Below are 56,179 nucleotides of genomic sequence, written 5' to 3'. Positions count from 1 at the left end.
GCCGCAGCCGGCAACGCCCATGACGATAAGGGATTCGGGCGCATGGAGGGTCATGGACGGGGAATGGACTCGGGCAGGAAGCAGTTCCAAGCAAGGGTTGGCCAGATGATCGCCAGCTGCTCGGACTCGATTGGATAGCGCTATCCTAATCGACCGATCTGCACCTCGTGCTCCGTAGTTCCCCGCAATGCGCCCAACTTCCCTCCCGTCTGCAGGGACTCTGACGCCTTGCTGGGTCGCCGTTCACCGGCTCGTGAAGACCGTGGCTCCGACGACTGCCGCCCAGCCCGACGAGCGGCCTCAGTAGAATCCCGGGCGCCCGCACGCCGTCCCTCGCCCCGGGACGGTGCCTCCAGAGAAACGCGTGCCCCGCGCCGCGCCCAGCTTCCCCGGATCCCCATGGCCCTGACCCCGCATCTGACCCATTTCGAGGGCGGCAACGCCCTTTCCGATTTCCGCGCCCAGGCCCTGCTGGCCCGGCTGCAAGAGGTCAGTGCCCGTGTCACCGGCATCAGCGCGCGCGCCGTGCACTGGGTGTGGACGGATGCGCCGCTGGACAGCGAAACCCGTGAGCGCTTTGCCGCGCTGCTGACCTATGGCGAGCCGGCCGCTGCTGGCGCCGAAGGTGATCTCGTCGTCGTCACGCCGCGCTTCGGCACGGTCAGCCCGTGGGCGTCCAAGGCCACCGACATCGCGCGCAACTGCGGCCTGGCGCTCAAGCGTGTCGAGCGCGTTGTCGAGTACCGCATCGCGACCAAGAGCGGTTTGCTCGGTGGCGCCAAGCCGCTGAACGCCGACGAGCTGAACGCCTGCGCCGCGCTGCTGCACGACCGCATGACCGAGTCGGTCTGCTTCAAGCGCGAGGCCACGACTCATCTCTTCGACGAGCGCACGGCTGAGCCGCTCGCGCATGTCGACGTGCTCGGCCAGGGCCGCGCGGCGCTGGAGAAGGCGAACGTCGAGTTCGGCCTGGCGCTGTCGGCCGACGAGATCCACTACCTCGACACCAACTTCAGGAAGCTCGGCCGCAACCCCAGCGACGTCGAGCTGATGATGTTCGCCCAAGCCAACAGCGAGCACTGTCGCCACAAGATCTTCAACGCGAGTTTCATCGTCGACGGCGAGGCGCAGCCGCTGAGCCTCTTCGGCATGATCCGCAACACCGAGAAGTTGAACCCGCAGCACACGGTCATCGCCTATTCGGACAACGCTGCGGTGATGGAAGGCCACGCCATCCAGCGCTGGATGGCCGCCGATGCGCCGGGCTCCGCCTACACGGCGCGCGCCGAGCAGGCCGAGGTGCTGATGAAGGTGGAAACGCACAACCACCCGACGGCCATCTCGCCCTTCCCAGGTGCGTCCACAGGCGCGGGCGGCGAGATCCGCGATGAAGGCGCAACCGGCCGCGGCTCCAAGCCCAAGGCGGGCCTGACCGGCTTCTCGGTCTCCAACCTGCACCTGCCGGGCCTGGCCGAGAGCTGGGAGCACAACCCGGTGGGCAAGCCGGCGCACATCGCGTCGGCGCTGCAGATCATGATCGAAGGCCCGCTCGGTGGTGCGGCCTTCAACAACGAGTTCGGCCGGCCGAACCTGGCGGGCTATTTCCGCGTCTTCGAGCAGACGGTGGACGGCATCCGCCGCGGCTATCACAAGCCCATCATGATTGCCGGCGGCCTGGGCCAGATCCGCGCCGACCTGACCAAGAAGATCGAATTCCCGGCCGGCAGTCTGCTGATCCAGCTGGGCGGCCCCGGCATGCGCATCGGCATGGGCGGCAGCGCGGCCAGTTCGATGGCGGCGGGCACGAACACGGCCGACCTGGACTTCGATTCCGTGCAGCGCGGTAACCCCGAGATCGAGCGGCGTGCGCAGGAGGTCATCAACCACTGCTGGGGCCTTGGGCAAGAGAACCCCGTGCTGGCCATCCACGACGTGGGCGCCGGCGGCATCTCGAATGCCTTCCCCGAGCTGGTGAACGACGCCGGCCGCGGCGCGCGCTTCGACCTGCGCAAGGTGCCGCTGGAGGAGTCCGGCCTGGCGCCCAAGGAAATCTGGTGCAACGAGAGCCAGGAGCGCTACGTGCTGGCCATCGCGCCCGGCAGCCTGGACCGCTTCGCGGCCATGTGCGCGCGCGAGCGCTGCCCGTTCGCGGTCGTCGGCGTCGTCACGGAAGAGCGTGACTTGAAGCTGGTGGATGGCAACACGGAAGTAACGGACCACCCCATCGACATGCCGATGGACGTGCTGCTGGGCAAACCGCCCAAGATGCAGCGCGATGTCAAGCGCGTGGCTCGCAGCGGCGGTGCGCTGGACCTGTCGGGCGTCAAGCTAGAGCAGGCGGCGTTGGACGTGCTGCGCCACCCGACTGTCGCCAGCAAGCGCTTCCTCGTCACCATCGGCGACCGCACCGTGGGTGGCCTGAATCACCGCGACCAGATGGTCGGCCCCTGGCAAGTGCCGGTGGCGGATTGCGCCGTCACGCTGGCCGACTTCAACGGCTTTGCCGGCGAGGCGATGAGCATGGGCGAGCGCACGCCGCTGGCGTCCGTCAACGCGCCGGCCTCGGGCCGCATGGCCGTGGCCGAGGCCATCACAAACCTGCTCGCGGCACCTATCGAGCTGCCGCGCGTGAAGCTCAGCGCCAACTGGATGGCGGCCTGCGGTGAAGCGGGCGAGGACGCGGCGCTGTTCGACACCGTCAAGGCCGTCGGCATGGAACTGTGCCCGGCGCTGGGCATTTCGATCCCGGTCGGCAAGGATTCCTTGTCGATGCGCACCAAGTGGGATGGCCAGCAGGTGACCGCGCCGGTGTCGCTGATCGTCACGGCGTTCGCCAGCGTGGGCGATGTGCGCGGCACCTTGACGCCCGAGCTGCAGCGCGAGGATTCGGCGCTCATCCTGATCGACCTGGGCCAAGGCAAGCACCGCATGGCGGGCTCCATCCTGGCGCAGACGCTGAACCAGTTCGGCAGCGATGTGCCCGACCTGGACGAGCCGCAACAACTGGTCGCGCTGGTCAACGCGATCAACGAGCTGCGTGCCGACGGCAAGCTGCTGGCCTATCACGACCGCAGCGACGGCGGCCTGTGGGCGGCGGCCTGCGAGATGGCCTTTGCCGGCCAGACTGGCCTGAGCCTGAACGTGGACATGCTGGTCACCGAAGGCGACGGCATCAGCGACAGCCGCGCCGACATGGGCGACTCCAAGAACTGGGCCGCCCAGGTCAGCGCCCGCCGCGAGGAGCTGACGCTGCGTGCCTTGTTCAGCGAGGAACTCGGCGCGCTGATCCAGGTGCGTGCGGCCGACCGAGACGCGGTCATGCAGGTGCTGCGTGCCCATGGCCTTTCCCGGCATTCCCATGTGGTCGCCAAGCCGAACACGCGGCGCCAGGTGGAAGTCTGGCGCGATGCCAAGAAGGTTTTCGGCGCGGAGCTGACCGCGCTTCAACAGACCTGGGACGAAGTGAGCTGGCGCATCGCGCAATTGCGCGACAACCCGGCCGGCGCAGATGCAGAACACGCCGCCGCCGGCAAGGCTGACGACCCGGGCCTGCATGTGCAGCTGACGTTCACACCAGAGGCACCGTTCGTCTCCACGGGCGCGAGACCGAAGGTCGCGATCCTGCGGGAGCAGGGCGTCAATTCACACATCGAGATGGCCTATGCGATGTCGCTCGGCGGCTTCGACAGCTTTGACGTGCACATGAGTGACCTGCAGTCGGGCGCGGTCAAGCTGGATGGCTTTGCGGCCTTCGTGGCTTGCGGCGGCTTCAGCTATGGCGACACCCTGGGCGCGGGCGAAGGCTGGGCGCGCAGCATCATGTTCAACCCGGTGCTGGCCGAGCAGTTCCGCGCTTTCTTTGCGCGGCAAGACACGCTGGCGCTGGGCGTCTGCAACGGCTGCCAGATGCTGGCCGCGCTGGCGCCCATCATCCCGGGCGCCGACGCCTGGCCGCGCTTCACGCGCAACCAGAGCGAGCAGTTCGAGGCGCGGCTGTCTTTGGTCGAGGTGCTGGCGTCCCCCAGCGTCTTTTTCCAGGGCATGGCGGGCAGCCGGCTGCCCATCGCAGTTGCCCATGGCGAGGGCTTCGCCAACTTCGCTCGCCAGGGCGATGCGGCCAAGGTCATCCCCGCGATGCGCTTTGTCGACAACCACGGCCAGGCCACCGAGGCCTACCCGTTCAACCCGAACGGCAGCCCGGGCGGCCTGACTTCGGTGACCACGCCGGACGGCCGCTTCACGGCGCTGATGCCGCATCCGGAGCGCGTCTTCCGCAACGTGCAGATGAGTTGGACTTCCGGCGACCGCGCGCAGCACAGCCCGTGGTTGCGGATGTTCCAGAACGCCCGTAAGGCGCTGGGCTAAGCCACCAGGAAGCGCGCCGGCAGTGCCTGCCGGTGCGGGTAGTACTGGAACCAGGGCTGCGCCTGCACGATGGCCTGCCAGACGGAGCCGCGCGCCAGCAGGCGCTCGAAGTAGGCGCTCAGCCGCGCCTGCCCCGCTGAAAACGGCCGGACGGTGCTCGCGTAGAACAGGGCCGGCGCTGCCGCGCAATCGGCCATGCTGAAGTCCCTGCCTGCCGCCCAGGCATGGTCGCCCATCCGGCTTTCGATCATGTCGTAGGCCATGCCGAGAGCGTCGACCGCAGCCGTCATCGTCTTGGCGTCCCGCTCTGCCTCCGGGCGCAGCAACTGGGCGATGTAGCGCTGCATCGGGTCCATGACATAGCAGTCGAACAGACGGTCCCACAGCCGCACCTGCAATTGGGCGTCAAAGTCCTCCGGCAACATGCGCAAGCGGCCGGGGTGGCGTCGGTCGAGATACTCGATCTGAACAGACGTCTCGGGCACGACCCGATCACCGTCCACCAGCAGCGGGATCTTGGCCGTGGGCCAAAGCGCCGCGTAGGCCGCGCGTTCTGCCGGGTCACCCAGGTTGACTTGCCTTGCCTCGTAAGGTGTGCCGTTCTCGGCCAGCGCGATCAGCAGCTTCCAGCAATGGGAAGACAGCGGGTGATAGTGCAGGGTCAGCGTCATGGTGGTTTCTCTGTCCAGCAAAGCAAAAGCGGGCCGAAGCCCGCTTTGCATCAAGGCAATCTTCAGTCCTGAACGACCGGCGCCGCCCGCAGCCGTTTGTTCACCCGCAGCGCCACCAGCGTGCAGACGACGCCCGACAGCAGGTAGACGCTGAGCGACACCAGGCCGAAACGCGACGACAGGTACAACGCCACGACCGGTGCAAAGGCCGCGCCCAGCAGCCAGGCCATGTCGGCGGTCAGCGCTGCGCCGGTGTAGCGGAAGTGGGGCAGGAAGTTGGAAGTGACCGAGCCCGCCGACTGGCCATAGGACAGGCCCAGCAGCACGAAGCCGATCAGGATGAAAGCCGCCTGGCCAGGCTTGCCGCCGCCCAGCATGAAGGGTGCGAACAGCGCGAAGACGCCGATGGCCATCGCCATCGCGCCGAGATAGCTGCGCCGGCCGATCTTGTCGGCGATCAGGCCCGACATCGGCATGGCGGCCGCCGCAAAGGCGGCGCCCAGCAGCTCCATCTTCATGAAATCGTCGATGCCCTGCGGGTCGGACAGCGCCACCCACGACAGCGGGAACACCGTCACCAGGTGGAAGAGGGCGTAGCTGGCCAGCGCCGCGAAGGCGCCGATGACGATGTGATGGCCCTGGGCCGGCAGCAGCGCGTGCAGGTGAGCCGGGTCCAGCTCGTGTTCCTCCATGCGCTTCTCGTACTCGTGCGTGACGACCAGGCGCAGCCGGGCGAACAGCGCGACGACGTTGATCGCGAAGGCCGTGAAGAAGGGGAAGCGCCAGCCCCAGGACAGGAAGTCCTTGCTGTCGAGGCTGCTGTAGACGTACAGGAACACGCCCGACGCGACGAAGAAGCCCAGCGGCGCGCCCAACTGGCCCAGCATGGCGTACCAGCCGCGGCGGTGCGGCGGCGCGTTCAGCGCCAGCAGCGACGGCAGGCCGTCCCAGGAGCCGCCCAGCGCCAGGCCCTGGCCGACGCGGCACAGCGCCAGCAGCACGATGGCCGTGCTGCCCGCTGCGGCGAAGCTGGGCAGCAGGCCCATGGCGACCGTGGAGCAGCCGAGCAGGAAGAGGGCGGCCGTCAGCTTCGCGGAGCGGCCGAAGCGGCGCTGGATTTCCATGCCGATCAGCGTGCCGACCGGGCGGACGAGGAATGCCAGCGCAAAGACCAGGAACGCGTAGAGCGTGCCGGTCAGCGGGTCGACGAAGGGAAAGAAGACCTGCGGGAAGACCAGCACCGAGGCGATGCCGAAGACGAAGAAGTCGAAGTATTCGGAAGCGCGGCCGATGATGACGCCGACGGCAATGTCGCCGGGTGCAAGATCCTCGTCGGTGCGCGTCGTCAGCGGGCCGGATTGGGGGGTCTGGAACGTACTGCTCATTGCCATTTCGGGCTTGTCTCCGTCTATGCCTTGGACAAAATGTCCAATCGTTGATTTACCTCAATCAACTTACATTCCATCGCTGTGGGCAAGATCGTTAACCCTTGCGCGCACCTCAGGATGTACCCCAACAAGTCTCTCCTCAACAGCGCCCTGGTCTTGTCAGCCAGCTTCGCTTTGTCCGGTTGCGATTGGATCGTGATGAAGCCGCATGGCGACATCGCGCAGCAGCAGGCCCAGCTGATTGTCACGTCGACGTTGCTGATGCTGCTCATCATCGTCCCGGTGATTGCCCTGACGCTGTTCTTCGCGTTCCGCTACCGCCAGTCCAACCCGGAGGCGACGTACGCGCCGGACTGGGACCATTCCACGCGCCTGGAACTCGTCATCTGGGGCGCGCCGCTGCTGATCATCATCGCGCTGGGCGCCATCACCTGGATCAGCACCCACAAGCTCGACCCCTTCCGCCCGCTGGATCGCATCGCCGAAGACAAGCCGCTGGTGCCGGGCGTCAAGCCGCTGGAGGTCTACGCCGTCTCCATGGACTGGAAGTGGCTGTTCATCTACCCCGAGCAGGGCATCGCCACCGTCAACGAGATGGCCGCGCCGGTGGACCGCCCCATCCACTTCCGCCTCACGTCGACCAACGTGATGAACACCTTCTACGTGCCCGCTCTGGCGGGAATGATTTACACGATGCCCGGCATGGAGACGCAGCTGCACGCCGTCATCAACAAGGCCGGCGTCTATGACGGCCTGTCCGCGCACTACAGCGGCGAGGGCTTCTCGGACATGCGCTTCAAGTTCCATGGCCTGTCGAATGAAGACTTCGCGCGCTGGGTCGAGTCCAGCAAGGCCGGCGGCGCCTCGCTGACGCGGGCCGACTACCTCAAGCTGGAACAGCCCAGCGCCAAGGAGCCGGTGCGCCGTTTCGCCAGTGTGGAGCCGGGCCTGTGGGGCGCCATCGTCGACCGCTGCGTCGACGGCAAGAAGATGTGCGTCAGCCAGATGATGGCCATCGACGCGGCCGGCGGCGCCGGCAAGGGCGGCCTGGCCAGCACGATGAAGAGCCCGTGGCGGGATGCCGATGGCGGCAAGCGCGATCGCATCGTCGTCGCGGCGCTGTGCACGCCCACCAACCCGCAGGGCCTGCCCATTGAGATCGCCGCCGTCAACGGCGTTGCGCTGAAGAACTGAGAGAAGCCGGATGACCGTCTACCCTGAAGAGCTCCACCCGGTCTTTGGCCGGCTTGGCCTGCATGCCCTGCCGATCCACGAGCCCATCCTCGTCGCGACCTTCATCACGGTCGTGCTAGGCGGCCTGTTCGTGTTTGCGCTGATCACCAAGTTCCGCCTCTGGGGCCATCTGTGGAACGACTGGATCACCAGCATCGACCACAAGAAGATCGGCATCATGTACATGCTGCTGGGCATCGTCATGCTGCTGCGCGGCTTTGCCGATGCGCTGATGATGCGCGCCCACCAGGCCATGGCCTTTGGCGAGAACGCCGGCTTCCTGCCGCCGCACCACTACGACCAGATCTTCACAGCGCACGGCGTCATCATGATCTTCTTCGTCGCGATGCCCTTCGTGACGGGCCTGATGAACTACGTCGTGCCGCTGCAGATCGGCGCACGCGACGTGGCCTTCCCCTTCCTGAACAACTTCAGTTTCTGGATGACGGCCGGCGGCGCCATCCTGGTCATGATCTCGCTATTCGTCGGCGAGTTCGCCAAGACCGGCTGGCTGGCCTTCCCGCCGCTGTCGGGCATTCTGGCCAGCCCCGACCCCGGGGTGGATTACTACCTGTGGTCACTGCAGATCGCGGGGGTGGGCACGACGCTGTCGGGCATCAACCTGATCGCCACCATCATCAAGATGCGCGCGCCCGGCATGACCATGATGAAGATGCCCGTCTTCACGTGGACGTCGCTGTGCACCAACGTGCTGATCGTTGCCAGCTTCCCGGTGCTGGCCGCCACGCTGACGCTGCTGACCGCCGACCGCTACCTCGGCACCAACTTCTTCACGAACGACCTCGGCGGCAACGCCATGCTCTACGTGAACCTGATCTGGATCTGGGGCCACCCGGAGGTCTACATCCTGATCCTGCCGATCTTCGGCATCTTCTCGGAGGTGGTGTCCACGTTCAGCCGCAAGAAGCTGTTCGGCTATGCATCCATGGTTTACGCCACGGTCGTCATCACCATCCTGTCCTACCTCGTCTGGCTGCACCACTTCTTCACGATGGGCTCGGGCGCCAGCGTGAACAGCTTCTTCGGCATCACGACGATGATCATCTCGATCCCGACGGGCGCCAAGATCTTCAACTGGCTGTTCACGATGTACCGCGGCCGCATCCAGTTCGAGGTGCCGATGCTGTGGACGGTGGGCTTCATGGTCACCTTCACCGTCGGCGGCATGACCGGCGTGCTGCTGGCCGTGCCGGCGGCCGACTTCGTGCTGCACAACAGCCTGTTCCTGATCGCCCACTTCCACAACGTCATCATCGGCGGCGTGGTGTTCGGCGTGTTCGCCGGCATCAACTACTGGTTCCCCAAGGCCTTCGGCTTCCGCCTGGACGCCTTCTGGGGCAAGGTCTCGTTCTGGTGCTGGTTCATCGGCTTCTGGGTCGCGTTCACGCCGCTGTACGTGCTGGGCCTGATGGGCGTCACGCGCCGTGTCAGCCACTTCGACGACCCGTCGCTGCAGATCTGGTTCGTCATCGCCGCCGTCGGCGCGGGCATCATCGCCGTCGGCATCGCCGCCTTCCTGGTGCAGATCGGCGTCAGCATCCTGCGCCGCAACCAGCTGCGCGACACCACGGGCGACATCTGGGGCGGCCGCACGCTGGAGTGGTCCACCTCGTCGCCGCCGCCTGACTACAACTTCGCCTTCACGCCCATCGCGCACGAGATGGACGCCTGGTACGACATGAAGCAGCGCGGCGCCGAGCGCCCGGTCAAGGGCTTCGTCGATATCCACATGCCGAGGAACACCGGCGCCGGCTTCATCATCTCCATGCTCGCCACGGCCATGGCCTTCGCGCTGATCTGGCACATGTACTGGATCGCCGCCGCGACTTTCGCCGCCACCGTCATCGCCGCCATCGTGCACACCTTCAACTACGACCGCGATTACCACATCAAGGCCGACGCAGTGGCCCTCGCCGAGGACGCACGCACCCGCGCCCTGGCCGCAGCTGCGCGTTCAGCCGCCTGATCGGAAGACGACAAGATGTCCACAACCGTTGCCACCCATCTGAACGGCGCACCGGTCTACTACGACCAGGCCGGCGCCCACCATCCGCCCAACAGCACCATGCTGGGCTTCTGGCTCTATCTGATGAGCGACTGCCTCATCTTCGCGGTGCTGTTCGCCGTCTACGCCGTGCTCGGCCGCAGCTATGCGGCGGGGCCCTCGGGCGCCGACCTGTTCGACCTGCAACTGGTGGCCATCAACACAGCCCTGCTGCTGTTCTCGTCCATCACCTATGGCTTCGCGATGATCGCGATGCAGGCGCGCCGCAAGTCGCATGTGCTGGCTTGGCTGGCCGTCACCGGCGTGCTCGGCCTGGGCTTCCTGGCCATCGAGATCTACGAGTTCCACCACCTCATCGCCCAGGGCGCCGGCCCACAGCGCAGCGCCTTCCTGTCCAGCTTCTTCACGCTGGTGGGCACGCACGGCCTGCACGTCACCTTCGGCTGCATCTGGCTGGTCACGCTGATGGTGCAGGTGCAAAAGCTCGGCCTCACGCCCGCCAATCGCCGGCGCCTGATGTGCCTGTCAATGTTCTGGCACTTTCTGGACGTCGTCTGGATCGGCGTCTTCACCTTCGTCTACCTGATGGGAGTGCTGTGATGGCGGCCAACCACGCGCATGATCACGACGACCACCTCGACGGTGAGGCTGACTTCCACGTCAGCTACAAGGGCTACGCCACCGGCTTCATCCTGTCGGTCATCCTGACCGCCATCCCGTTCTGGCTCGTCATGGCCAAGGTGCTGCCCAGCCCGCAGATGACCGGTTTCGTCATCCTCGGCTTCGCGGCCGTGCAGATGGTCGTGCACATGATCTATTTCCTGCACATGAACGCCAAGGTCGAGCAGGGCTGGTCCATGCTTGCGCTGCTGTTCACGGCGGCGCTGGTCGTCATCATGCTGGCCGGCTCGGTCTGGGTCATGTATCACATGAACACCAACATGATGCCGACGCCTGATCCCGCCGCGATGCGGAACATGTAGCCGTTGACTGAAAGGTATTCGGAAGATGGATTGGATCCCGGTCGTCCTCGTGACCTTCAAGGCTGTCGTGTTCTGCACTGGCATGTTTCTGGCCATCAAGTGGCATTACGACCAAGGGAAGAAAAAGAAGAACAACACCACCCGCGAGCCGTAGGCCGTTGACATGGCCCGAGCCGCGCGCATTGCGCTGATCGCCGCCTCCGTCCTCGCCAGCATCGGCTTCCTGGCGCTGGCGGCCTGGCAGTGGCAACGCCTGGGCTGGAAGCAGGATCTCATCGCCCGCGTCGAGCAGCGGCTGAAGGCTGAACCGCTGGAGCCGCCGCGGGTGGCGTCCAAGGACGACGAATACCGCCGCATCCGCTTGCGCGGCCAGTTCGAACGCAGCGAGGCCCTTGTACAGGCCAACACGGAACTCGGTGGCGGCTATTGGGTGTTCGCGCCGCTGCGGCTGAACGACGGCCGCGCCATCCTCATCAACCGTGGCTTCGTGCCGCCCGACCGCCGTGCGCCAGAGCAGCACGCCGCGCCTGACGGCCCCCTCGAGCTGACCGGCCTGCTGCGACTGACCGAGACCGGTGGCGGCCCCCTGCGCAAGAACGTGCCGGCGGAAGGACGCTGGTACTCGCGTGACGTGGCCGGCATCGCGGCCCAGCTCGGCGTGGCCGAGCGCGCCGCGCCCTTCTTCATCGACGAGGCCGCCGACCCCGCCCAGCCGCAGCGGTATCCGCGCCCAGGGCTGACGGTCGTCCGTTTCGCCAACAATCACGCCGTCTACGCCGCCACCTGGCTGGCGCTCGCGGTCATGGCGGCCGCTGCGTCCGGCTACCTCATCCGCGAGCAGCGTCGGCGATCCGAGCCTTGAGCACCCAACCGCTGACCACCGCAGAACCCGTCGCCATCGCGCCCGAGCGCCGTGCCGGCCGTGCCAACCTGCGCCAGCTCATCGAGCTGCGCTGGCTGGCCGTCGGCGGCCAGCTCGCCACGGTGCTGGTCGTGCATGTTGGTCTGGGCATCCTGCTGCCGTGGGCTGAGATGCTCACGCTGCTCGGCGTGCTCGTCGTCTTCAACCTGTTCAGCCAGTGGCGCAACCGGCTCGCCCAGCCGGTGTCGCAGATCGAGCTGTGCATCGCCCTGCTGGTCGACGTCGGCGTGCTGACCGGCCAACTCTATTTGGCCGGAGGCAGCGACAACCCTTTCATCTACCTCTATTTGCTGCAGGTCGCGGTCGCCTCGGTGCTGCTGCGGCCGAGCTATCTGCTGGTCATCGTGCTGAGCACGCTGAGCGGCTTCGTGCTGCTGACGCAGTGGCATCGCCCGCTGCTGCTCGACCCGTCCTCGCCGACGACGTTGTCGCCCAATTACCTCGGCGGCCTGCTGCTGTGCTTCCTGCTCAATGTCGGCCTGCTCAGCGTCTTCATCGTGCGCATCAACCGCAACTTGCGCCAGCGCGACGCCGAGCTGGCCGCCTTGCGCCAACGCGCCGCCGAGCAGGTGCACATCGTGCGCATGGGCCTGCTGGCCAGCGGCGCAGCGCACGAACTCGGCACGCCGCTGGCCACGCTCAGCGTCATCCTGGGAGACTGGGCCCACATGGCGCCCTTTGCCGGCGAGCCCGAGTTGCGCGAGGAGATCGAGGAGATGCAGCGCCAGATCCAGCGCTGCAAAGCCATCGTGACCGGCATCCTGATGTCGGCCGGCGAAATGCGTGGCGAGGCGCCGAGGGTCACCAACCTGCAGGCCTTTATCGACCGCCTGGCCGCCGACTGGCGCGCCTCACACCCGCAGGCCGAGCTGGCTTTGCAACGCGACGGCCTGCCCGCCTTCGAGATCATTTCGGACACCGCCTTGCAGCAGGTCATTGCCAACCTGCTCGACAACGCCGCCGAGGCCGCCCCGAGCGCAGGGCTGACGCTCGTCGCCACCTGTCCCGATGCCGACACCTTGTCCCTGAGCGTGCTCGACGGCGGCCCCGGCTTCAGCGCCGAGATGCTGGAGCGCTTCGGCAACCCCTACGAGAGCAGCAAGGGCCAGCCCGGTCGTGGCATGGGGCTGTTCCTGTCGGTCAACGTGGCGCGCACGCTGGGAGGCCGCCTGGAGGCCCGCAACCGGGCCGAGGGCGGCGCAGCCGTCACCCTGACGCTGCCGCTGGCTTCGCTGCTGCCACGACAATCCCCGCCCGATGCCGCCCGCCGCTGAAGAAGACCGATTCCTGCTGATCGTCGAGGACGACGACAGCTTTGCCCGCACGCTGACTCGCTCCTTCGAGCGCCGTGGCTGGCGGGTGGTGCGCGCCACCGGCCTGGACGACATGAAGGCCCTGCTCGATGCGCTGCCCGAGGATGAGGAAGTCGGCCATGCCGTCGTCGACCTCAAGCTCGCCGGCGGGGCTTCGGGCCTGAGCTGCGTGCAGTACCTGCACGGCTGGGACCCGGAGGTGCTCATCGTCGTGCTGACCGGCTATGCCAGCATCGCCACCGCCGTGGAAGCCATCAAGCTCGGCGCCTGCCACTACCTGGCCAAACCGGCCAACACCGATGACATCGAGGCCGCCTTCGCGCGCCGGCAGGGCGACGCCGAGGTCGAGGTGACCGAACGCCACACCGCGTCCATCAAGACGCTGGAATGGGAGCGCATCCACGAGGTGCTGGCCGAGACCGACTTCAACATCAGCGAGACCGCGCGCCGCCTCGGCATGCACCGGCGCACGCTGGCGCGCAAGCTTGAAAAGCAGCGCATCAAGTGATCAGCCGGGCAGCCTCTCCCTGAGCGCATCGCGCAGTTCGGCCCAGCTGTAGCTGGCCTGCGCCGCCAGCAGCCCCGCCTGGCCGAACACGGGCGTCAGCCCATAACGCTGCAATGCAGCGGGCAGGTCAATCCGGCCAGCAATGGCCTCGGCCAACCACTCGCCGGCCACCGTCGTCGGTGCCACGCCATGGCCGCCGAAGGCCTGTGCGAACCACAAACCCGGCGCCAGGCGGCCGACTTGCGGCATCTTGTGGCGGGCATAGCTCATCAGCCCGCCCCAGGCATGCTCGATGCGGACCGCAGCCAGCTGCGGAAAAACCTTGAGCATGTCTGCCTTCAACAGCTCGGCAATGCGGGCGGGCTCGCGCTGCTGGATGGAGATGCGGCCGCCCCACAGCAGCCGGTGGTCGGTCAACGCCCGGTAGTAGTCGAAGGCAAAACGGTTGTCGTACAGGGCGGCCGGTGTCTGGATGGGCCGCAGGCGCTCCGGCAGCGGCTCGGTCGCAATGACATAGGTCGCGATCGGCAGGCGGGCGCCGGTCAGGGCCGGCAGCAGCGCATCAAGATAGCCACCGCCCGCCACGACCACCTGCGCCGCGCGGATCGAGGCGCCTTGTGCCGTGCGCAACACGAAGCCGCCGGCATCACGCGAGTCGATGGCCGTCACCGGGCTGTGCTCGTGCACGCGGCCGCCGGCCTGCTCGATGACACCCGCCAGCCCTAGCGCGTACTTGAGCGGGTGGAAGTGAAAGGCGTCGCGCTCCAGCAGCGCACCGCCGTAGCGGTCTGTGTCCAGCCATCGGCGCACCTGCGCCGCTGAGATCTCGTCCCATGCCACGCCGAAGTGCTCGGCCAGCCAGCGCGCCTGTTCGCGCAGCCGGCGCTCGGCGCGGGTGCTGTGCTTGAACCAGTTGAGCAGCAGCGCGCCGCCTTCCACCTTGTCGCAGTCGATCACATGCGCGGCGACGCGCGAGCGGATCAGCGCGACGGCGTCGCGGCTGCGGGCGTAGAACTCGCGCGCCGGTTGCAGCCCCAGGTCGCTCACCAGGTCCGCCGCGTCGCGGCTGTAGCCACCGAAGACGAAACCGCCGTTGCGACCCGAGGCGCCATGGCCGATGGACTGCGCCTCCAGCACGGCGACGCTGGTGATGCCGCGTTCCTGCAGGCCCCGCGCCGTCGCCAGCCCGGCAAAGCCCCCACCCAGCACGGCGACTTCCACGTTGCCGCCGGTGCCGGCAAGCGGCGCAAAGCTCAGGCAGGGTGCCGTGGCGGCGTAATAGGTTTGCGGGTGCATGCGCTGGCGTGGGACACGGGTCGGCTGCGCGCAATGTAGCCCTCGGATGGCTTGCGCACGTTGCCTGCTTTGATACGCTGCCGCGCATGCAAAAAAGTCGCATGCCAATCGCCCGGATCTCCGCCGCCGCGCTGCTGTGTTGCAGCATGGCGATCTCGTCGTCCCAGGCGGCCGAAACTGCCGTCCGCGCGCTGCGCGGCGTGAAGGCCTATCCCGCGCCCGATGCGCCAGCCATTGACGACGCAGAGGTGCTGGTGCGGGACGGCCGCATTGTCAACATCGGCCCACGGGACCCCGCGCTGGCGGGCGTGCCGCCGCTGGCCCCGGGCTGCGACGGCGGGGTGCTGATGGCCGGTTTTCAGAACAGCCATGTGCACCTCAACGGTCCCGCCTTTGCCAACGCGAAGGCGGCCAAGGCCACGACGCTGGAGGGCGGCCTGACCGCGCTGTTGACGCGTTATGGCTTCACGACGGCCTTCGACATCGCGTCCGACCGCGACAACACCCTGGCCCTGCGGGCGCGCGTCAACCGCGGCGAGTTGAAGGGGCCGCGCCTGCTGACGGCGGGGCTGCCGCTATTTCCGCCGCAGGGGCTGCCGGTCTATCTGGACCACTTCGATCCCGCTTTCCTCGCCAAGCTGCCGCAGCCCGATTCGGTGTCCGCTGCGCTGGCGACGGTGAGGCAGAACCTGGATGCCGGCGCTGAAGCGACCAAGCTCTTCCTGGTGACGCCGCAGCGCAACGGCCCGCCCAAGCGCATGGCTGCAGACATCGCCCAGGCGGCCGTTGCCGAGACGCACCGCCGCGGCCACCTGGTGTTCGCTCACCCGACCGACCTCGACGGCGTGCGCGCGGCGCTGCGCGCGGGCGTGGACATCCTGGCGCACCCGCCGCTGGGCGTGCCGGGCCCGTGGCCCGCAGAGCTGATGGATGCGCTGCGCGCCGCCAACGTCCACATGGTGCCTACCTTGAAGCTGCTCAGGTACGAGCTGACCAAGGAAAAGGTGCCGGCGCCGCAGGCCGAGCCGGTGCTGCAGGACAGCGTGCGCGAGACGGGCCGCTTTGCCGCCGCGGGCGGCAAGCTGCTGTTCGGCACCGACGTCGACTACATGACCGACAGCGACCCGAGCGAGGAGTACGAGCTGCTGGCTCAGGCCGGCTTGGGCCCGATGCAGATCCTTGCGTCGCTGACGACGACGCCGGCCGAGCGCTGGAACGAGGCCGCGCGGCGCGGGCAGCTCAAGCCCGGCATGGAGGCGGACATCGTGGTGCTGGGCGGCGACCCGGCCCAGTTGGTCAGACAGTTCTCCAACGTGCAATGCACGCTGCGTGGCGGCCGGGTGATCTTCAGCCGCTGACCGTCAAAGCAGCCAGCAGCTCGTACGAGCGTCGCCGCAGCGCATGGTCATGCACCGCGCAGGCGACGATGAACTCATCCGCCTGGGTACGCTCCCGCGTCGCAGCCAGGCCGGCGCGCACGGTCTCGGGTGAGCCGACGATGGATTCGCTCTGCATGCGCTCCACCTGCAGGCGCTCGGCGGGCGACCACAGCGCGTCCATGCTCGGCACCGGCTCGGGCAGCTTGCCGCGCCGGCCGCGCACCATGCCGAGGAATCGCTGCTGCGCCGATGTGAACAGGAGCCGCGCCTCCTCATCGGTCGGCGCGACGATGACGTTGAGACCGACCATCGCATGCGGCTTGGCGTGGCGCTTGCTGGGCTTGTAGGTCGAGCGGTAGATCTGCAAGGCCTGCATCAGCATCTCTGGCGCGAAGTGCGAGGCGAAGGCGAAAGGCAGGCCAAGATAGGCGGCGAGCTGGGCGCTGTAGAGGCTGGAGCCCAGTAGCCAGATTGGCACTTCGGTGCCCTGGCCCGGCACCGCACGCACCACCGCGCTGTCTGCCTCCGGCGCGAGAAAGCTTTGCAGCTCAAGCACGTCGTTAGGAAAGCTGTCCTCGCCGCTGGTCTCCAGGCTGCGGCGCAGCGCGCGCATCGTCGGGCGGTCGGTGCCGGGCGCGCGGCCTAACCCCAAGTCGATGCGGCCCGGGAACAGTTCGGCCAGCGTGCCGAACTGCTCCGCAATCGTCAGCGGCGCATGGTTGGGCAGCATGATGCCGCCCGCGCCGACGCGGATGCGCTGGCTCACCGCGGCCAACTGGCCGATCAGCACGGCGGTGGCCGAGCTGGCCACGCCTTCCATGTTGTGGTGCTCGGCGACCCAGTAGCGCGTGTAGCCCAACCCATCGGCGAGCTTGACGAGGTCCAGGCTGTTCAGCAGCGCTTCACGGGTGGTGGCGCCTTCGACGACGGGCGCCAGGTCGAGGATGGAAAGCGGGGGCAGGGCAGACATGCCGGCATCTTGCCGGTGGCGACTTGGCCCTGTCAGGGTGGGGACTTGCGCAGATGTGATTGCAGCCAGGGCAGCAGGCGCGCCTCGTAGGCGGCGGGGTCAAAGCCGTGCAGATCCACATGGGCGGCACCTTGCACCGGCCACAGCGCCTTGGGTTCAACGGCCGCGGCGAACAGGCGCTCGGTCTCGGGCCAGCGCGTGTGCAGGTCAAGCGTGCCGGACGCGATCAGCAGCGGCGCACGAACGCCGGCCACGGCGTCGATGGGCCGCAGTTGTTCAGCGTCGATGCCCAGCCGCAATGGCAGTTGGACCAGCAGCAGCGGCGCGACCCAGGCGCCGGCCGTACCGAGGCGCATTGCCAGGCGATCCTGCACGGCGTCGACGATGGTGGGGTAGACCGATTCGAGCACCAGCGCGTCCAGTTCGGGCTGGCGCTGGGCAAACAGCAGCGACGCGCCGCCCAGCGACACGCCGATGGCGCCGACCTTCTCGCCCGGCAGACGCGTTCGCAGCCAGGCCATCGCGGCCTCGGTACCGCGCGCTTCGTGGCGGCCGAAGGTGATGCGCTCGCCACTGCTCTCGCCATGGGCCGGCAGGTCGACGGTCAGGCTGGCGATGCCCTCGCGCTGCAACCAGCGGGCGCGCGCCAGCATCTGCAGGCGGTTGCCGCGCACGCCGTGCTGCAGCAGTACCGCGCCCTGGCCGCTGCGGCCGGGCAGGAACCAGCCGGCCAGGTGTTGCCCGTCGCCGTAGGGGATGCGCAGCGATTCGGCCTGCAAGCCGGGCGGCGGCGGGCCGACATGAGCGCGCGCTGGGCGCGTCAGCATTTCGCCAGCGGCCAGGCTCAGGGCCAGCCCGGCTACCAGCAAGCCCAGGCCGGCGATGAGAAACCGTCGTCGTCGCATGCCGGCATGATCGCCGCCGGCTAGCGCGCCGGCGTCGTCACATCCGGGCCGCGGCTGCAGCGGGCCGCAGGTCCAGCACGGCCGGGCCGCTCAGCGCGCTGACGGTCACGGCCTCGTCGGTCTGCACGACGAAGCATTGCCCGGGTTCCAGCACGATGTCGCGCGCGTCGTGGTCGATGGTGATCCACAACGTGCCGCTGGCGCTGCACAGGTGGGTGGCGCGCGCCTCGGGCAGGCGTGAGATCTGGCCGCGTTGCAGCAGCAGCCGGGTGCGAGGGACGTCGATCAGCATGATGTGCTCCTTGAGCAGGCCCTCTCGCATGCCGGGTTGGCATGCGGGAATCAACGCTCGGGGCGAATGGTGATTGCCAACGCCCTGGCCGACAAACGATGATTCGGAAGGCTTCGCATTCCTTCAGATCATGTCAACCAAGCCCGCCGACCGTCTTCCGCCGCTGCAGTTGCTGGCCGCCTTCGAGGCCGCTGCGCGGCATTTGAGTTTCACGCAGGCCGCTGCCGAGCGCTTCATCACACAGTCCGCCATGAGCCGGCAGATGCGCGCACTGGAGGACGAACTGGGCGTGCCGCTGTTCGAGCGCCGCCACCGCGCGCTGGCGCTGACCGATGACGGGCAGCGCTTGTACTCGGCCTGCGCGACGGCGCTGAACGGCTTGCGCGTGGCGGTGCGCACGCTGCGCGAGCCGCACCAGCGCCAGGTGCTGGCCCTGACGACGACGCCGGGCTTCGCATCGCTGTGGCTGATCCCGCGACTGACGGCCTTCACGCGGGCCCACCCGGGCATCGACGTGCGGCTGGACGCGGGCCTCTCCAACCGCAACCTGGCCAGCGAGGGGTTCGACCTGGCCATCCGCTACAGCCCGGTCGGCGCCGCCCAGGGCCGGCAGCTGTTTGCCGAAGCCATGGTGCCCGTCTGCAGCCCGCGGCTGGTGGGTGAACTGGGCCTGCCGCTGCGCGAGCCGCCCGACCTGGCCCGGCACACGCTGCTGCATCTGGCCATGGACAGCGACAGCGCGGGCATGCCGGCCGAATGGGAGCCGTGGCTCGGCGCCTGGGGCCTGGCCGACCTGCGGCCGGCGGCGCGGCTGAGTTTTTCAAGCTACTCCGAGGCCATTGCCGCCGCGGTGGCGGGGCAGGGCGTCGCGCTGGGGCGTCGGCCGCTGGTGGACGCGCTGCTGGCCGGTGGCCAGCTCGTCACGCCGTTCGACGCCGGCATCGCGTCGGCGCGCGCCTATCGTCTCATCGTCGACCCGGCGGCCAAGTCGCGGCCGGCGGTGAAGTCCTTCGTGCACTGGCTGCTGCAGGAGGCCACGGGTCTGGCGACCTAAGGTTTGGTGAAGGCCTCCGCGAGGATGGCCTTGATGGCTGCGGCGCGCTCCGGCGATGCCGGGCCCATCTGCCCGCGATGCTCGCGCGCCAGGTGGCCCAGCGCCTCGCCGCTGGTTTCAAACACGAAGTACTCGAACATGCCCTGCCAGAACCTTCTTTGATCGGCGGGCAGGTCGCGGAACGCCAGCACCGCATGCAGCAGCGAGTCGTAGAGCGGCGTTGCCGGCTGGACGTCGTTCCACCAGTAGTTGACCAGCACGTTGAACCCGGCCATTGACTGCACGTGGTGCCACCAAGCGTACGGGAGGTAGAGCGCGTCGCCCGCTTCCAGCTCGGCCACCTCCGCCACCGCCATGGCGTGCCGAAACTTGGGGAAGCGGTCGAAATCAGGGTTGTCCAGCGGCACCATGCTCACCGGCGTGCCACCCGGGGCGAAGTCGATCGGGCCCGGGTAAAGGTTGGGCAATTGATCGGGCGGGAACAGCGTGAAGCGCCGGCTGCCAGCAACGATGCAGGCGATGTTGCTTTTCAGGTCGAAATGGGTCTGCACCTTGACCGCATTGCCGATCCAGATGTTGGGCACTACGTTCGCATCCAGCATCGGGATGGTGTGCGCGTCCGTGAAGCCGGGCAGGCAATCGGGCAGCGGCTGGGCGTCGATATAGATCGCGGGCGCTTGCGCGTTGTCCACTTGGCTGAGCAGCAGGCGCAGGCAGTCCAGCAGCGATTCGGGACGGCGTACGAAGTTGAGCCGCGCCATGTCGGGTCGGTAGAACAGATGACGCTGGCTCGCCGGGTCGCCCAGCACCAGCGGCATGGTCTTGCCGCGGTAAAACTGCAACAGGTACTCGCAAGCCGCCTGTTGGGAAGCCTGGCCCTGCCGCACGACGGGCCAGTCCTCGATCAGCCCGCGCAGGATGACGGGCCGGTTGGCGGGGACGATCTCGTTCTTGAACACCGCCGCTGTCACGCCGCGCCGCTCGATGGTCCTGGCGAATGAATGCTCGGGCAAGGTCATGGCATCGGGTGGTCGCTGCCCAGCTTGGCGCCTGCGGCTTTCAGCCTGCCAGCCCGGCGTACACGTGCTGCACGTCGTCGTTGGCGTCGAGCGCGGCGAGAAAGCTTTCCACCTCTTCGAGCTGCTCGGCGTTGAGGCTCGCCGGGTCGACCGGGTTCTTGGGCCTGTAGCCCAGCTTGGCGCTCAGCACCTTGAAGCCGTGGTCGGGCAGGGCTCGGCTGACCAGGTCGAGGTCGGCCGGGTCGGTCAGGAAGACGGTGACGCCGTCCTCGTCAGCGGGCAGCAGGTCCTGGGCGCCGGCCTCGATGGCGGCGGTGTCTGCATCGGCGCCCGGCGCGGCGGGCTCGGCCTCGATCATGCCGAGGTGGTCATAGTCCCAGCTCACCGAGCCCGGCGTGCCTTGCTGCCCCTTGCGGAACAGCACTCGCATATCCGACGCGGCGCGGTTCACGTTGTCGGTCAGCACCTCCACCATCACCGGCACGCGGTGCGGCGCAAAGCCTTCGTAGATGACCTGCTCGAAGTGGACGACTTCGCCGGTCAGCCCGGCGCCCTTCTTGATGGCGCGGTCCAGCGTCTCCTTGGGCATGGACACCTTGCGGGCCTGCTCCACCACCAGCCGCAGCCGCGCGTTGTCCTTGGGGTCAGCGCCGTGGCGCGCCGCAATCATGATGTCCTTGGACAGCTTCCCGAAGAGGCGCCCCTTGGCATTGGCGGCGATGTCTTTGTGTTTGGCTTTCCATTGCGCGCCCATGGGTGTTCCTGTATTGGTGAGCCCCGCGCTGACGGCGCCTGGGCGGGGCGCTACTTTACGGGCTGGCGTTGCCGTCTGCTGGAGCAGTGACTGCGTCAAGCAGCTTGCCGATCGCGACGTCGCGGTCCGGGCAATGAGTTGGCTCTCGCGCTTGATTGGGATTGGGACCGAGGTCGGTGAACCAAGCTTTTCTATATATGAATGTTTCTGCGAGCACGGTCGGTGAGGTGGGCTCTTTGACCGTAATCCGAAATCGATCAATTAATGGTGAGATGCGCTCCGATCTCGACGCATCCAATTCAAGTGTTGCCGTAAAACTATTGATTTCTGAAATGCTTTGTTTTCTCGTCGCGTAACGCAATATGCGGTGGCAGGGCCTTGAATGTTCGGCCTCGGTGCACCACGAAGCATATTGGCTGGGATTCCATTCGACCCATTCAATATTCTCTATTTCCAAAGTCGTGCATGAGTGATCTCCACGCGTTGTCCAGCAAATGCCGTCTTTAGTTTGCACGGGTTTCATAATGTCAAGCGGCTGCATATGTGCGCTCGACGCTTCGTGAATACGGATGGTTAGCCCTTTGGCGCTTGGAACGGTCTTAGAAACGCTGAGCTGCTGCTCGTTCGAGCAAAGCTTTTGGTACCGAACGGATTCATCCTCTGCAAGTGCTCTTTTCGCATCTGTACTGGATTTGTCTCGGTAATTTCCATGCCAGATGGAAACCGCGAAGTAGACAGGAAGACTTGCTATGGATGCCATAAGCACAATAGCGCTAGTGACGCCATGGCGCCGCCGCAGTAGCGCTGTGAACGATATGGTTATGGCGATTAGCCAGGCAATGCATAGCCAGATGAGTTTTATTACGTCCGACGCAAACGCTTCACCCATTAGGCTTCCAGTTCATTTCCTGCGCTATCAATCCGAACTCCCCAACGTCGCCACCACCTTCCTCGTCTGCCCCGCCCGCCACACGGTGAGCGTCACCTTCTCCCCGATCTGCCTTGTCTCCAGCAGCGACAGCATGTCGTCCAGGTCGGCCACGGGCTGGCCGTCCAGGCCCGTGATGACGTCGCCCTGCACGATGCGCCCGCTGCGGTCGCGGGCGAAAGGCTTCAAACCGGCCGCCGCCGCCGGGCTGCCGTCTGCCACGTTGACGAGCAGCACGCCCTTCGGCACGCCCAGCGCCTGCGCCAGGTTGAGCGGCCCGGCCGTGACGCCCAGGGCCGGGCGGATGAAGCGGCCGTCGCGGATCAGGCGCGGCACGATGCGGTTCACCTCGTCCACCGGAATGGCGAAGCCGATGCCGGCGCTCCCCCCGCTCGGGCTGTAAATCGCCGTGTTGACGCCGATCAGTCGCCCCGCCGAATCCAGCAGCGGGCCGCCCGAATTGCCCGGGTTGATGGCCGCGTCGGTCTGGATGGCGCCGCGGATGGTGCGGCGCGTGACGGACTCGATCTCGCGGTTCAGGGCCGAGACGATGCCGGTGGTCAGCGTCTGGTCAAGGCCAAAGGGGTTGCCGATGGCGTAGACCTTCTGGCCGACTTGCAGGTCGCGGCTGGCGCCGACGGCAATCGCCGGCAGCTTGTCGCGCGGCGCTTCGATGCGCAGCACGGCAAGGTCGCGGTCGGGGAAGGCGCCGACGAGCTTGGCGGGGTAGCTGCTCTGGTCGTTGAGCGTGACCGTGGCGCGGTCGCCGCCCTGGATGACGTGGAAGTTGGTGACGATGTGGCCGGCGTCGTCCCAGACAAAGCCGGTGCCGGTGCCGCTGGGCTGCTCGCTGGTGCGCAACGAGAAGAAATCTCTTTGCACGGCCAGGGTCGTGATGTGCACCACCGACGGGCTGACGCGTTTGAAGACGCCGATGTTGTTCAACTCCTCGGCGTCCAGCGCGCCGCGGGCGCTGACGGCGCGCGGTTGGGCCTTGGTTTGGGCATGGGCCCAGCCGGTGCTGAACAATGCGGCGAGAGTCAGGATGAGCAGGCGCTGGAACATGGCGTGGGCGGCGCGGCGGTTGTCGACGGCCGCATTTTGGTTGCAGTTCGGGAGACGGGGATGAAGCAGACGGGACTGGGGCTGGTGTTGGCGATGCTGCTGTCAAGCGCAGCGGCGCAGCAGGTGTGGAAATGCGAGGTCAACGGCCAGGTGCGCTTCAGCGACAAGCCTTGCCCGGGCAGCGGCCAGCCGGTGGCCGAACGCAGCCTGCAGCCCAATATGGCCGAGGGCCTGAAGCCGGAGGTGGCGCGCGCTGCCATTGCGCCGCCTGCCGCGGTGGCAGCATCTGCGCCGGCAGGGCCGCCTGGCAATGTCTGCCCCGGGGACAGCGAGATCCGCGGCATGGAGACGCGGGCCAACTCGACGACGCTGGGCGACCGCGAGCGCCAGTTCCTGCAGGACGAAGTGCGGCGCGCCTGGCAGTGCCGCAAGGGCCAGGGCCGCTACACCGACGCTGACTGGGCCATCAGCCGCGACGCCCAGGCCCGGCAGACCCACACCGGCGACCGCGACCGCCGTGACGCGCGGCTGCGCGCCGAGGCCATGCACAGCGCGGCCGACCCCGACGAGGGCGACCGCATCGCGCGCCGCCGCATCGCGGAGGACAGGCTGCGCGAGCGTCAAGCCGGGCGGAGCCTGCTCCGTGGTCAGAATCCGGCTTCCACGCCGACGCCCTGACCGCTTGCCGCCCATGCTCCTGCCACCCTCCCGCTCGGACCGCCTCGACGCACTGCGCGGCGCGGCCATCGTCTGGATGGCGGTCTTCCATTTCTGCTTCGACCTCAACCACTTCGGCTGGATACGCGAGGACTTCTACCGCGACCCGGTCTGGACCTGGCAGCGCACGGCCATCGTCAGCCTGTTCCTGTTCTGCGCCGGCGCGGGCCAGGCCTATGCGATGTTGAACGGCCAGAGCGCGGGGCGGTTCTGGCGGCGCTGGCTGCAGGTGGCGGGCTGCGCGCTGCTGGTGTCGCTGGGTTCGTGGTTCATGTTCCCCAACAGCTGGATCAGCTTTGGCGTGCTGCACGGCATCGCGGTGATGTTGCTGCTGTTGCGCCTGGGGCTGGCGCGGCTGCCGAATGCCGTGCTGCTGGCGCTGGCTGTGCTGGCCATCGCGGCGCCGCATTTCATCCAGCACCCGCTGTTCGACGGCCGTTGGGCGAACTGGACCGGCCTGGTCACGCGCAAGCCCGTCACCGAAGACTATGTGCCGGTGCTGCCCTGGCTGGGCGTCATGCTGCTGGGCTTTGTCGCCACGCGCCAGTGGCCGCAGCTCTGGGCGGGCGGCGCGCCGCGGCCGCTGGTGCTGCTGGGGCGCTGGTCGCTGAGTTTCTACATGGTCCACCAGCCCGTGCTGATCGGCGTGCTGATGGCGGTTCAAACCTTGTTCTGAGGGAATGGTCGATGCGAAAGATGCTTGTGGCCGCGCTGTGCCTGTTTGTCGCCACCACGGCCGCGGCCGCGCCGTTTGCCTGGCCCGGCGGGGCGCAGGCGGCGGTCAGCCTGGGCTATGACGACGGGCTGGCCAGCCAGCTCGACCATGTGGTGCCGGCGTTGAACAAGCGCGGCCTGCGGGCGAGCTTCTATCTGCCCATCAACAGCCCGACGCTGCCCGCCCGCCAGGACGAATGGAAGGCCGCCGCCGCAGCGGGCCATGAGCTGGGCAACCACAGCCTGTTCCACGGCTGCTCGGCCAAGGGGGCAGGCCGCGAGTGGGTGTTGCCGCACCGCGATCTGGAGAAGCAGACGCCCGTTCAGGTCCAGGAGCACATCCTGGCAGCCAACACCTGGCTGCAGTCGCTGGACGGCAAGACCAAGCGCACGTTCACGCCCCCCTGCCTGGACATGAAGGCCGGCAGCCAGGATTTCGTCGCGGCGCTCAAGCCCCATTTCGTCGCCTACCGGGCGGCCGGCCCGGGCATGGTCACCGACGCGGCACAAATGGACCCGTATGCGATGCCGGTCTATTTCGTCGAGGGCTGGAGCGGCGAGCAGCTGATCGCCCTCGTCGAGAAGGCCGCGTCCCAGCGGGCGCTGGTGTCGCTGCTGTTTCACGGCGTCGGCGCCGAGCACCTGAGCGTCACGCGCGAGGCGCACGATCAGTTGCTCGATCACCTGGCGAAGAACAAGGCGCGCCTGTGGACCGACACCATGGTCAACGTGATGGAGAACGCGCGCAAGCAGGCGGGGCGCTGACAATGCAGTCATGAGCTCTGCCAAGTCTGTCCTGTTCGGCTTCCACGCCGTCACCGTCCGTCTCAAGACCCACCCGGCCTCGGTCGCCGAGGTCCATTTCGATCCCTCCCGACGCGACCAGCGCATGCGCGCCTTCGTCGAGCGCGCCAAGGAGGCCGGCGCCAAGCTGGTGGAGAGCAACGACGAGCGCCTGAGCCAGATCGCCGGCAGCCCGCGCCACCAGGGTGTGGTCGCCCGCGTGCAGGCGCTGGCCCAGCTCCATTCGCTGGACGACGTGCTCGATGCGGTGGAAGGCCCGCCGCTGGTGCTGGTGCTGGACGGCGTGACCGACCCGCACAACCTCGGTGCCTGCCTTCGCGTGGCCGATGGGGCGGGCGCGCATGCCGTCGTCGCGCCCAAGGACCGCGCCGTGGGCCTGAACGCGACGGTGGCCAAGGTGGCCAGCGGCGCGGCCGAGACGGTGCCCTATCTGATGGTCACCAACCTGGCACGGACCTTGAATGAGCTGAAGGAGCGCGACATCTGGGTGGTCGGCACCTCCGATCAGGCGGAGCGTTCGATCTATGACCTGGACTTGAAGCGCCCCATCGCCTTCGTGCTGGGCGCCGAGGGCGAAGGCATGCGTCAGTTGACGGCCAAGACCTGCGACGAGCTGGTGCACATCCCGATGGCCGGCGCGGTCGAGAGCCTGAACGTGTCGGTGGCCTCGGGCATCTGCTTGTATGAGGTGCTGCGCCAGCGTCGATAATTCTGACTACTCAGAAAAACTAGGAAGCCCGCCATGGCCGTCATCGAAGTCACGCACCCCCTCGTCAAGCACAAGATCGGGCTGATGCGCGAGGCCGACATCTCGACCAAGAAGTTCCGCGAGCTGACCGGCGAGGTGGCGCGGCTGCTCTGCTACGAGGCGACGGCCGACTTCCCGCTGGAGAAGACGACCATCAACTGCTGGAGCGGCCCCGCTGAGATCGACCAGATCGCGGGCCGCAAGGTCACCGTCGTGCCCATCCTGCGTGCAGGCCTGGGCATGCTGGACGGCGTGCTGGACATCCTGCCCAACGCCAAGGTGTCGGTCGTCGGCCTGGCCCGCGACCACGAGACGCTCAAGCCGGTGAACTACTTCGACAAGTTCGTCGGCAACCTCGACGCCCGGACGGCGCTCATCATCGACCCGATGCTGGCCACGGCCGGCAGCATGATCGCGACGGTCGACCTGCTGAAGGCGCGGGGCTGCAAGGACGTGCGCGCGCTGGTGCTGGTGGCGGCGCCGGAGGGCGTGAAGGCGCTGGAGAGCGCCCACCCTGACGTGCGCTGCTGGACGGCCGCCATCGACAGCCACCTGAACGAGGTCGGCTACATCATTCCGGGCCTGGGCGACGCGGGCGACAAGATCTTCGGAACCACGCAAGGCTAGTCCTTCAGCCCAGCACCTCGCGCAGCGCCCGGCGCAGCAGTGCCAGCCCCTCGTCCATCTCCGTCGCGCTGATGTTCAGCGCCGGCATCAGGCGGATCAGGTGAGGGCGCGGCGCATTGAGCAGCAGGCCCACCGGCGCCAGCGCCTGGGCGGCGGCCACCACCTCGCCCGCGCTGTCTGACGGCAGCACCAGGGCGCGCAGCAGGCCCAGGCCCCGCTCGCCCACCAGGCCGTGGTCGCGCGCAATCGCCTGCAGCCCGGCGGACAGTTGCGCGGCACGCTCGCGCACGCCGGCCAGGAAGTCCTCGCGGCAGACCTCGTTCACCACGGCCAGCCCCACCGCCGCCATCAGCGGGTTGCCGCAGAAGGTGCCGCCCTGGTCGCCGGGCAGGAAGCAGTTGAAGGCCTCCTTGCACAGCAGCGCCGCCAGCGGCACACCGCCGCCCAGGCCCTTGGCCAGCGTCATCACATCCGGCTCGATGCCGAAGTGCTCGTGGGCGAAGGCATGGCCGCAGCGGCCGATGCCCGTCTGCACCTCGTCGGCGATCAGCAGCACGCCGCGTTCGGCCGTCAGCGCGCGCAGCTCGCGCACGAAGCCCGGGTCGGCCAGGACGACGCCCGCCTCGCCCTGCACGAACTCGATCATCACGGCCGCCGTGCGCGGCGAGATCGCGCGCTCCACCGAGGCGATGTCGTTGAGCCGCGCCTTCACGAAGCCGCCGGGCATGGGCGGGTAAAGGTCGCCCCAGCCCGGCTTGCCCGACGCGCTCATCATCGCCAGCGTGCGGCCATGGAAAGCCTGCTCGAAGCCGATGACCTCGTGCGCGCCGCCGCGCATGCGGCTGCCCCAGCGCCGCGCGAGCTTCACCGCGCCTTCGTTGGCCTCGGCGCCGGAGCTGGCGAGGAAGACCCGGTCGAAGCAGCTCAATTCGACGAGCCGCGCGGCCAGGTCCAGCAGCGGCCGGTTGTAGTAGGCGGGGCTGGCGTTCAACAGCCGCTGCGACTGCGCCAGCAGCGCCTGCGTGATGAGAGCCGGGCTGTGGCCCAGGCTGTTCACGGCCCAGCCCTGCACGAGGTCCAGATGGCGCTTGCCGCCCTCGTCGACCAGCCACGCGCCCTGGCCCGAGACGAAGACCGTGTCGGGGCGGTGCGTGATGGTGATGAGGTCGTGGCCGATGTCGTGGTCCGTGGCGCTCATGGCATCTCGCTCCACGCGTAGTCCATCTGCCGTGCAGTGGCCAGGGCCAGCTCGCGGCTGTGCAGGCGCTGCACGAGGTGCAGGCACATGTCGATGCCGGCCGAGATGCCGGCGGACGTGACCACCGCGCCCTCGTCCACCCAGCGCAGGCCTTCGCGCACATGCACCGCTGGCCGCAACTCGCGCAGCGCATCGAGGTCTTCCCAGTGCGTGGTGGCGGCCAGGCCGTCCAGCACGCCGGCTTCGGCCAGCAGCAGGGCACCCGTGCAGACGGACGCGAGCACCTGCGCCGTGTGCCGCTGGGCGGCGATCCACGCCAGCGTCTCGGGCTGCCGCAGTTCGGCATCCACGACGCCACCCGGCACGATGGCGCACGCGAGTGGCGGGTGGTTGGCCAGCGTCGCGTCTGGCTGCACCTGCAGGCCAGCGCGAGCGCGCACAGGGGCCGCGCTGCGCGCCAGCGTGGTCACCGTGAACAGCGGTGCAGCGGCCGTCGGCTGCGTTCGTGCATGCACTCGGGCCGCCGTGGTGAACACCTCGTAGGGGCCGGCCATGTCCAGCAGCTCCATCTCGTCGAAAACCAGGATGCCAACGTTCATGGTGATGCGGCCTCCTGCCGCCTGCGCTTGTTGATGACGGTCAGTTTGCGGCGAGCCGACCTTGGCCGCCATGACGCAGTTCCCACCTTTTCTGCCAAGATGCGGTCATGACCTGCCGCATCGCCTTCGTGCTCTTCCCGGGCTTTCAGCAGCTGGACCTGGCCGGGCCCATGGCCGTGTTCGAGGTGGCCCGGCTGGCGCGGCCGGGCAGCTACGACTGGCGCTTGGTGGCCAGCGCCGGGCCCGCCGTGCGGAGCTCTGCCGGCGTGGCCTGGCCTGTGCAAGGGCTGCCGCGCCGGCTGGGCGATCTCGACCTGGTGATGGTGATCGGCGGCGACGGCGTGGACGCCGCCTGCAGCGACACACGGCTGGTGGCCTGGCTGCAGCGGGCCAGCCGCTCGGGCGCGCGCGTGGCCAGCATTTGCAGCGGCAGCCTGCTGCTGGCGGCAGCCGGCCTGCTGGATGAGCGCACGGCGACGACGCATTGGTCGCGCAGCCGGCAGTTCGCCACGGACTTCCCTGCGGTGCGCCTGCAGCCCGACCGCATCTACGTGCGCGAGCCCGCCGTCCGCCGGCAAGGCCTGCCGGAACTCTGGACGAGTGCCGGCATGACGGCCGGCATCGACCTGTGCCTCGCGCTGCTGGCCCACGACCATGGCGAAGACATCGCCCGCGAGGCCGCGCGGCAGCTCGTCGTGGAGCGGCGGCGGCCCGGCGGGCAGTCGCAGTTCTCGCCGTTGCTGGATCTGCAGCGGCCCGACGGCCGCTTCGGCGCGCTGCTGGACGAGGTGCGGCGGGACCTGGCGCGCGACCACCGCGTGGAGGACCTGGCCGCGCAGGCCTGCATGAGCCCGCGCCACTTCGCGCGCTGCTTTCATGCCGAGACCGGCGCCACGCCCGCGCAGGCCGTCGAGCGGCTGCGCGTGGAAGCGGCACGCGCGGCGCTGGAGAGCGGGTCGGCGGCGGTGCTCCGGGTGGCGCTGGACTGCGGTTTCGGCAGCACCGAGCGCATGCGGCGCGCCTTCCTGCGGCTGCTGGGCCGCCCGCCTGCGGCGTTTCGACCGGGTGGCGCCGTCGCAGGGTGAACTTTCACCATCGATGCGTTGATCCCTGGGGGCGCGCCCTTGCGTCAGTACAGGCAGGCAAGCCGAACCCTGGCAAGCCACCACCTGACTCACCCATCAAGGAGCCCGTCATGGCCACACTTTCCACCCCCACCGTCACCCTCGGCAGCACCAGCGGCGACAAGCGCGACGTGACCGTCGCCGGCACGATGAACTTCGACGCCAGCGACGTCGACCGCACCTATCGCCTGGAGATCAAGCTCTACGGCGAGGACCTGTCCGGCGACAACCTGCCCTCAGGCGACAGCACGGCGGACGATCTCATCAGCACCTTCATGTGGGTCAGCGGCGGAATCCTGCTGCGCTCCTACAAGGCCGTGACCGTGCTGGCGGCCGGCGCCGTCAACTATTCCGAGAAGCGCGCCATCGACACCGCCAAGCTCGATGAAGATGCCGGCAAGGAGATCGTCGGCTGGGCGGACATCAACACGCCCATCTACATGCCGCGTTCCGACGAGGTCTATGCCCAGGTGACATTGGGCACGGCGCCGGTCACCAAGCGCTCGGCCACGGTGCAGGCCGGCATCGGCGTTTAAACGAAACCCAAGGCGCCGACCACGCCACCACCGAGCACCATCCAGACGAGGCCCAGCCTCGTCTTCAGCGTCAGCACGACGGTCGCGGCGATCAGCGCCACAGCGCCCCAGCGGTGCGCCTCGGCGCGCAGGAAGGGCAGGGCGAGCAGCCAGCCGGTGGCGATGATCAGCCCGAGGGTCAGCGGCATCATGCCGGCCGAGAAGGCGCGCAGGCCGAGGTGGCCGCGGTGGTCGCGCATCCAGCGCGTGGCCGTGAGCGTCAGCACGCTCGACGGCAGCATGATGCCGGCCATCGCCGCTGCGGCACCCGACACGCCCGCCACGTTGAAGCCCAGCACCGCGACGAACAGGATGTTGGGCCCCGGCGCGGCCTGGGCCAGGGCAATCGACGAGGTGAAGCTGGTGTCCGTCAACCAGCCGGTCTTGTCGACGAGAAAGCGGTGCATCTCCGGCACCGTCGAGATGGCGCCACCGATGGACAGCAGCGACAACGTCAGGAAGTGCAGGAAGAGGCTGGAGAGATCGACCGGCGTCGTCACTTGAGTTTCCACCAAGCGATGGCCATGCCGCCGCCGCCCAGCAGTGCCAGCACGGCGATCAGCGGCCAGCGCAAAAGCCCGATCAGCACGAAGGCCAGCACAGCCAGGCCGAAGGCGAACGGCCGGCCCAGCGGGCTGGTCACCAACGCCGGCAGGAGCTTGATGCCCGTGGCCAGGATCAACCCGGCCGACACCGCGCCCATGCCGCGCAACGCGTTCACGGCCATCGGATGCTGGGCCAGCTCGCCATAGGCGATGGCCAGGCCCAGCACGATGACGGCCGGCGCGACCAGCATGCCGGCCAGTGCCGCCAACGCACCACGCAGCCCGAAGAAGCGGTCGCCGATCATCATCGACAGGTTGACGACATTGGGGCCGGGCAGCACCTGGGCGATGGCCAGGGTCTCGACGAACTCTTCCTTGCTCAGCCAGCCCAGGCGCTCGACCAGCTCACGCTGCGCCACCGCCAGCACGCCGCCGAAGCCTTGCAGCGCGAGCCGCGTGAATGCGAGGAAGAGCGCGGTGAGGGACGCCGGACGGTTCAGCACGATGGCTTCAGCGATGAACCTTCAGCGCTTCGGGGTTGACGATGTTCGTCGGCTGGGCATTGATGAAGTTCAGCACGTTGTCGAAGGCGGCGTCGAAGTAGATCTCGTAGCTGTCCTGCTCGACATAGCCGATGTGCGGCGTGCAGACCGCGTTCTCCAGCCGCAGCAGCGGGTGGCCCTGCAGGATGGGCTCGCTCTCGAACACGTCGATGGCGGCCATGCCCGGGCGGCCGCGGTTCAGGGCCGACACCAGCGCGCTTTCGACCACCAGCTCGGCACGCGAGGTGTTCACGAACAAGGCCGTCGGCTTCATCTGCGCCAGGTCCTCGGCTGTGACGATGGCGCGCGTGGCGTCGCACAGGCGCAGGTGCACGGACAGCACGTCGGCCTCCGCGAAGAAGGCCTGGCGGCTGGCGGCCGACTGGTAGCCGTCGGCTTCAGCTTTCAGGCGCGAGGCCTCGCTGCCCCAGACGATGACCGTCATGCCGAAGGCGCGGCCGTAGCCGGCCACGAGCTGGCCGATCTTGCCGTAGCCCCAGATGCCCAGCGTCTTCCCGCGCAAGACCATGCCGACACCGAAGTTGGCCGGCATGGAGGCCGCCTTCAGCCCGGCCTGCTGCCAGGCGCCGTGCTTGAGGTTGCCGATGTACTGAGGCAGCCGACGCATCGACGCCATGATCAGCGCCCAGGTCAACTCGGCCGGTGCGACCGGGCTGCCCACGCCCTCGGCCACGGCGATGCCCAGCCGCGTGCAGGCGTCCACGTCGATGTGGCTGCCGATGCGGCCGGTCTGGGCAATCAGCTTGAGCTTGGGGAGTTTTTCGAGCAGCTGGCGCGGGAAGGCGGTGCGCTCGCGGATCAGCACCAGCACCTCGGCATCGCGCAGCCGCACCGACAGCTGGCCGATGCCCTTGACCGTGTTGGTGAACACCTTGGCGTTCAGCGGCTCCAGCTTGGCCGCGCAGCGCAGCTTGCGCACGGCGTCTTGGTAGTCGTCGAGGATGATGACGTTCATGGGCGGGGCACGCGCGGCCTGGCGGGCTGGGGCAGCGAACGGCGCGGGGCGCGGGGATTGGGCTTCAAGTTGCGGGGCATTGTGCCCCGGGGCGATGCAGGCCATCGGCCTGCTGGCTACCATCGGTTTCCCTCAATGGAGACCACCCGATGACCCCGATTTCCATGCACGCCGCCAGCGCCCCTGCCTTTGCCAAGATGTTGGGCAACATGCTCAACTGGCTGGAGGCTGCCAAGGCCCACGCCGAGGCCAAGAAGTTCTCGACCGACGTGTATTTGACGCTGCGCCTGGCGCCCGACATGCTGCCCTTGCCGCGGCAGATCCAGATCGCCAGCGACGCTGCCAAGGGCTGCGTCGCCAGGCTGGCCGGCCAGGAGATTCCGGCCTACGAGGACAACGAGGCGACGCTGGACGAACTGGCCGAGCGCATCAAGAAGACGCGCGACTTCGTGCTGTCGGTACCGGCCGAGGCCTTCGAGGGCAGCGAGGGCCGCGAGGTCAGCATCCCGCGCCGCAGCGGCGATCCGTTCAAGTTCGACGGCAGCACCTATTTGCGTCATTTCGCGCTGCCCAACTTCTATTTCCATGCCACGACAACTTACGCCCTGTTGCGCCAAGCCGGCGTGCCGCTGGGCAAGCTGGACTACCTTGGAGGCTGACCGCCCCCCAGTTTGAGGCGCGCCAGCCGGGAAATGCTGCGCAATCCGCAGCCTTATCCCCGCTCCCGCCGGGGTGCTGCGGCTTGAGAATCAGGAGAACATCCGCTCAAGCCGCCCGCCCCGCATGGACATGTCGACGCCAACTGCCGCCCAGCCTGAAGGCCACCAGGGTATTGCTCTCGTGGAGCAATGGCTCGGGCTGGCCCGCAGCGGCCAATGGCCGCTGCCGCAGGTGATGGACGCGGCCTCGCGGCTGCAGGCCGCCGGCGCCGCCGACGCCGCTGTGCTGCTCTACCAGAACTGGGTTGACGCCACGGCCTCGCCGTTGCGCCACGTGGCCTGCTTCAACTGGGGTGCCATCCTGGGCGAGCAGCGCCGCCACGCCGAGGCCGAGGCCGTCTACCGCATGGCGCTGAGCCAGGCGCCCACCTTCGCGCAAGCACGCCTGAACCTGGGCCACCAGTTGGAGCACCAGGGCCGTGAGGACGAGGCGCTGGCCGAGTGGCGCGCCGTCTACGAGCAAGACAATCCCGAGGGCCTGGGCACCGACCCGCTGAGCCTGCGCCTGCACGCCTTCAACAACGCCGCGCGCCTGCTGGAGCAGCAGAAGCGCTACGACGAGTCCGAGGCGCTGATGCGCCGCTCGCTGATGCTGGACCCGCACCAGAGCGATGTCGCCCAGCACTACGTGCACATCCGCCAGAAGCAATGCGCCTGGCCGGTCTACCAGACCGTCGGCGAGGTCACGCACAACCACTTGCTGATGAGCACCTCGCTGCTCGGCATGCTCGACGAAAGCGACGACCCGGCGTTGCAGTTGCTGACGGCGCAGCGCTTCGTGCACGAGAAGGTCGCCAAGGTCAGCGCCGCGCCGCTGCACAAGGGCCGCCAGCGCGAGGGCAAGATCAAGATCGCCTACCTGTCCGGCGACTTGCACATGCATGCCGTCGGTCTGCTGACGGCCGAGCTTTACGAGCTCCACGACAAGAGCAAGTTCGAGGTCCACGCCTTCAGCTGGAGCCGTGAAGACGGCACGCCGCTGCGCGCGCGCATCAAGGGGGCGATGGACAGCTACACGCCGCTGCACGGCGTGCCTGACCGCCGCGCTGCCGAGCTGATCGCCGAAGCCGGCATTGATGTGCTCGTCGACCTGCAAGGCCTGACCAGCGGCGCGCGGCCTGGCATCCTGGCCCACCGCGGTGCGCCCATCCAGGTCAGCTATCTGGGCCTGCCGGCCACGTCGGCCCTGCCGGGCGTGGACTGGATCCTGGCCGACCGCTTCGTGATGCCGCCGGAATCGCTGCCGTATCACACCGAGAAGCCCATCTACCTGCCCAACAGCTACCAGGTCAGCGACCGCAAGCGCGTGGCCAACACGCCGCCGACGCGCACGCAGGCCGGGCTGCCGGAGGACGGCTTCGTCTTCTGCGCCTTCAACAACAACCACAAGATGAGCGAGCAGGTCTGGCGCTGCTGGATGCGGGTGCTGCGCCAGGTGCCGGGCAGCGTGCTGTGGCTGCTGGCGGACAACCCGTTCGCGCAGGCCAACCTGACCCGCGTCGCCGTGGAGGAGGGCATCGCCCCCGAGCGCCTCGTCTTCGCTGGCCGAGCCCAGCCGGCCGACTACCTGGCCCGCTTCACGCTGGCCGACCTGTTCCTGGACACCTTCCCCTACAACGCCGGCACGACGGCCAGCGACTGCCTGTGGATGGGCACGCCCATCCTGACGCGATCGGGCAAGACCTATATCTCGCGCATGGCCGGCAGCCTGCTGACCGCCGTGGGCCTGCCCGACCTGATCACGACGACGCTGGATGAGTACGAGCAGCGCGCCGTGCAGATCGGCCGCCAGCCGGCACGCGCGGCGTCCTACAAGCGCTACCTCGCCGAACACGGCCGCGGCTCGCCGCTGTTTGACATACCGGCCATCGTGCGCGATATAGAGCGCGAGTTCGAGCGCCTGGCTCTTCAGGCCCGGACGAGGGAGGCGTGATGCGCAGGTTGACGGAGATGCAACCACAGAGGCACGGAGCCACAGAGGCAATGCGTTCTCTGTGCCTCAGTGCCTCTGTGGTTGCATTTGCATGGGCGGGGTGCTGACCAATGCCACGCCCCCACGACCCCTTCTTTGACGGCCAGCCCCAGGCGCCGGGCCTGCGCCTGGCCGCCAATGGCGAGCCGCCGGCGCCTGCTGACCCGTTGGCCGACCTGGCCAGCCAGCCAGCCGGCGACCCGCTGCTGCAGGCGCTGGCCTGGCTGACCCGCCACCACGGCAAGCCGCGCTCGGCCGAGTCGCTGCGCGCCGGCGCGCCGGTCGAGGGCGCACTCACCCCTGACGGCGCCATCCGCGTCATGCGTGAGGCGGGCTACAACGCCGGCCTGCTGCGCAAGACCATCGACGACATCCACGGCCTGCTGCTGCCGGCCGTGCTGCTGCTCAACGGTGGCGACGCCTGTGTGCTGGTCAAGCGCCTGGACGACCCGGCCGCGGTCGGCGCCGGTGCCTGCCGTTACGAGGTGGTCTTCCCCGGCCCCGAGGCCGCGGCCGTGCCGGCCACGACGGCCGAGCTGGAGCCCGAGTACAGCGGCTTCATGCTGGCCGTGTCGCCGCTGGAGACCGCGCAGGGCGCGCGCGCCGAGGCGCCGCTGCTCAAGATGGGCGACAAGGGCCTGGAGGCGCACTGGTTGTGGGGCACGCTCAAGCGCTTCACGCCCTACTACCGCGCGTCCATGATCGCGGCGCTGTTGTCCAACGTGCTGATGCTGGTGTCCGGCCTGGTCACGGCGGTCATCTACGACAAGGTCATCCCGCACCAGGCCATGGTCACGCTGTGGACACTGGCCATCGGCGCCGGCGTGGCGCTGCTGTTCGACCTGTTCGCCCGGCAGCTGCGCGCCCACCTCATCGACCTGGCCGGCCGCAAGGCCGACCTCGTCATCGGCGCCAAGCTCTATCGCCAGACGCTGGGCGTGCGCATGGAGCACAAGCCCGCGTCGGCCGGCTCCTATGCGCACTACCTGGCGCAGGTCGAGATGGTGCGCGAGTTCTTCGCGTCGGCCACGCTGTCGGCGCTGTCGGACCTGCCTTTCCTGTTCATCTTCATCGCGATGACCTTCGTCATCGGCGGGCCGCTGGGCTGGGTGCTGGTGCTGGCGGTGCCGGTCATCATGGGCCTGAGCTGGGCGATCCAGAGTTCGCTGCGCCGTGCGATGCGCACCAACATGCAGGAGACGGCCGACCTGCACGGCACGCTGGTCGAGTCCCTCGAAGGGCTGGAAGACTTGAAGACCTCGGGCGCCGAAGGTCGCTTCCTGCGCCGCTATGAGCGCACGACGGCCATCGTGGCGGACTCGGCGATGACCGCGCGGACGCTGTCGAGCTGGAGCATGAACCTGTCCAGCACGCTGCAGCAGTCGGTCAACCTGATCCTGCTGGTCTGGGGCGTCTACCTGATCCGTGACGGCCAGATCTCGTCGGGCGCGCTGATCGGCTCGGTCATGTTCGCCAGCCGCGCCATCGCGCCGCTGGGCAGTCTCGTCAGCCTGGCAACGCGCTACCAGGGCGCGCGCGCCGCGATGCTGTCGCTCAACCAGATGATGAACGCGCCGGTGGAGCGCGACAGCAGCCGCAACTACGTGCCGCTGTCCCAGGTCAGTGGCAAGGTCGGCCTGCACGACGTCGGCTTTGCCTACCCCGCGCAGCCGACGCTGGGCGCCCAGCCGGCGGCGGAGTCGGCCGCGCCCAAGGTGCTGCGCAATGTCACGATGCGCCTGGAGGCCGGCGAGCGCGTGGCCATCCTCGGCCGCATCGGCAGCGGCAAGTCCACCATCCTGCGCCTGCTCGGCGGCCTGTACCAGCCCACCGAGGGCATGGTCGAGGTCGACGGCATCGACCTGCGGCAGATCGACCCGGCCGAGTACCGCGCCCGGGTCGGCTTCGTCAGCCAGGAGCCGCGCCTGTTCGTCGGCACGCTGCGCGACAACGTGCTGATGGGCCGTGCCCACCTGGATGCCGGCCGCCTCGTCGAGGTGGCCAAGCTGACCGGCCTGGACCGTGTCGTCGCCGGCCACCCGATGGGCTGGGACCTGCCGGTGGGCGAGATGGGCCAGCTGCTGTCCGGCGGCCAGCGCCAGCTCGTCGCCCTGGCCCGCGCCCTCGTCACCAAGCCGCAGGTGCTGCTGATGGACGAGCCGACCAGCTCGATGGACGCGCAGAGCGAAATGGCCTTCCTGCGCCAGCTGCGTGACGCGGCCGGCACGGCCACCCTTGTCGTCGTGACCCACCGCCCGGCCGTGCTGGAGCTGGTGCAGCGCATCGCCGTCGTCGACGGCGGCCGCATCGTCATGGACGGCCCGCGCGACCAGGTGCTGGCGGCCCTGTCCGGCGTGCGCCCAGCCGCGCCCGGCGGCGGCACTGCCGAAGGCGTTCACCTCCATCCATCCGCCCAGCCCGTGCAGCGCAGCGCTTCCGTATGACGTCGGCGTTGACCAAGGAAGAGGGCGTGTTCGTCAGCGCCATCCATGCCGCGCAGATCGACGAACCCCTCCCACGTGCCACCTGGGCGCTGTACCTGCTGTGCGCCGTCATCACGGTGGCCATCACCTGGTCGGCCCTGGCCAAGGTGGACGAGATCACGCGCAGCGACGGCCGCATCGTGCCCGACGGCCGCGAGCAGGTCATTGCCAGCCTTGACGCCGGCATCCTGCGCGAGCTGAAGGTGCGCGAAGGCCAGGAAGTGACGGTCGGCCAGGAGCTGGCCACCCTCGACCCGACCCGTGTCGAGGCCCAGCAGGCCGAAGGCCAGGTCAAGCGGCTGGCCTTGATGGCCGCCGCCGCGCGGCTGACCGCCGAGGCCAATGGCCGGGCCAGCGTGCAATGGCCGGCCGAGGTCGACCCCCGCGCGCGCTACGCCCAGGGCGAGGCCGAGTCCTTCGAGGCCCGCAAGCGGCTGCTGGACGAAGCGGTCAGCGCCATCAACCGCAGCCTGGGGCTGATCTCGCGGGAGCTCAAGCTCGCCCAGGACATGTCCAAGAGCGGTCTGATGAGCGACGTGGAAGTGATGCGCCTGAACCGCCAGGTCAACGAGATCCAGCAGCAGCGCACCGAGCGCCTGTCGCGTTACCGCCAGGAAGCCAGCCAGGAGCTGGTGCGGGTGCAGAACGAGCTGGCCCAGCTGGACGAGCAGATGGTCGTGCGGCAGGACGCGCTGACGCGCACGGTGCTGAAGTCGCCCGTGCACGGCGTCGTCAAGACGGTCAAGGCGGGCACCATCGGTGGCGTCATCGCCAGCGGCGCGCCCATTCTCGAGATCTCGCCCATTGGTCCGCAGGTCCTGGTGCAGGCCAAGATCAAGCCGCGCGACATCGGCTTCGTGCGCCTGGGCCAGACAGCCGAGGTCAAGCTGGCCGGCTACGACTTCAACACCTATGGCGGCCTGCAAGGCAAGGTCACCTACATCAGCCCCGATGCCGTCTCAGAGGGCGACAAGGCGGGCGACAGCCATTACCGCGTCACCATCACCGCCGAGCGCAACAACCTCAAGTACAAGGGCGAGACCCTGCCCGTGATCCCCGGCATGACCTCGGTGGTCGAGATCAAGACCGGCGAGCGCTCGGTGCTGAGCTACCTGCTGCGGCCGATGATGAAGTCGCAGGAAGCGCTGCGGGAGCGGTGACTTCCGGCCCGCAGCGTTGGGCCGTCAAGGGCAGGCCGGGTAGTTGGCCTGCAACGCCGCACGGGCTGCCGGGGCGGTGTAGTCCTCTGCGCTCGGTGTATTGATCGTGTGCGTGCAGCCATAACCGGGCTGGGCCACGGTCGCCGCCGTGCTCACGTCGTCACCCGCCGGCTTAAGCCCGCCAGCCTCCCACTTCGCCATGTCGTCGAAGGCCTTGGCGGCCTCGGCCGCGGTGAAGGCGCAGTGACCCACATCACGGATGGCGCGCTGCACCAGCCATTTGTCGTTGCCCTTGGCCTTGGCGCGCGCTGCGTACACCTGCTCCATCTTGAACGGCACGAACAGGTCGCCCAGCGTATGGATGGTCACGACCGGCACGCTGAAGTCGCCCGCCACCTGCGGAATCCAGCGCAGGCCGTCGCGGCGCAGGCGGTTGGCGTCGGCCGCAGGCTTGATTTTGTAGATGCTGTTGTTGAAGGCCGTGTCCAGCGCAGTGGTGCTGGCGCTGGACGCATCGACCTTGTAGGTCAGTGCGGTGGTGTCGAGCACGTTGGCGGTCAGGATGCCGTTGATCGTGCCGTCGCCGCCAATGGACGCCCAGATGTTGCCCTGGTTGCTGGCGTTGGCCCAGCCTTCGGCATAGAACGGGCGCGGCCCGCCGCTGAGGTAGGCGACGATGTTCTTGAGCTTGTCGCCGATGGCGTTGGTCTGGGTCGGGAACGTCGTCCAGAGCGTGGCCTGGATCGCGGGCGCTATTGCCGAGAAGTCGGCCTGTGGAAAGCTGCTCATGGGCAGGCCTGCCAGCTGCTGCGCGGCCAGCTGGTAGCCGGCGAAGTAGTTGAACAGCTCGCTGTCGCCCACCACGCCGCACATTGGCACTGCGCCGTTGTACTTGACCTTGTTTACCGCGTTGGCCTGCGCCTCGGCCTCGATGGCCGCTGCCGTGATGTGTCCGCCCATCGAGACGCCGGTGATGAAGATCTTGCTCGGCGCGGCCAGTGTGCGGCCATTGGCAGCCGCCAGGGCGACGAATTTGTTGGCCAGGGCGTTGGTGTCCTCCACGCCCGCCCTTACGTCGTAGTAGTTCTTGGAATAGCTCGACGCTGCCCAGGCGTAGCCGTTGGCGAGCAGGTAGCGCCGCATGATGGGGTTGCCCACCGTGAGGTTGGCGCCAGTGCCGGCATAGCCGTGCGCCCACATGACGAGCTGCCCGTTCCAGCCGGTCTTGGGCACCTCGATGCGGTAGGCGGAGCCGTTGAGAACGCCGACCCAGCGGTCGGTGTCGGCGGCACCCGCGAGCGCCGCGAAGCCAGTCTCCATCACCGGCGTGAAGGTGCGCGCGTCCTGCGGGCGAGTGTCCTCGGGGACCGGCGCGGGCGCTGGCGCGGGGGGCGGTGGCGGAGGTGCGTCGCTGCCACCGCCGCCGCAGGCGCTCAAGGCCAGGGTTGCGGCTAAACAGACGCCCAGTACGCGCGGTGTTGGGCAGTTTTGGATCGGGTTCATCGGATGTCTCCAGTTGGGTGCCGGCGCTCGATCGATTGGCGCCGTCGGGCGACGGTAGGCAAAGCAAGCTGGCCGCGCAGTCTGGTTGGCGACTCGGCGTAGCCCCTAACTCGCGGCCGTCCGGCCGGACCAGCGTTGTTGCCAACCTGGCCTCACCACCGAAAACCACGCCCGCGCCGGCCCTTTTCCGGGCTTTGGAGAAGGGGTCCGGATGGTCTAGTGACGGGGCCATGCTGTACCCAATCCGCCATCTCCTCGCCGTCGCTGTTGCCACCATTGCAGCGTCGACCGCACTCAGTCCCCAAGCGCTGGCGCAGACGCGCCCAGCCAAGAAGGCCGCCCCGCCGCCCGCGCCGGTCGCTGCTGAGGCGCCGGCTTCCCAAGGGCGCTGCAACGAGGAAGACGCCGGGCTGTCGCGCCTGGGCCGCGACATGACGGCGCTGGAAACCACCAACGGTGATCCGCGCGCATCGCTGCAGGTGCTGATCGACCGCACGCTGTCGCGCAGCAAGGCCCTGGGCGCCGTGCGGCTGCTGGCCGAAGCGGCCCGCTTCGACCTCGACGAGACGCGCGCGCTGGCCATGCCGACGGCGACGCTGAGCCTCAGCGCCAACGGCGTGCACGCAACGACCGGTGGCGTGAACGTCGGGCGCGGCGCGCAGCTCGGCGCCACGTTGAGCGCCGGCATGCCGCTTTGGGATTTCGGCCGCATCGCCAAGCTGACCGAATGGCGCAAGGAGCTGGCCGAGGTGGCTTCTCAAGGCCAGCGCAGTGCCGAGGAGCAGCTGTCGCTGAACGCCGTCGCCATGGCGCTGGACCGCAGCCGCTATGTGCTGCAGGGCCAGGTCTATGCGCAGTACGTGCGCAAGATGTCCTGTCTGGTCGACGCGCTGGAAATCATCACCAAGGCCGACCGCGGCCGCGCCAGCGAGCTGGTGCAGGCGCAGAAAAGCCTGCAGCAGGCCGACCTGTCGCTGGAGCAGACCATGTCGGCGTTGCGCCAGACGGAGGTGCGCATGAAGCGTTTGGTCGGCGAGCCTTTGCCGCCCAGCATCGGCATGACGGCGGCGCTGTCGCTGCTGCCCGACCTGGAGCAGATGCAGAGCGACATCCTGCTCGGCGCCGACGTCGCCCAGGCCGAGGCCCAGGCACGTTCGCAGCGCAGCTTTGCCGAGTCGGTCATCGCCGGCCAGAAGCCATCGGTCAACCTGACGGGCAGCGCCAGCGCGCTGTTCCGCTCCGGTGGCGGCCCGAACGAGTCCCGCTCGACCGACATCGGTGCGGGCGTGTCGGTCACCATCCCCATCCTGCAGCCGGGCGCCCAGGCCCAGGCCAGCGCCGCCGTGCATCGCTATCGCGCGACCGTCCTGCAGCGCGACGAAGCCATCGAGGCCAAGCGCTACCGCCTGCTGGAAATGCACGAGGTCGGCACCTCCACGCTGGACCGCGCACGCCGCATCGTCGAGATCCTGCGCAACAGCGACCGAGTGCGGGCCTCAACGCTGCAGCAGTGGCAGCAGCTCGGCCGCCGCTCGCTCTTCGACGTGATGGCGGCCGAGGGCGACTACTACTCGATGCGCGTGGCCCACGTGAACGCGATGTTCGACGCTCAGCAGATCGTCGCCTTGATCTGGAGCATGGGGCGGGGTGTGTCGACGCCGCTGCGTTGACGCCAAAACGTGCGGGGTTCGCTGGGCCGCAGGAGAACGGGTAGGCCTGATGCTCCCTTGCTCGGGCCAGAGGCCCGATCCTTCGCCAGGCACAAACAGTCCTCAGGACTGTTTGAGTCCGGGCTCAGTCCCCCGCCCGCTGCGCGGCCTCCTCCTTTACTTACGCATCAGGCCTACCCGTCCTCCTGCTTTCGTTGCACTCGTTTGACCGCCACAAACAGCTGCGGGAAGAGCCGGGATGCGCCGGCGCATCGCGGCGCAGTCGAGAGCAGCCTTCGCTTCGGAAACAAAAAAGAGCCGGTCGACAGACCGGCTCTTTTGCTTGAGGCCTGCAGGCGCTCAATAGCGGCCGAGCAGGTTCTTGTCGTGGTAATACTGGTCCAGCGAGCGCCGCAGCGTGGCCGCGCGGGCCTGCTGCTCGGGCGTGGCCTGGGCGCCGACGCCGAAGAAGTAGAGGTCGTGCACCGCGTAGTCGGTGTGGAAGCCGTGCTCCTTGAACCAGGCCGGCAGCTGGGCGAGCGCGGCGAAGTCTTCGGCGACCAGGTTGCGGTAGTAGTTCTGCTGCATGCCGACCGTCAGCGGCGAGTCGCCCGGCAGGAACTCGGCCGTGCCGTGCTGGCGGCGGCCCGTCGTGGCGCAGGTCATCATCATCAGGCCGCCCGGCTTGAGCAGGCGCAGCATGTTCAGCCAGGTCACGCGCCAGCCGGGGTTGTGCTCCATCGCCTCGCAGCTGACGACGACGTCGAAGCTCTCGGCCGGCGCGCCATAGTGCTCGCCGGGGCAGACGACGTCGACATCCTTTCCCTCGCCGACGTCGAGCCCGATGTAGTCGCAGTCCTGGAAGAACTGGCGGATCGAGCCGTTCAGATTCAGGCTCCCGATCTCCAGCACCCGCGCCTTGTTGAAGTACTCCGGCAGGAACTGCTTGACGCTGTTGACGTAGAAGAACTGTTGGACGTGGGCCATGGGGTGTTGCGGTGGAGATGGGTTGATCGGGCAGTAGAGGGCATCTCGTGCGGGTGCGAAGACCGGATGACGCGGGGATTCCCGGTGCTCTTGCTGCGGCTCAGGGTTTCGGGGCTTGAAGAATGCTCTGCCGCACGCTCATGAAGGCCTGCAGATAGCTGTCGAAGCCCTGGTTGCGGAAGGCCTGCTTGAGCGCGTCGCTGCAGACGGCCAGCGTGTCGGGCACGGCGGTGGGCTCGGATGCATGCCGGAAGCCGAAGGGGTTGTGGGCGACGACGCGCCAGCGGGGCTGCAGGGTCAGCAGCAGCGACGCGATGCGCTCGATGAGGAAGACCTTGAGCTGCACCGAGCCGGCATAGGACGTCTCCGCCCGCAGCCGCGCCCCGATGTCGGACGCGGGGTCTTCGCACAGGGCGAACAGCGGCTCGGTCCAGGCGAACCATTCGCGCCAGAACGCCGGCCGCGCGACGAAGTAGTTGCTGAACACGGTCTGCCGGCTGTCCATCACCAGCTGCGGCAGCGGCGCCGCACGGCCGGTGGCTTGCAACGCGGCCATGCAGGTCTGCATGAAGCCGGGGTGCGAGGATTCGCCCTGCTCGAAGATGTTCAGGTAGCAGGCGATCTGGGTGGGGAAGGGCGAGAACAGCAGCACGTCGGCATTGGCGCCGTGCTGCTGCAACTGCTGCACCACGCGCTCGGCGCCCAGGCCCGTCTTGGCCCTGAACTTGGGCGAGAAGAAGCCGTAGAAGCGGTCCTCCTGCATGGGCTGGGTCAGCAGCCAGCGGCGGATGGGCCAGTACTCAAACCAGTCGGGCCGCGGGTTGTCGAGGTTGTCGAGCAACTCGTAGCCCGGCTCCATCTGCGCCAGCGTCTCGGGCGAATAGGCGATGTGGAAAAGGCTCAGCGGCAGTTCGGCCATGCGCGGCAGTGTAGGCCGGGGGTCTGGCCTTCATGGCGACCCAAATGACCGGCTTTGCGGGCCGCTTCAGCGCTTCGCCGCCCGCACTCGATCACACAATGCGGGCTGAAAGGACACGCCTTGATCGACCTTGTCTGCGCCACCCGGTTGACCTCCGAAGAGTTCTGGGGCCGCTCCGCCCTGGGCCTGTCGCTGCGCCGCATGGTGCATGACGACCGGCTGAAGGCGCGCGTCTTCTACGAGAACCGCCGCGGCCTGCCGGCGCTCTACAACGAGCGCATCGCCGCTGCTGACGCCGCGCCGGTGCTCGCCTTCATCCACGACGACGTCTGGCTGGACGACTACTTCTTCTACGAGCATGTGATGGCGGCGGTGCATGCCTTCGACGTCATCGGCGTGGCCGGCAACAAGCGCCGAGCGCCGCAGCAGCCGTCCTGGGCCTTCCCCAGCATCAAGTTTGAATGGGACGAGCGCGCCAACCTGAGCGGCGTCGTCTCGCACGGGCCATCGCCCTTCGGCACCATCTCGGCCTTCGGCCCGGTGCCGGCCGAATGCGAGCTGCTCGACGGCGTGCTGCTGGCGGCGCGGCGCGATGTGCTGCGTGAAAAGCAGGTGGGCTTCGACGAGCGCTTCGACTTCCACTTCTACGACATGGACTTCTGCCGCTCCGCCCGCGCCGCGGGGCTGCGCCTGGCGACCTGGCCCATTGCGATCACGCACCAGAGCGAGGGTGGGTTCGGGTCGAGCGGCTGGCTGGAGAACTACAAGAAGTACATCGGCAAGTGGGGAGACTGATCATGCGCTGTGAGCGCAGCCTGTAGGCCAGCCGACCCGTATCCTCCGCCGGCTAGAACCACTCCACCGGCAACGCCAGCCCGACGCCCTGCAGCAGCCCCGCCCGCGCTGCCTTGAGCTCGGGCGTCGGCGCCGGCCAGCGGCGGTAGACATGCAGGAAGTCCAGCACGACGGTCGTGTTGTTCGACGCCTCCTGCTGGCCGCGCCGCGCACCGGGATTCACATAGTCCTTGTGCATGACGGCGCCGCCGCCGGGCACATGCACGGGCATGGCGCGCGAGCAGACGCCGAGCAGCCAGTCCCAGTCTTCCTGTGACGCCAGATGAGCGTCGAACGTCAGCCCCTGCAGCAGGCTGCGTCGGTAGGCCAGGCAGTGCAGGGGGATGAAATTCTTGACCCACAAGGTGTTGAGGTCGTTCAAGCCCAGCGCGCTGCTCTGGCGACCCAGCTCGGGAATGCCGGGCTGGGCGCGGTCCTCGGTGACGACGGTGATGTCGGTGAACAGCACGCGGGTGTCGGCCCGCTCGCAATGCGGCTTGAGCGTCGCAAGGTGATGCGGCTCGAAGCTGTCGTCGTCGTCCAGGAAGACCACCCATTCGCCGCGCGCCATGGCAAGGCCCCGGTTGCGGCTCTCGGCCGGGCCGTTCACGCCGGTGCGCTTCAGGAAAGTGTCGGCCGGCCCCAGGTCGCGGGCGACGACGGCGGCGGTGTCGGCATCCAGTGCGTCGGCCACCAGCACGATCTCGAAGTCCGCGCAGGTCTGGGCGCGCAGCGAGGCGATTGCGCGCGCCAGGGTGGCCGGGCGGTTGTGGGTGGCCATCACGACCGAGAAGAAGGGGGCGAGGGGCGCGCTCATGGCCGGCCATGCTAGCCCCGTGCCGGCGGGGCGCGCAGCAATGTTGTGCCGCAGTTGCCCTGCAGTTCGACCCATCGCGGCCTTGGGCGGCTCGTAATATCCCGCCAACTTCCTGGAGAGGCTGTGGCTTCCATCGCCGTCATCATTCCCACCACTGGCGACCCGCTGGTGCGCGAGGCCATCGCCTCGGTGCTGGCGCAGACCGCGCCGGACGTGATGCCCTTCATCGTCATCGACGGCCCGCGCTTTGCTCCGGCCTTCGAGGCCGCCACGGCCGGCATGGACCTGGGCCGCTGCCATGTCGTCACGCTGCCGGTCAATGTTGGCGCGGGTGGCTTCTACGGTCACCGCATCTATGCCGCCTTCTCGCACCTCGTCGACAGCGAGTTGATCGCTTTTCTGGACCAGGACAACCGCTTTCATCCCGAGCACTTGGCCGACCTGTCCGCGGCGCTGGCGGGCGGCGGCTGGGACTGGGCGTTCGCGCTGCGCCGCGTCGTCACGCCGGCTGGCGAGCCGCTGCTGGACGACGAATCGCAGAGCGTCGGCCCCTGGGGCTCGGCCAAGCCCTATCCGCTGGTCGATACCAACTGCTATCTGCTCAAGACCGAGGTGGCCCACAAGGTGGCCAGCTATTTCCATGGCGGCTGGGGCCAGGACCGGGTGTTCTACGCGGCGCTGTCGCAGCTCTTCCCCAATTTCGGCTGCTCGGGTGCCTTCACGGTGGACTACCGCACCCGTGAGGACCTGCAGCCCAAGGTCGTCGAACTGTTGACGCGCGAGAACGCGGCGATACGGCAGAAGTTCAACGGGCGCCTGCCCTTTGTCGGCCAGCCCACGAAAGCGGCAGCATGAAAGAAGACAGCAAGATCGAGAACCCCTGGATTGCCGCCGAATGTGTGCGCCTCGGCCTGGCGCCCAACCGGCTGAAGACCTTCCTGCAGGAGCAGTACGGCCAGCTTGGCGAAGACCTCATCGTCGAGGGCCTGCTGAAGGCGGCGTTTGCAACGCGGGGCCTGGCGCTCTCGGCCGTGCGCTACCTGGAGGTGGGTGCCAACCATCCGGTGCAGACCAGCAACAGCTATCTGCTGGCGCGCAAATGGGGCGGCAGCGGCGTGCTGGTCGAGGCCAACCCGGCGCTGATCGACGACCTGCAGCGCGCCCGCCCGCAGGACAAGGTGCTGCACCGGGCTGTCGTGCCCGACCCGGGCCTGACGCAGGTGACGCTGAACGTGGCCCAGAACACCGAGCTGTCGTCGGTCGACCTAGGGCATCTGCGCTCCTTCGGCCAGCTTGCGGCGGTGGACACGACGGTGAACGTCGCGGCCATCACGCTGGACCGCATCCTGGCCGAGCATTTCGACAGCGCACCGCATTTGCTGTCCATCGACATCGAAGGCATCGACCTGGCCGTGCTTGCCGCTTGCGCCTTCGAGCGCCGGCCCTGGCTGGTCATCACCGAGCCCTCGCGCCACTACCACCACGACGCCGAAACGGGCTTCCTGCAGGTCATGCAGTCCAAGCGTTATGTCGAGGTGGCGCGCACGGACTACAACCTGATCTTTGCGGACCGCGGTGTGTTCGACCTGCTCCAAACGCAGGCTGCAGCGCCCGGCGTGCGCCGCAGCTTCGACATCTTCGACACGCTGATCGCACGGCGCTGCATTCGGCCTGAAGGCGTGTTCGCCGAGGTCGAGCGCCGCAGCGGCCACGCCGGCTTCACGGCCGCGCGGTTGTGGGCGGAGCGCACGGTGGCCGAGCAGGAATATCAGCTCGCCGACATCCATGCGCTGGTCGCCCAGGCCCTCAGGCTGGACGCAGCGCAAGCGCAGGCATTGATGCAACTGGAGGTCGACGTCGAACTGGCCAACGTCGTGCCGGTGGCCGACGCCATCGCGCAGGTGCAGGACGACAGCCTGTTGATCACCGACATGTACCTGCCCGAGCCCGTCATTCGACAGCTGCTGGGGCGCGCCGGCCTGCCCGGCCACCTGACGCTGCTGCGCAGCGCCGCGGGCAAGCGCAGCGGCAAGGTCTGGGCCGCGCTGAAGTCGGGCGGCGAGGCGCTCTCCCACCTGGGCGACAACCCCACTGCCGACGTGCAGCAACCCCAGGCGCACGGTATGCAGGCGCGGCTGACGACGCAGGCGCTGCCCACGCCCACCGAGGCGGCCCTGCTGGCCGCAGGCCTGCCGCGCCTGGCCGAAACACTGCGCGTGGCGCGTCTGGGCACGGCACGCGGCGCGTTGCCGGACGACCTGGTGCGGCTGCAGTCGGAGCTGAACCTGCCGGTGCTGATGGTCAGCGCGCTGCACCTGCTCGCCACGGCCGGCGAGCTGCCGCAGTTGCGCCTGCTGTTCTCGGCCCGCGATGCGCGCTATCTGCAGACCGTCTACGACGCGCTGGCCGCCGTGCTGCCTGGGCGACACCCGAGTAGCCACTACTGGTACAGCTCGCGCCTGGCGCGTACCAGCGGCGACGCCGGCTACCACGCCTATTGCAAGGAGCTGATCGGGCCCGCCGCATGGCTGGTGGACCTGTGCGGCACCGGCGCATCGGTCCTCGCGCTGCGCGAGCGCCTGGGCCTGTCGCCCGAGCAGGCCCAGCTCTTCGTCTGCGAGTTCATCGATTCGCCCGAGCAGATCCAGTCGCTGATGCAGCGCTATGGCCTGCGCGACTGGCAGCCGCCGGCGGCCCTCTGGACCGACAAGATCCTGGTGCCCAACGAGGTGCTGGAGCTGTTGAACTATGTGCCCGAGGGCATGGTCAGCGGCGTGCGGGCGGTGCCTGGCGGCGTCGTGCCCGTACGCGAGCCGATGGCGTATGCGCCGGCCACCCTGGTCGGCGTGCAGGCGCAGCGCGACTACATCCACGCTTTCGTCCAGCACTTCGCGCGAGCCGATGGGGCCGCGCTGCTGGAAGAGTTCCAGCGCGCCGGACCGCAAGCCTGCGCGTCGCTGTCGGGTGTCGCGGCGGCACTGATGCCGCAGATGTCGCGTGTGATGGCGGCCTGGCTGCCGGATCACCGGCGTGCCGAGCAGGCCCTCATGGCGCGCTTGGGCGGCGGCTGATGCGCCGTTTCACGGCCATCGGCAGCTCGCACCTGTTCGGGTTGCTGCAGCAGTACGTCGCGCCGATGGAGTCGGGCCGCTTCCAGTCGGTCTGGGACACCGGCCAGCCCTTCGTTGCCGAGCTGCCGCTGGGCGTGCCGGGCTGGCGCGGCGACTTCGTGCTCTACAACACGCCGGTGGCCGGCCCCGCGCCACTGCTCAAGGAGCGGGTGCTCTACATCCCGCCCGAGCTGACGGCCGTGCTGGGCCACATCCCCGCCGGCGCAGAGGTCATCTTCTCGCTGCTGCGCGGTCAGGAGTTCGCCGTCTCACAGCTTGTCGACGACCCGTCGCATGCCGACTTCATCGGTGACGACGGCGGCTTCGAGGCGGGCCGGCGCTGGATGTCGCGCGAGGACGCGCTGGCCTGGGTGCGCAGCATCGCCGAGCCGTTGCTGGCGACGCATCTGGCACTGCGCCAGCAATTCCCGCAGGCGCGCATCGTGCACGTGCCAGCGCCGCCGCCCATCGAGGACGCGGCCCATGTCCTGGCCAATGCGGAAGGCTTCGGGCCGCTGTTCGCCGCGCACGGCGTCAAGCCCTTTGCGATGCGGCTGCGCGTCTACCGGCTGATGTATGCCGAGCTGGCCCGCCAGCTGGCCGAGCACGGCATCACCAGCCTGGCGCCGCCGGTCCAGGCGCTGACGCCGGCCGGTGGGCTGAAGGCTGAATGCGCGCGTGGCTGCCTGCATGGCAACCATCTCTACGCCCAAGGGCTGGCCGCTCAAATGACTGAGGTTCTGACGCATGTCGCATCCCTATGAACAGATGGGCGCCGAAGCCTTCTGGCGCAAGACTGTCAGCGCCCAGGCCTGGGGCCAGCTCGACTTCAAGCCGAGCACCAAGTTCAAGCTGACGCCTGCGCTGAAGATCGCCACGGCCGGTTCCTGCTTTGCGCAGCACATGGCCAGGCGGCTGGAGGGCTTCGGTCTGAGCCACTGGGTGGTGGAACAGGCTCCTGCGGGTCTGACGCCGGAGCGCGCCCGGGAGCTCCAGTACGGCGTGTTCTCGGCCCGCTATGCGAACGTCTACACGGTGCGCCAGCTGCGCCAGCTCGTCGAGTTCGCCTTCGGTCTGCGCGCTGACGACAGCCCCGTGCTGACCGATGGTGGCCGCTGCTTCGACGGCCTGCGTCCGCGCATCCAGCCGGGCGGCTACGACAGCCTGGCCGACCTGCGCGCCGACCGCGCCTGGCATCTGGCCCAGGTGCGGCGGCTGTTCAGCGAATGCGATGTCTTCGTCTTCACCCTCGGCCTGACCGAGGCCTGGGTGGAGCAGGGCAGCGGCATCGTCTTTCCGGTCTGCCCCGGCACGGCGGCGGGCGAGTTCGATGCCGCGCGCCATGCCTTCGTGAACTTCGACTACCCGGAGATCCTGGCCGACCTGGAATGGGTGCGCCAGTTCGTCGCCGGCGTGAACCCGGCGATGCGCTGGATCGTCACCGTGTCGCCGGTGCCGCTGGTGGCGACGGCGACGCAGCACCCGGTCATCGTCGCGTCGAGCTATTCCAAGGCCGTGCTGCGCGCGGTGGCCGGGCGCTTCGCCGATGCGCATGACGGCGTCGACTACTTTCCGTCCTTCGAGATCATCTCGTCGGCGCAGAGCTTCGGGCAGTACCTGGAGGACGACCTGCGCGAGGTGTCACCGCGCGGTGTCGACCATGTCATGCGCCAGTTCTCGGCCGCCTTCGTCGAGGGCGGCGAGCGCGTCAGCGCAGCGCCAGCCAGCATCGCCGCCCAGGCCGCCGCGGCGGCCCAGGTTGAGTGCGAGGAGCTGCTGAACGACCGGCCCTGATTGGGCGTCAGAGGATCCGCGGTAGCCACATCCCCATCGCCGCGCCGGCGATGCCGACGCCCGTGGCCAGGGTGAGCAGCCCGAGCGTCAAGGCCAGTGCCATGCCGCGGCCACGGGCGCGCAGGTAAAGCTCCAGCACCGCCAGCGGCAGCAGGAACTGCGCAAAGCTGAGCGCGTAGACGAAGGGGCCGGTGAAGGTCTTGGGGTCGAAGCCCACCGGCGCCTGCCAGACCATCAGCCACAGCATCAGGCCGACGCGGAAGAACCACACGCCGTTGACCACCATGAACAGGCGCAGTGCCCAGCGCCGATGCGCGTCGAAGCGGCGGGCCCGCGCATGCCGCCAGGCCAGCCATGCGAACGCGACGATGAGCACGCCGTTCAGGCTGATCGCCAGATGCATGGCCGTGCCGCCCACCGTGCCCTTCACCCAGACGAGGTAGAAGCCGCTGAGCGTGCCGAGCACGGCGCCGACCATGAAGACACGCCCCATCGTGCGGTGCACGGCTGGCGCGCGGCGGCGCAGCGCGGGGAGGAGCTGCAACACGCCGATGGCCGTCAGCAGCAGTGCGAACACGAGGTGGACGCTGAGCAGCGAGTTGCCCAACCAGTCGCCGGCCACCCAACGCGATTCGCCCGGCGGCCCACCGAGGGCAGCGCGGCCGTAGCTGATGCCGATGTAGCTCGCAAAGATGACGAGGCCGGTGGCCGCGACGAGGAACCAGAGCCCGGCCGCGGCGGCGACCGGACGGCTGGGTGGCGTGGAAGGGGTGGTCGTGATCATGGGTGTCTCCCGGTGGCGTTGCGACGGGGCGGATTCTTTTGGACAGCGCTAACCCGGTCGCCGCCGTGCCGACGGGCTGCATGACGGCTGCGACGAACTGCAGCCGCGTGCGACAGCCGCGTGTCGACGGTCGGCACGGCGTGCGCAGGCGGGCGGGCGACTTGCGGTCAGCAGACGAAGAACAGGCCCTGCGGATTGCTCCACAGGGCCTGGGTGGGCCGGCACCGCCGTGCCGGCGTCAGGAGATCAGTCGGTCTGAGCCGGCATTAAATCCAGTTCGCACCGTTGCGACGCTGCTCGTCGTCCTCGGCCAGCTTGCGGTCGATGGCCGCGAGGTGAGCGTCGGGCGCCGTGGGCAGCAGGCCGGCCTTGGCCAGCTCGGCCGGGGCCCCGCCCAGCAGCGGGTCGCTCGGCCCGGCGAGCACGTCGGTCAGGCTGACCGTCGTGGGCGCGCTGGCCTGCTGGGGCTGCACGTCCTTGGCGAACCAGACGTCGGCCATCTGGTGGCTGCTGCCATCGGTTGTCGTGTAGCTGGAGACCAGCCCCACGAGGTTGCCGTTGTCCATGCCCGTGCCCTTGGCCGCGTTCAGGTCCAGCGAGACGATGCCCAGGTCGGCCAGCGACTTCAGCTCGCCGCCGTCGGTCTTGCCGTCGTGGTCGGCGTCGACCCAGACCTGCAGCTGCTTCCAGTTGACGTCGCTGGCGTCGAGCGTGCCGTCGCCATTGCTGTCCTGGTCGGCCATGGCCACGTAGCCATCCTTGGCGCGCTTGCCATTGGCCAGGGTGGTGCCCATGCCGAAGAGTTCGCTGCCGTCATTGATGACGCCGTCGCTGTTGCGGTCCATGACGAGCAGGCCGTCACCGCCCGCAACCCAGCCGACCTTGTTGACCTGGCCAGTGCCGAGCAAGTCGAAGTCGACGCCTTGGGCCGCCGCCAACGTGTTGACGCCGCCGCCGTCCAGATCCAATGCGATCGGGGTGACCGCCAGGTAGGCGTTCAGCTGCGCGGCCGTCATCTCGCCGATGACCGCGCCGGTCAGCGCATCGAGCTGGGTCATGCTCATCGCGGCGATGTCGCGGGTTTCCAGGCCGCCGATCTGGTCGGTCGTGATCGACTGCATCTGGTCGGTCGTGAGCGCTGCCGCCTGCGCCGTAGTCAGGGCCGTGATCTGTGTGGCCTTCAATGTTGCGAACTGGTCGGTCACCAGGGACTGGATCTGCGTGTTCGTCAGCGCCGCGATGTTGGCGGTCGTCAGGGCGCGTAGGTCGTCCGTCTCCAGGGCCGCCACCTGGGCGTTCGTGAAGGAACGCACCTGGGTCGAGGTCATGACCGAGTACTGCGCGGCACTGAAGCTGTTCAGGTCTTCGGTCGACAGGTTGGCGATCTGGCTGGTCGACAGCACCGTCACGCGGCCGCCGAGACCCGTCAACTGGTCGGTCGTCAGCGCGGCCAGCTGGGCGTTGGTGAGCGCCTGGATGGATGCGGTGGACAGCCGGGCGATGTCATCGGACTCGATGGCGACGATCTGGTCGGTCGACAGCGACACCACCTGGGCGGTCGTCAGCACCGCCATCTGGGCCGAGGACAGCGCCGCCATGTCGGCCGCTTCGAAGCCATCGAGCTGGGCCGCCGACAGCGACTGGATCTGGCCCGTCGTCATGCCGGCGATGTGGTCGCTGGTCAACGAGGCGATCTGGTCGGAGCTCAGCAGGCCGAGCGCTGCCGTCGTCACCGCACGCAGGTCGGCGGTCTCCAGCACGCTGAGCTGGTCGGTCGTCAGCGCACCGATCTGCGTCGAGCTCATGACGGCGTACTGGTTGGTGCCCATCGCGACAAGGTCCTGGGTCTCCAGCGTGCCGACCTGGCCGGCCGTCAGCGCCGCGACCTGGCCGGTGCTCATGCGGGCGAACTGGTCGGTCGTGAACGCGTTCAGGTCGTCGCTGTTCATCGCAGCCAGCTGGCTGGTGGTGAGGCTGTTGACCTGGCCCGTCGTCAGCGCCTGCAGCTGGTCGCTGGTCAGGCCGTCGATCTGGGCATTGGACAGGGCGCGCAGGGCCGCCGTGGACAGCGACCGGAGGTCACCGGTCTCGATGGCGGCGAGCTGGTCCGTCGACAGGCCGAGCACCTGGGCCGAGGACAGCACGGCGATCTGGGCGCTGCCCAGGGCCGTCATGTCAGCGGCTGCCAGACCCTGGATCTGCACGCTGGTCAGCGAGCCGATCTGGCCGGTGCTCATCGCAGCGACCTGGTCGCTGGTCAGGCTGCCGAGCTGGTCGGAGCTGAGCGCGCGCAGGGCGGTGGTCGTCACCGCGCGCAGGTCGGCCGTCTCCAGCTTGGAGAGCTGGTCGGTCGTCAGCGCGCCGAACTGGGTGGAACTCAGCACCGCGAATTGGGCCGAGCCCATCGCATTGAGGTTGTCCGTTGCCAGGTTGCCGAGCTGGTTGGCCGTCAGTGCCTGCACCTGAGCCGTGGCCAGGCGGCCGAACTGGTCGCTGGTGAAGGCGTTCAGGTCATCGGTGTTCAGGTTGGTGATCTGGGCGGTCGTCAACGAGTTGACCTGGCCCGTCGTCAGCGCGCGCAACTGGTCGGAGGTGAGTCCATCCAGCTGGACGTTGGACAGGGCGCGCAGGGCGACGGTCGACAGGGAGCGCATGTCAGCCGCGTCAATGGCTGCCAACTGGTCAGTCGACAGCCCTTGAACCTGGGCCGAGTTCAGCACGGCAACCTGCGCGGACGTCATGGCCGTCATGTCAGCGACGTCCATGCCACCGATCTGTGTGCTGGTCAGCGCGGCGATTTGCGCGGTGCTCATGTTGGCGACCTGGTCACTGGCCAGGCTCTGCACCTGGTCGCTGGACAAGCTGCGCAGGGCTGCCGTCGTGACCGCGCGCAGGTCGGCCGTCTCCAGCTTGGACAGCTGGTCGGTCGTCAGCGCGCCGAACTGGGTCGACGTCATCACCGCGAACTGGGCCGAGCCCATGGCGTTGAGATTGTCGGTGGCCAGGTTGGCGAGCTGGTTGGCGCTGAGCGCCTGCACCTGGGCCGTGGCCAGGCGACCGAACTGGTCGCTGGTGAGGCTGTTCAGGTCGTCGGTGTTCAGGTTCTGTACCTGGCCCGTCGTCAGCGAGTTGATCTGCGCGGTCGTCAGCGCGCGCAGCTGGTCGGAGGTGAGGCCGTCAAGCTGGGCGTTGGACAGGGCGCGCAGGGCGGTTGTGGACAGCGACCTGAGGTCACCGGTCTCGATCGCCGCGAGTTGGTCGGTCGACAGGCCTTGGACCTGCGCCGAGGACAGCACGGCCACCTGGGCGGTGGTCAGTGCCGTCATGTCGGCGGCTTGCAGACCCTGGATCTGCACGCTGCTCAGGCTGGCAACCTGGCCGGTGGACAGGCCGGCGACCTGGTCGCTGCTGAGGCTCTGCACCTGGTCGCTGGACAGGCCGCGCAGGGCGTTGGTCGTGACTGCACGCAAGTCGGCGGTCTCCAGCTTGGACAGCTGATCGGTCGTCAGCGCGCTGAACTGGGTGGAACTCAACACGGCGAACTGGTTGGTGGCCAGCGCGTTCAGGCTATCGGTGCCCAGGTTGCTCAGCTGGTCGGTCGTCAAAGCGGCGACTTGTGCGGTGGACAGGCGGGCGATCTGGTCGCTCGACAGCACGTTCAGGTCATCGGTCGTCAGGCCGGCAATCTGCGGCGCCGTCGTCAACGCGTTCAGCTGGGCGCTGGTCAGCGAGCGCAGTTGGTCGCTGGTCAAAGCGTCGAGCTGGGCGACCGACAGGGCGCGGATGGCCAGCGTCGACAGCGAGCGGATGTCACCGGCTTCGATGGCCGCGAGCTGGTCGGTCGACAGCGCCTGCACCTGGGCCGAGTTCAGCACGGCGACCTGGCCGGTGGTAAGGGCCGCCATGTCAGCGGCTTGCAGGCCCTGAATCTGGGTGCTGGTCAAGCCGGCGACCTGGCCGGTGGACAGGCTGGCGACCTGGTCGCTGCTCAGGCTTTGGACCTGGTCGCTGGACAGGGCACGCAGTGCCGCGGTCGTGACCGCGCGCAGGTCGGCGGTCTCCAGCTTGGAAAGCTGGTCGGTCGTCAGCGCGCTGAACTGGGTGGAACTCAGCACGGCGAACTGGTTGGTGGCCAGCGCGTTCAGGCTGTCGGTGCCCAGGTTGTTCAGCTGGTCGGTCGTCAAAGCGGCGACTTGTGCCGTGGACAGGCGGGCGATCTGGTCGCTCGACAGCACGTTCAAGTCGTCGGTCGTGATGCCGGCGATCTGGGGCGCCGTCGTCAGGGCGTTCAGCTGGGCGCTGCTCAGGGCGCGCAACTGGTCGCTGGTCAGGGCGTCGAGCTGGGCCACTGACAGGGCGCGGATGGCCGCGGTCGACAGCGAGCGGATATCACCGACCTCGATGGCGGCCAGTTGGTCAGTGGACAGCGACTGGACCTGGACGGAGGACAGCACCGCTACCTGACCGGTGGTCAAGGCTGCCATGTCGGCAGCTTGCAGACCCTGGATCTGTGTGCTGGTCAGCGAAGAGATCTGGCCGGTGCGGTGCTCAGGTTGGCGACCTGGTCACTGCCCAGGCTCTGCACCTGGTCGCTGGACAGGCCACGCAGAGCCGCGGTCGTGACCGCACGCAGGTCGGCCGTTTCCAGCTTGGAGAGCTGGTCGGTCGTCAGCGCGCTGAACTGGGTCGACGTCAGCACCGCGAATTGGGCCGAGCCCATGGCGTTGAGGTTGTCGGTGGCCAGGTTGCCAAGCTGGTTGGCGCTGAGCGCCTGCACCTGGGCCGTGGCCAGGCGGCCGAACTGGTCGCTGGTAAGGCTGTTCAGGTCGTCGGTGTTCAGGTTCTGCACCTGAGCCGTCGTCAGCGAGTTGATCTGGGCGGTCGTCAGCGCGCGCAGCTGGTCGGAGGTGAGGCCGTCGAGCTGGGCGTTGGACATCGAGCGCAGCGCGACCGTCGACAAGGCGCGCATGTCGGCGGCGTCGATGGCGGACAGCTGGTCGGTGCTCAGGCCCTGGATCTGGGCCGAGTTGAGCACGGCGACTTGGGCCGACGTCATGGCCGTCATGTCGGCGGCGTTCATGCCACCGATCTGGGCGCTGGTCAGCGCGCCGATCTGGCCGGTGGACATGTTGGCGACCTGGTCGCTGGCCAGGCTCTGCACCTGGTCGCTGGACAGGCCGCGCAGGGCGTTGGTCGTGACCGCACGCA

At 68.3% G+C, this 56,179-nt stretch carries 50 protein-coding genes and 1 pseudogene (1 of these 51 cut by a window edge); 28 read left to right on the top strand and 23 right to left on the bottom strand.

Features of this window, described 5'->3' with window-relative positions; all coding sequences use genetic code 11:
- On the bottom strand, positions 1–54 hold the 5' portion of the coding sequence (locus tag ASC81_RS25650; protein ID WP_056274111.1) for a gluconokinase. 456 nt of this gene lie to the left of the window's left edge; only the first 54 of its 510 coding nucleotides appear in the window; the start codon lies at positions 52–54; the stop codon falls past the left edge of the window.
- A gap of 345 nt (positions 55–399) precedes the next feature.
- Between ASC81_RS25650 and purL the strand changes: the two genes are divergently transcribed.
- A complete protein-coding gene (gene purL, locus ASC81_RS25645) occupies positions 400–4,365 on the top strand; it encodes a phosphoribosylformylglycinamidine synthase (RefSeq protein ID WP_056274108.1) in 3,966 nt (1,321 codons plus the stop codon).
- On the opposite strand, the gene ASC81_RS25640 is transcribed toward purL, so the two are convergent.
- Positions 4,362–5,036, bottom strand: coding sequence for a glutathione S-transferase family protein (locus ASC81_RS25640; protein ID WP_056274104.1), 675 nt, complete (start codon positions 5,034–5,036; stop codon positions 4,362–4,364). The genes purL and ASC81_RS25640 overlap by 4 nt on opposite strands.
- Positions 5,037–5,098: 62 nt before the next feature.
- Positions 5,099–6,421: an MFS transporter gene (locus tag ASC81_RS25635; protein ID WP_056274102.1), complete on the bottom strand. Its 1,323-nt coding sequence runs from the start codon at positions 6,419–6,421 to the stop codon at positions 5,099–5,101.
- A 120-nt stretch (positions 6,422–6,541) separates the two neighbouring features.
- On the opposite strand from ASC81_RS25635, the gene cyoA reads away from it, so the two are divergent.
- The 8 genes from cyoA to ASC81_RS25600 are packed head-to-tail and all read left to right on the top strand — an operon-like array spanning position 6,542 to position 13,409.
- A complete protein-coding gene (gene cyoA, locus ASC81_RS25630) occupies positions 6,542–7,618 on the top strand; it encodes a ubiquinol oxidase subunit II (protein WP_056274100.1) in 1,077 nt (358 codons plus the stop codon).
- Positions 7,619–7,628: 10 nt separating this feature from the next.
- A complete protein-coding gene (gene cyoB / locus ASC81_RS25625) occupies positions 7,629–9,644 on the top strand; it encodes a cytochrome o ubiquinol oxidase subunit I (RefSeq protein ID WP_056274099.1) in 2,016 nt (671 codons plus the stop codon).
- Between the two features lie 15 nt (positions 9,645–9,659).
- Positions 9,660–10,283 carry a cytochrome o ubiquinol oxidase subunit III gene (cyoC, locus tag ASC81_RS25620; protein WP_056274097.1) on the top strand — a complete coding sequence of 208 codons (624 nt, stop codon included), beginning with the start codon at positions 9,660–9,662 and terminating at the stop codon, positions 10,281–10,283.
- Complete coding sequence (cyoD, locus tag ASC81_RS25615) at positions 10,283–10,666, top strand: cytochrome o ubiquinol oxidase subunit IV (protein ID WP_056274096.1); 384 nt, start codon at positions 10,283–10,285, stop codon at positions 10,664–10,666. The genes cyoC and cyoD overlap by 1 nt, the downstream gene beginning before the upstream one ends.
- 25 nt (positions 10,667–10,691) lie before the next feature.
- Positions 10,692–10,820: a hypothetical protein gene (locus tag ASC81_RS28120; protein WP_255354462.1), complete on the top strand. Its 129-nt coding sequence runs from the start codon at positions 10,692–10,694 to the stop codon at positions 10,818–10,820.
- Between the two features lie 9 nt (positions 10,821–10,829).
- The gene (locus tag ASC81_RS25610) at positions 10,830–11,528 is read left to right on the top strand and encodes an SURF1 family protein (protein ID WP_056274093.1); all 699 of its coding nucleotides are present in this window, start codon (positions 10,830–10,832) and stop codon (positions 11,526–11,528) included.
- Entirely contained in the window at positions 11,525–12,862 is a 1,338-nt protein-coding gene (locus ASC81_RS25605; RefSeq protein WP_200946990.1) for an ATP-binding protein, read from the top strand. Before ASC81_RS25610 ends, ASC81_RS25605 begins: the two co-directional genes overlap by 4 nt.
- On the top strand, positions 12,846–13,409 hold the full coding sequence (locus ASC81_RS25600) for a response regulator transcription factor (protein WP_056274089.1): 564 nt from the start codon (positions 12,846–12,848) through the stop codon (positions 13,407–13,409). The genes ASC81_RS25605 and ASC81_RS25600 overlap by 17 nt, the downstream gene beginning before the upstream one ends.
- On the opposite strand, the gene ASC81_RS25595 is transcribed toward ASC81_RS25600, so the two are convergent.
- Positions 13,410–14,705, bottom strand: coding sequence for an FAD-binding oxidoreductase (locus ASC81_RS25595; RefSeq protein ID WP_056274086.1), 1,296 nt, complete (start codon positions 14,703–14,705; stop codon positions 13,410–13,412).
- Between the two features lie 101 nt (positions 14,706–14,806).
- On the opposite strand from ASC81_RS25595, the gene ASC81_RS25590 reads away from it, so the two are divergent.
- Positions 14,807–16,063: an amidohydrolase family protein gene (locus ASC81_RS25590; RefSeq protein WP_056274083.1), complete on the top strand. Its 1,257-nt coding sequence runs from the start codon at positions 14,807–14,809 to the stop codon at positions 16,061–16,063.
- Here ASC81_RS25590 and ASC81_RS25585 read toward each other — a convergent pair.
- Genes ASC81_RS25585 through ASC81_RS25575 form a run of 3 tightly spaced genes read right to left on the bottom strand, consistent with a single transcriptional unit; the run spans position 16,053 to position 18,251 of the window.
- A complete protein-coding gene (locus ASC81_RS25585; protein WP_056274491.1) occupies positions 16,053–17,045 on the bottom strand; it encodes an LLM class flavin-dependent oxidoreductase in 993 nt (330 codons plus the stop codon). The two genes, ASC81_RS25590 and ASC81_RS25585, sit on opposite strands and share 11 nt — an antisense overlap.
- A gap of 41 nt (positions 17,046–17,086) precedes the next feature.
- Positions 17,087–17,959 carry an alpha/beta hydrolase gene (locus tag ASC81_RS25580; protein WP_056274080.1) on the bottom strand — a complete coding sequence of 291 codons (873 nt, stop codon included), beginning with the start codon at positions 17,957–17,959 and terminating at the stop codon, positions 17,087–17,089.
- A 37-nt stretch (positions 17,960–17,996) separates the two neighbouring features.
- The gene (locus ASC81_RS25575) at positions 17,997–18,251 is read right to left on the bottom strand and encodes a DUF2917 domain-containing protein (RefSeq protein ID WP_162245969.1); all 255 of its coding nucleotides are present in this window, start codon (positions 18,249–18,251) and stop codon (positions 17,997–17,999) included.
- Between the two features lie 130 nt (positions 18,252–18,381).
- Here ASC81_RS25575 and gcvA point away from each other — a divergent pair, with 130 nt between their 5' ends.
- Positions 18,382–19,305, top strand: coding sequence for a transcriptional regulator GcvA (gcvA, locus tag ASC81_RS25570; RefSeq protein WP_082536849.1), 924 nt, complete (start codon positions 18,382–18,384; stop codon positions 19,303–19,305).
- Here the strand turns inward: gcvA and ASC81_RS25565 are convergent.
- The 4 genes from ASC81_RS25565 to ASC81_RS25555 are packed head-to-tail and all read right to left on the bottom strand — an operon-like array spanning position 19,302 to position 23,071.
- Entirely contained in the window at positions 19,302–20,324 is a 1,023-nt protein-coding gene (locus ASC81_RS25565; protein WP_056274070.1) for a cupin-like domain-containing protein, read from the bottom strand. The two genes, gcvA and ASC81_RS25565, sit on opposite strands and share 4 nt — an antisense overlap.
- 40 nt (positions 20,325–20,364) lie before the next feature.
- Positions 20,365–21,078 carry a YebC/PmpR family DNA-binding transcriptional regulator gene (locus ASC81_RS25560; RefSeq protein ID WP_056274068.1) on the bottom strand — a complete coding sequence of 238 codons (714 nt, stop codon included), beginning with the start codon at positions 21,076–21,078 and terminating at the stop codon, positions 20,365–20,367.
- Between the two features lie 55 nt (positions 21,079–21,133).
- Positions 21,134–21,967 carry a hypothetical protein gene (locus ASC81_RS27285; protein WP_156392429.1) on the bottom strand — a complete coding sequence of 278 codons (834 nt, stop codon included), beginning with the start codon at positions 21,965–21,967 and terminating at the stop codon, positions 21,134–21,136.
- Positions 21,968–21,994: 27 nt separating this feature from the next.
- Complete coding sequence (locus ASC81_RS25555; protein ID WP_056274065.1) at positions 21,995–23,071, bottom strand: S1C family serine protease; 1,077 nt, start codon at positions 23,069–23,071, stop codon at positions 21,995–21,997.
- A gap of 60 nt (positions 23,072–23,131) precedes the next feature.
- Here ASC81_RS25555 and ASC81_RS25550 point away from each other — a divergent pair, with 60 nt between their 5' ends.
- Genes ASC81_RS25550 through upp form a run of 5 tightly spaced genes read left to right on the top strand, consistent with a single transcriptional unit; the run spans position 23,132 to position 26,681 of the window.
- Positions 23,132–23,749 (top strand): DUF4124 domain-containing protein, encoded by a 618-nt coding sequence (locus tag ASC81_RS25550; RefSeq protein WP_056274064.1) that lies wholly within the window; start codon positions 23,132–23,134, stop codon positions 23,747–23,749.
- 13 nt (positions 23,750–23,762) lie between these two features.
- Positions 23,763–24,464 (top strand): DUF1624 domain-containing protein, encoded by a 702-nt coding sequence (locus ASC81_RS25545; protein ID WP_056274060.1) that lies wholly within the window; start codon positions 23,763–23,765, stop codon positions 24,462–24,464.
- A gap of 11 nt (positions 24,465–24,475) precedes the next feature.
- Positions 24,476–25,267: a polysaccharide deacetylase family protein gene (locus tag ASC81_RS25540; protein WP_056274057.1), complete on the top strand. Its 792-nt coding sequence runs from the start codon at positions 24,476–24,478 to the stop codon at positions 25,265–25,267.
- A 10-nt stretch (positions 25,268–25,277) separates the two neighbouring features.
- Complete coding sequence (gene rlmB, locus ASC81_RS25535) at positions 25,278–26,015, top strand: 23S rRNA (guanosine(2251)-2'-O)-methyltransferase RlmB (protein WP_056274054.1); 738 nt, start codon at positions 25,278–25,280, stop codon at positions 26,013–26,015.
- Positions 26,016–26,048: 33 nt separating this feature from the next.
- On the top strand, positions 26,049–26,681 hold the full coding sequence (gene upp / locus ASC81_RS25530; protein WP_056274050.1) for a uracil phosphoribosyltransferase: 633 nt from the start codon (positions 26,049–26,051) through the stop codon (positions 26,679–26,681).
- Positions 26,682–26,685: 4 nt separating this feature from the next.
- Here the strand turns inward: upp and ASC81_RS25525 are convergent, their stop codons facing one another.
- Positions 26,686–27,879: an aminotransferase class III-fold pyridoxal phosphate-dependent enzyme gene (locus tag ASC81_RS25525; protein ID WP_056274046.1), complete on the bottom strand. Its 1,194-nt coding sequence runs from the start codon at positions 27,877–27,879 to the stop codon at positions 26,686–26,688.
- The gene (locus tag ASC81_RS25520) at positions 27,876–28,478 is read right to left on the bottom strand and encodes a DJ-1/PfpI family protein (RefSeq protein ID WP_200946989.1); all 603 of its coding nucleotides are present in this window, start codon (positions 28,476–28,478) and stop codon (positions 27,876–27,878) included. Before ASC81_RS25520 ends, ASC81_RS25525 begins: the two co-directional genes overlap by 4 nt.
- A gap of 107 nt (positions 28,479–28,585) precedes the next feature.
- Between ASC81_RS25520 and ASC81_RS25515 the strand changes: the two genes are divergently transcribed.
- A complete protein-coding gene (locus tag ASC81_RS25515) occupies positions 28,586–29,563 on the top strand; it encodes a GlxA family transcriptional regulator (protein WP_056274043.1) in 978 nt (325 codons plus the stop codon).
- A gap of 110 nt (positions 29,564–29,673) precedes the next feature.
- Positions 29,674–30,138: a hypothetical protein gene (locus ASC81_RS25510; RefSeq protein ID WP_056274041.1), complete on the top strand. Its 465-nt coding sequence runs from the start codon at positions 29,674–29,676 to the stop codon at positions 30,136–30,138.
- Here the strand turns inward: ASC81_RS25510 and ASC81_RS25505 are convergent.
- The 3 genes from ASC81_RS25505 to ASC81_RS25495 are packed head-to-tail and all read right to left on the bottom strand — an operon-like array spanning position 30,135 to position 32,240.
- Positions 30,135–30,677 carry a chromate transporter gene (locus tag ASC81_RS25505; protein WP_056274038.1) on the bottom strand — a complete coding sequence of 181 codons (543 nt, stop codon included), beginning with the start codon at positions 30,675–30,677 and terminating at the stop codon, positions 30,135–30,137. The genes ASC81_RS25510 and ASC81_RS25505 overlap by 4 nt on opposite strands.
- Positions 30,674–31,225, bottom strand: coding sequence for a chromate transporter (locus tag ASC81_RS25500; protein WP_235533791.1), 552 nt, complete (start codon positions 31,223–31,225; stop codon positions 30,674–30,676). The genes ASC81_RS25505 and ASC81_RS25500 overlap by 4 nt, the downstream gene beginning before the upstream one ends.
- Before the next feature lie 7 nt (positions 31,226–31,232).
- Positions 31,233–32,240 carry a D-2-hydroxyacid dehydrogenase family protein gene (locus tag ASC81_RS25495; protein ID WP_056274033.1) on the bottom strand — a complete coding sequence of 336 codons (1,008 nt, stop codon included), beginning with the start codon at positions 32,238–32,240 and terminating at the stop codon, positions 31,233–31,235.
- A gap of 149 nt (positions 32,241–32,389) precedes the next feature.
- Here ASC81_RS25495 and ASC81_RS25490 point away from each other — a divergent pair, with 149 nt between their 5' ends.
- The 4 genes from ASC81_RS25490 (at position 32,390) to ASC81_RS25475 (ending at position 38,574) form a co-directional block, all read left to right on the top strand.
- Positions 32,390–32,899 carry a DUF1993 family protein gene (locus ASC81_RS25490; protein WP_056274031.1) on the top strand — a complete coding sequence of 170 codons (510 nt, stop codon included), beginning with the start codon at positions 32,390–32,392 and terminating at the stop codon, positions 32,897–32,899.
- Positions 32,900–33,029: 130 nt separating this feature from the next.
- On the top strand, positions 33,030–34,892 hold the full coding sequence (locus tag ASC81_RS25485) for a hypothetical protein (protein WP_082536847.1): 1,863 nt from the start codon (positions 33,030–33,032) through the stop codon (positions 34,890–34,892).
- A 110-nt stretch (positions 34,893–35,002) separates the two neighbouring features.
- Positions 35,003–37,375: a type I secretion system permease/ATPase gene (locus ASC81_RS25480; RefSeq protein WP_056274025.1), complete on the top strand. Its 2,373-nt coding sequence runs from the start codon at positions 35,003–35,005 to the stop codon at positions 37,373–37,375.
- Positions 37,372–38,574, top strand: a complete 1,203-nt coding sequence (locus tag ASC81_RS25475; protein ID WP_056274020.1) for an HlyD family type I secretion periplasmic adaptor subunit — start codon at positions 37,372–37,374, stop codon at positions 38,572–38,574. Before ASC81_RS25480 ends, ASC81_RS25475 begins: the two co-directional genes overlap by 4 nt.
- Before the next feature lie 24 nt (positions 38,575–38,598).
- Here the strand turns inward: ASC81_RS25475 and ASC81_RS25470 are convergent, their stop codons facing one another.
- Positions 38,599–40,077, bottom strand: coding sequence for a hypothetical protein (locus ASC81_RS25470; protein ID WP_056274017.1), 1,479 nt, complete (start codon positions 40,075–40,077; stop codon positions 38,599–38,601).
- Positions 40,078–40,307: 230 nt separating this feature from the next.
- Here ASC81_RS25470 and ASC81_RS25465 point away from each other — a divergent pair, with 230 nt between their 5' ends.
- On the top strand, positions 40,308–41,747 hold the full coding sequence (locus ASC81_RS25465) for a TolC family protein (RefSeq protein WP_056274015.1): 1,440 nt from the start codon (positions 40,308–40,310) through the stop codon (positions 41,745–41,747).
- A gap of 339 nt (positions 41,748–42,086) precedes the next feature.
- Here ASC81_RS25465 and ASC81_RS25460 read toward each other — a convergent pair whose 3' ends face one another.
- Both ASC81_RS25460 and ASC81_RS25455 read right to left on the bottom strand, forming a co-directional pair.
- Positions 42,087–42,713: a bifunctional 2-polyprenyl-6-hydroxyphenol methylase/3-demethylubiquinol 3-O-methyltransferase UbiG gene (locus tag ASC81_RS25460; protein WP_056274012.1), complete on the bottom strand. Its 627-nt coding sequence runs from the start codon at positions 42,711–42,713 to the stop codon at positions 42,087–42,089.
- Positions 42,714–42,813: 100 nt separating this feature from the next.
- Positions 42,814–43,632 carry a hypothetical protein gene (locus ASC81_RS25455; protein WP_056274009.1) on the bottom strand — a complete coding sequence of 273 codons (819 nt, stop codon included), beginning with the start codon at positions 43,630–43,632 and terminating at the stop codon, positions 42,814–42,816.
- 120 nt (positions 43,633–43,752) lie between these two features.
- Here ASC81_RS25455 and ASC81_RS25450 point away from each other — a divergent pair, with 120 nt between their 5' ends.
- Positions 43,753–44,427, top strand: a complete 675-nt coding sequence (locus ASC81_RS25450) for a glycosyltransferase (RefSeq protein ID WP_156392428.1) — start codon at positions 43,753–43,755, stop codon at positions 44,425–44,427.
- 52 nt (positions 44,428–44,479) lie between these two features.
- Here ASC81_RS25450 and ASC81_RS25445 read toward each other — a convergent pair whose 3' ends face one another.
- On the bottom strand, positions 44,480–45,283 hold the full coding sequence (locus tag ASC81_RS25445; RefSeq protein ID WP_056274003.1) for a glycosyltransferase family 2 protein: 804 nt from the start codon (positions 45,281–45,283) through the stop codon (positions 44,480–44,482).
- Between the two features lie 123 nt (positions 45,284–45,406).
- Here ASC81_RS25445 and ASC81_RS25440 point away from each other — a divergent pair, with 123 nt between their 5' ends.
- The 4 genes from ASC81_RS25440 to ASC81_RS25425 are packed head-to-tail and all read left to right on the top strand — an operon-like array spanning position 45,407 to position 50,187.
- The gene (locus ASC81_RS25440; protein WP_056274001.1) at positions 45,407–46,138 is read left to right on the top strand and encodes a glycosyltransferase family A protein; all 732 of its coding nucleotides are present in this window, start codon (positions 45,407–45,409) and stop codon (positions 46,136–46,138) included.
- Positions 46,135–48,354, top strand: coding sequence for an FkbM family methyltransferase (locus ASC81_RS25435; RefSeq protein ID WP_056273998.1), 2,220 nt, complete (start codon positions 46,135–46,137; stop codon positions 48,352–48,354). The genes ASC81_RS25440 and ASC81_RS25435 overlap by 4 nt, the downstream gene beginning before the upstream one ends.
- Complete coding sequence (locus ASC81_RS25430; protein WP_056273995.1) at positions 48,354–49,157, top strand: hypothetical protein; 804 nt, start codon at positions 48,354–48,356, stop codon at positions 49,155–49,157. Before ASC81_RS25435 ends, ASC81_RS25430 begins: the two co-directional genes overlap by 1 nt.
- Positions 49,141–50,187 (top strand): GSCFA domain-containing protein, encoded by a 1,047-nt coding sequence (locus tag ASC81_RS25425; RefSeq protein ID WP_082536828.1) that lies wholly within the window; start codon positions 49,141–49,143, stop codon positions 50,185–50,187. The genes ASC81_RS25430 and ASC81_RS25425 overlap by 17 nt, the downstream gene beginning before the upstream one ends.
- Positions 50,188–50,194: 7 nt before the next feature.
- Here the strand turns inward: ASC81_RS25425 and ASC81_RS25420 are convergent, their stop codons facing one another.
- The 3 genes and pseudogenes from ASC81_RS25420 to ASC81_RS27455 all read right to left on the bottom strand — a co-directional run.
- Positions 50,195–50,971: a DUF2306 domain-containing protein gene (locus tag ASC81_RS25420; RefSeq protein ID WP_056273993.1), complete on the bottom strand. Its 777-nt coding sequence runs from the start codon at positions 50,969–50,971 to the stop codon at positions 50,195–50,197.
- Positions 50,972–51,237: 266 nt separating this feature from the next.
- A complete protein-coding gene (locus ASC81_RS25415) occupies positions 51,238–55,470 on the bottom strand; it encodes an S-layer family protein (protein ID WP_255354466.1) in 4,233 nt (1,410 codons plus the stop codon).
- Positions 55,471–55,490: 20 nt separating this feature from the next.
- Positions 55,491–56,179 (bottom strand): annotated as a pseudogene (locus tag ASC81_RS27455) (hypothetical protein); the annotation flags it as partial.

It is taken from the genome of Pelomonas sp. Root405 (assembly GCF_001425165.1).
Lineage (GTDB): Bacteria > Pseudomonadota > Gammaproteobacteria > Burkholderiales > Burkholderiaceae_C > Pelomonas.
Note: the sequence above shows the minus strand (reverse complement) of the source record. Positions and strands in the feature narration are given on the sequence as shown.

Bases quoted from the DNA above. Each gene is read 5' to 3' on its own strand.
- purL (WP_056274108.1), top strand. From the start codon at position 400: ATGGCCCTGACCCCGCATCTGACCCATTTCGAGGGCGGCAACGCCCTT.
- cyoA (WP_056274100.1), top strand. From the start codon at position 6,542: ATGTACCCCAACAAGTCTCTCCTCAACAGCGCCCTGGTCTTGTCAGCC.
- ASC81_RS28120 (WP_255354462.1), top strand. From the start codon at position 10,692: ATGGATTGGATCCCGGTCGTCCTCGTGACCTTCAAGGCTGTCGTGTTC.
- ASC81_RS25470 (WP_056274017.1), bottom strand. From the start codon at position 40,077: ATGAACCCGATCCAAAACTGCCCAACACCGCGCGTACTGGGCGTCTGT.
- ASC81_RS25590 (WP_056274083.1), top strand. From the start codon at position 14,807: ATGCCAATCGCCCGGATCTCCGCCGCCGCGCTGCTGTGTTGCAGCATG.
- ASC81_RS25575 (WP_162245969.1), bottom strand. From the start codon at position 18,251: ATGCTGATCGACGTCCCTCGCACCCGGCTGCTGCTGCAACGCGGCCAG.
- ASC81_RS27285 (WP_156392429.1), bottom strand. From the start codon at position 21,967: ATGGGTGAAGCGTTTGCGTCGGACGTAATAAAACTCATCTGGCTATGC.
- ASC81_RS25510 (WP_056274041.1), top strand. From the start codon at position 29,674: ATGGCCACACTTTCCACCCCCACCGTCACCCTCGGCAGCACCAGCGGC.
- ASC81_RS25595 (WP_056274086.1), bottom strand. From the start codon at position 14,705: ATGCACCCGCAAACCTATTACGCCGCCACGGCACCCTGCCTGAGCTTT.
- ASC81_RS25565 (WP_056274070.1), bottom strand. From the start codon at position 20,324: ATGACCTTGCCCGAGCATTCATTCGCCAGGACCATCGAGCGGCGCGGC.
- ASC81_RS25445 (WP_056274003.1), bottom strand. From the start codon at position 45,283: ATGAGCGCGCCCCTCGCCCCCTTCTTCTCGGTCGTGATGGCCACCCAC.
- ASC81_RS25525 (WP_056274046.1), bottom strand. From the start codon at position 27,879: ATGAGCGCCACGGACCACGACATCGGCCACGACCTCATCACCATCACG.
- cyoC (WP_056274097.1), top strand. From the start codon at position 9,660: ATGTCCACAACCGTTGCCACCCATCTGAACGGCGCACCGGTCTACTAC.
- ASC81_RS25455 (WP_056274009.1), bottom strand. From the start codon at position 43,632: ATGGCCGAACTGCCGCTGAGCCTTTTCCACATCGCCTATTCGCCCGAG.
- ASC81_RS25495 (WP_056274033.1), bottom strand. From the start codon at position 32,240: ATGAACGTCATCATCCTCGACGACTACCAAGACGCCGTGCGCAAGCTG.
- ASC81_RS25635 (WP_056274102.1), bottom strand. From the start codon at position 6,421: ATGAGCAGTACGTTCCAGACCCCCCAATCCGGCCCGCTGACGACGCGC.
- ASC81_RS25480 (WP_056274025.1), top strand. From the start codon at position 35,003: ATGCCACGCCCCCACGACCCCTTCTTTGACGGCCAGCCCCAGGCGCCG.
- cyoB (WP_056274099.1), top strand. From the start codon at position 7,629: ATGACCGTCTACCCTGAAGAGCTCCACCCGGTCTTTGGCCGGCTTGGC.
- ASC81_RS25430 (WP_056273995.1), top strand. From the start codon at position 48,354: ATGCGCCGTTTCACGGCCATCGGCAGCTCGCACCTGTTCGGGTTGCTG.
- ASC81_RS25545 (WP_056274060.1), top strand. From the start codon at position 23,763: ATGCTCCTGCCACCCTCCCGCTCGGACCGCCTCGACGCACTGCGCGGC.
- ASC81_RS25465 (WP_056274015.1), top strand. From the start codon at position 40,308: ATGCTGTACCCAATCCGCCATCTCCTCGCCGTCGCTGTTGCCACCATT.
- gcvA (WP_082536849.1), top strand. From the start codon at position 18,382: ATGTCAACCAAGCCCGCCGACCGTCTTCCGCCGCTGCAGTTGCTGGCC.
- ASC81_RS25610 (WP_056274093.1), top strand. From the start codon at position 10,830: ATGGCCCGAGCCGCGCGCATTGCGCTGATCGCCGCCTCCGTCCTCGCC.
- ASC81_RS25560 (WP_056274068.1), bottom strand. From the start codon at position 21,078: ATGGGCGCGCAATGGAAAGCCAAACACAAAGACATCGCCGCCAATGCC.
- ASC81_RS25600 (WP_056274089.1), top strand. From the start codon at position 12,846: ATGCCGCCCGCCGCTGAAGAAGACCGATTCCTGCTGATCGTCGAGGAC.
- ASC81_RS25550 (WP_056274064.1), top strand. From the start codon at position 23,132: ATGAAGCAGACGGGACTGGGGCTGGTGTTGGCGATGCTGCTGTCAAGC.
- ASC81_RS25555 (WP_056274065.1), bottom strand. From the start codon at position 23,071: ATGTTCCAGCGCCTGCTCATCCTGACTCTCGCCGCATTGTTCAGCACC.
- ASC81_RS25420 (WP_056273993.1), bottom strand. From the start codon at position 50,971: ATGATCACGACCACCCCTTCCACGCCACCCAGCCGTCCGGTCGCCGCC.
- ASC81_RS25425 (WP_082536828.1), top strand. From the start codon at position 49,141: ATGTCGCATCCCTATGAACAGATGGGCGCCGAAGCCTTCTGGCGCAAG.
- ASC81_RS25515 (WP_056274043.1), top strand. From the start codon at position 28,586: ATGACCTGCCGCATCGCCTTCGTGCTCTTCCCGGGCTTTCAGCAGCTG.
- ASC81_RS25490 (WP_056274031.1), top strand. From the start codon at position 32,390: ATGACCCCGATTTCCATGCACGCCGCCAGCGCCCCTGCCTTTGCCAAG.
- ASC81_RS25520 (WP_200946989.1), bottom strand. From the start codon at position 28,478: ATGAACGTTGGCATCCTGGTTTTCGACGAGATGGAGCTGCTGGACATG.
- upp (WP_056274050.1), top strand. From the start codon at position 26,049: ATGGCCGTCATCGAAGTCACGCACCCCCTCGTCAAGCACAAGATCGGG.
- rlmB (WP_056274054.1), top strand. From the start codon at position 25,278: ATGAGCTCTGCCAAGTCTGTCCTGTTCGGCTTCCACGCCGTCACCGTC.
- ASC81_RS25460 (WP_056274012.1), bottom strand. From the start codon at position 42,713: ATGGCCCACGTCCAACAGTTCTTCTACGTCAACAGCGTCAAGCAGTTC.
- ASC81_RS25580 (WP_056274080.1), bottom strand. From the start codon at position 17,959: ATGCGACGACGACGGTTTCTCATCGCCGGCCTGGGCTTGCTGGTAGCC.
- cyoD (WP_056274096.1), top strand. From the start codon at position 10,283: ATGGCGGCCAACCACGCGCATGATCACGACGACCACCTCGACGGTGAG.
- ASC81_RS25540 (WP_056274057.1), top strand. From the start codon at position 24,476: ATGCGAAAGATGCTTGTGGCCGCGCTGTGCCTGTTTGTCGCCACCACG.
- ASC81_RS25475 (WP_056274020.1), top strand. From the start codon at position 37,372: ATGACGTCGGCGTTGACCAAGGAAGAGGGCGTGTTCGTCAGCGCCATC.
- ASC81_RS25485 (WP_082536847.1), top strand. From the start codon at position 33,030: ATGTCGACGCCAACTGCCGCCCAGCCTGAAGGCCACCAGGGTATTGCT.
- ASC81_RS25435 (WP_056273998.1), top strand. From the start codon at position 46,135: ATGAAAGAAGACAGCAAGATCGAGAACCCCTGGATTGCCGCCGAATGT.
- ASC81_RS25640 (WP_056274104.1), bottom strand. From the start codon at position 5,036: ATGACGCTGACCCTGCACTATCACCCGCTGTCTTCCCATTGCTGGAAG.